Below are 57,671 nucleotides of genomic sequence, written 5' to 3' on the forward strand. Positions count from 1 at the left end.
ACAGCGCGGCACTGCGCAGGCTGAAGGGCCTCTTCCGACTGCCGCCCTCGCGATCCCGCAACGCGGACCAACCCCCGTCCTGATCACGCCCAATCCCACTAGCCCCTTTCGGCGCACCCGTTGCCGTGCGGTCCGTAAGCGCCCCAAGACGTCTGGCGACAGCAACGCCGGAGTGTCGCGATTACGACGCCAATGGGCATCGCCCGGCCGAGATCGGAATCGGCCTGAGCTGCGAAAACAGCTTAAGTCACTGGCATTGGGCTTAGGCCAGGTCGGACAGCCACTGCTCGACGCCGGCCACGTGCACCGTGGACCACGAGCGGGCCAGTTCGGGTTGGTGCGCGGCCAGTGCGTCGACGATGGCGCGGTGCTCGGCGACGGTCCGGTCCACCGCGCCGCCCTGCGTGATGCCCCGCCAGATGCGCACCCGCACGGTCGGGCCGGCCAGGGTGTCCAGCAGCTGGGCCAGGTAGGCGTTGCCCGAGCCCTGCGCGATGGCGCGGTGGAACTCCAGGTCGTGGTCGACCAGTTCCTCCACCGACTCGGCGGACTCGGCGGCGTCGCACAGGGCGCGCAACGCGGCGATCTCCTCGGGGTTCACGCGCTGCGCCGCCAGCGCCGCGGCGGCCGGTTCGAGGATGCGCCGGACTTGGAGGACCTCCAGCACCGAGTCCTCGCCGCGGTGCAGGTCGAGCACGAACGACAACGCGCCGAGCAGGTCGTCGGCCCGCAGGCTCGACACGTACGTGCCGTCACCCTGCCGCACGTCCAACACCCTGACCAGCGACAACGCCTTGACCGCCTCGCGCAGCGAGTTCCGTGACAGGCCGAGCCGCTCGGCGAGATCCGCCTCGCGCGGCAGCCGGTCGCCCGGCTTCAGCTCACCCGAGACGATCATCTCCTTGACGCGCAGGATGGCGTCGTCGGTAACTGCCACGGCGGTCCTCGACTCGTCAGCTAGACCTCGGATGTCTGCCGCCCAGTATGGGCCACGCCGGATCGCCGCGCGGCCGGATCGCCGCGCGGCGAGAAGTTCACCATGCTCTACTCTATTCGGTTATCTTATAACCACACGTGACGGCTTCCGCCACTTCCGGTCATAATGGTCTGGACCATTTGAGGAGGGACCTTGGACACGGTTGTCGCAGCTCCGCGAGCACTGCTCGGTCGGACCATCACCGGTCCCGTCAGCCTGAGGTTCAGGGCAGGCCGGATCGTGGACGTCGTCGCGGGCTCACCGCCCGACGGCGCCGAGGTGCTGACCGGCGGCCTGCTCACCCCGGGCCTGGTGGACGTGCAGGTGAACGGGGCGGTCGGGGTCGACTTCGCCGAGGTGGACGCGGAAGGCATGGCGGCGGTGGCGAGGGCGCTCCCGCGGACGGGGGTGACCCGTTTCCTGCCGACCCTGATCACCGCGCCGGTGCCGGTCGCGGTGCGCCAGGCGCACGCCGTGCTGGCCGCGTCGGCCACCCTGCCCCGCCACCCCGGCGCCAAACCGCTCGGCGTGCACCTGGAAGGGCCGTTCCTGTCGCCGAAACGGGCGGGCGTGCACGACCCGGCGCTGATGGTGGCGCCCGGACCGGCCGAGATAGACCTGCTCCTCAACGACGAGGTGCTCCGCCGCGCGTTGCGCATGGTGACGTTGGCGCCCGAGCAGCCGGGCGGTCTGGACGCGGTCCGCAGGCTGGCGGCGGCCGGTGTGCTGGTGGCGGTCGGGCACAGCGACGCGACAGGCGAGCAGACCCGTGCCGCTGCCGAGGCGGGCGCGCGCATGGTGACGCACCTGTTCAACGCCCAACGCCCACTCGGCCACCGCGAACCCGGCGTGCCGGGCGTCGCGCTGGTGGACGACCGGTTCACGTTGGGCCTGATCGCGGACCTGGCACACGTCGGCCCGGACGTCTGCCGGCTCGTGTTCAACGCCGCCGGCCACCGGGTCGCGCTGGTCACGGACGCCGTCGCCGCCGCCGGCATGCCGCCCGGCCGCTACCAGCTCGGCGGCGCGGACGTCCTGCTGACCGAGGACGGCGTGCCACGTTCACCGGAGGGCACGATCGCGGGCAGCGCGCTGACGCTCGACCGGGCCGTGCGCAACATCGTGTCGGTGGGCGTGGACGTGGCGGACGCGCTGGCGTCGGCGACGATCGTGCCGGCCGATGTGATCGGCGAGCCGACGCTGGGCCGCCTGGAACCGGGCGCGGTGGCGGACCTGGTCTGGTGGGACGACGACCTCCGGCCCCGCAAGGTGTGGGTCGACGGCGAGGTCGTGTTCGACAGCACGGGGCTGGACAGCTCGGCGCTCGGCAGCCCGGCACTGGGCAGCACCGCGCTGTACGACAACCCGTCCGTCCGTATGGCGGCTGCCGGTCAGTAGCCCGGACACGGCAGTAGCCGTACGCGCGAGCCACCCGTCCTAGCCAGGACACGTGAGAGGCCCGAGGGATCAGCCTCGGGCCTCTCACGTTGAGATCTGCGGTTGGTCGCCGGCCTCGTTGTTTTAACCGACGTTTCAGTCCTACAAAAACGGCGTTTCTATTCAAGATCTCGCAATGATCACCCGATAGTGGCGGCCGGTAGGGCAGAAAGCGGCAGGTCAGAGCCAGTCTAAGCGGTTACGGGTGATCGCGCCGGCGGAGGCAGATCCGGCACCCGTCCGGCACCCGCAATCCGCGACGGCCGCCGGGTCCGCCCGGTTCCCGTCGCGGATGGCCGGTTCTGAGCGTTGAATTCAGGCGTTCTGAACGTAGGACTCACGGGACGCGAACGTAGGACTCGCGGGACGTGAGGGGTGACGCGCGGTCAGCGGGGTTAGCGGGTGCGGGTGATCTTGTTCAGGCCACGGGGGTTGTCGGGGTCGCCGCCGCGGGCCAGGGCGAGGCCGTGGGCGAGGCGTTGGATCGGGAGGATCTCCAGGATCGGCGCCACCTCCTCGGCGGTCTCCGCCACCGGGATGCGCAGCGCCGCCGACACCTTGTCCGAAGCCGACCCCACCGCCAGCACGTCAGCCCCCCGACCGTGCACCGCGTCCAGCACATCGTGCAGAGCGTCCCCGCCCTTGCCCGAACTGGTCACGGCCAGCACCGCCGTCTCCGCGTCCACCGCCGCCACCGGCCCGTGCAGCAGATCCGCCCCGCTGTAAGCCCGCGCCGCCAGGTACGACGTCTCCGCCAGCTTCAACGCCGCCTCCAACGCCGTGGGCAGCGAATACCCGCGCCCCGTCGTCAGCACCCGGTCCACGAACCGGTACCGCTGCACCGCCTCCGCCACCGCGTCCGCCGACGAGTCCAACGTCGACCGCGCCAGATCACCCAGCGACGCCGCCGCCGACCCGTTCCCGCCCCGGATCGCGTCCACCAGCAGGTACAACGCCAGCAACGTCGCCGAGTACGTCTTGGTCGCCGCCACCGCCTGCTCCACCCCGGCGCCGACGTCCACCGACAACTCCGCCGCCGCGTTCAACGGCGACGAAGCCGTGTTCGTCACCGCCACCGTCAACGCCCCACGAGCCCGCGCCGACTCGGTGACCTCCAGCAGATCCGGCGACCCGCCCGACTGCGACACCGACACCACGAGCACGTCCCGCAGGTCCGGCTGGGCCCCGTACAGCGTGGTCGTGGACGGCGACACCAGCCCGGCCGGCAACTCCAGCAACACCTCGGTCAGGTATTTCGCGTACAGCGCCGCGTGGTCGCTGGACCCACGGGCCGCCAGCAGCACGAACCGCGGCTTGCGCGCCGCGATCGCCGAAGCGACCGACGCGATCCCGTCCCGCCGCGCGAGCAGACCGTCGAAGATCCCGGGCTGCTGGTCGATCTCGGCCGCCATGTGCCTGCCGGGCTGGTGGTCGGTCATCGGAATCTCCTGATCAGGTGCTGGCGGCGATGCGCTCGGCCGCGGCGCGCAGGCTCACCCGCGAACCGCCGTGGGTGTCGACGCGGGCGACAGCGCCCAGGTCCGGTCCCGGCACGCCCGTCTCGACGTGCACTAGGTCTAGACCAATAGTAACCAGCGAGGTCACCAACGAGGTAGCCCAAGCATGGCGGTGTGCCTCACGTGTCACCACCACGACGGGCCGGCCGGCGGCCAACGAGGCGATCTCCGCGGCCGACATCTCCGAAGCCGACGTCGACGACACCACCGAAGTGCCCGGCATCAGCTCCACCAGGTACGGCCCGAGCCCCCACGGCACGTCGCCGACCGCGATGGACGGCTCCACCGCCAGATCCACCACCACCGGCGGCCCGGACAGCCGAAGCGACCCCCGCACCTCCACCGCCCGACGGGCCGCGAGCAGCCCCAACGCCGGATCGTGCCCGTCCACCGCCATCGGAGGCGCACCCAAGGCCGCCGTCCGCCGCGCCGCCTCCTCCAGCCGCGCCAACGGCAGCGCGCCGGACTCCACCGCCGCCACGATGCTGTCGACCAGCCACTGCATCCCGTCGTCGTCCAACGGCTCGCCACCCAGGCACAACGCGTCCACCCCGGCCGCCAACGCCCGCACGGAACCCTCCGCGAGGTCGCCGCCGACGGCCTTCATGTCCAACCCGTCCGTGATCACCGCGCCGGTGAACCCCAACTCCTCGCGCAGCACGCGAACGGCCAGCGGGTTCAACGTCGCGGGCTCCGAACCCCACTCCGGCACCACGAGGTGCCCGGTCATGATCGACCGCACCCCCGCCCGCACCGCCTCCCGGAACGGCACGAACTCCACCGCCGTCAACTCCGCGACCGACCGCGGCAACACCGGCAACGCCGCATGAGAGTCCACAGTGGACGCGCCGTGTCCCGGGAAGTGCTTGGCGCAAGCGGCAACCCCGACGGCCTGCATCCCCTCCACGAACGCCGCCACGTGCGCGCCCGCAGCCACCGGATCCGACCCGAACGACCGCACCCCGATCACCGGGTCGTCCAACGTCAACACCAGGTCCGCCGACGGCGCCAGGTTCAGGCTCACCCCGCACGCCGCCAGCCGCGACCCGATCGACGCCGCCACCGACCGGGTCAGCCCCAGGTCACCGGCCGCGCCGAGCGCGTGGTTCCCCGGCACCTCCGACCCGTGCCCGGCGTCGAGCCGGGTGACGTCGCCACCCTCCTCGTCGACCCCGATCACGACGTCCGCCCGCGCGCCGCGCAACTGCGCGTTCAACGCCGTGACCTGGACGTCGTCGACGACGTTGCGCCCGAACAGCACCACGCCGGCGAGCCCGTCCGCCACCCGCTTCAACAGCCAGTCCGGCGCCGCGGTCCCGTGGAACCCCGGCAGCAGGACACCCGACGCGAGCCGGTGCAACGACATGCGGTCCTACCCCTTCACCGCACCGGCGGTGACACCGGTGACCATCTTGCGCTGCACGATCAGGAAGAACACCAGCACCGGCAGGGTGAACAACGCCGACGCGGCCATCGCGCCACCCCAGTCGGTGCCGAAGTTGGTCTGGAACCCCGACAGCCACACCGGCAGGGTCTCCTTTTTCTGGTCGTTGATCAGCGACAGCGCGAACAGGAACTCGTTCCACGCGGTCACGAACGCGAACACCGACGTGGCCACCAGACCGGGCCCGAGCAGCGGCAACGTCACCCGCCGGAACGCGCCCCACCGGCCGCAGCCGTCCACCATCGCCGCCTCTTCCAGTTCCAGCGGGATGCCGTTGACGAACCCGCGCAGCGTCCACGCGCAGAACGGCAGCGTCACCGCGAAGTAGATCAGCGCCAACGCCGGCAGCCGGTCCAGCAGGTCCAGGTCCCGCATCATCAGGAACATCGGGATCAGCAGCGCCTCGAACGGCGCCATCTGCGCGACCAGCATCAGCATCACGAAGCCCTTGCGACCCCGGAACCGCATCCGGGACATCGCCAACGCCGCCAGCAGACCCACCACGACCGCCGCCAGCACCGCGCCCAGCGACACCATCAGGCTGTTGCCCAGCGAGTTCAGGAACCCCGGCTTGGACCACGCGGTGGCGAAGTTCGAGCCCGTCACCGAGAACGGCACCAGGTCGTAGTCGCCGGTCAGCAGGTCCTTGCGCGGCTTCAACGCGGTCGCGACCATCCAGTAGGTCGGGAACGCGAAGAGCAGCGCCACGACCACCGCGACCACGTTCGTGGTGATTTTCTTCGCGGTCACAGCGCACCCTCCTGCGATCGGACCAGCCTGCGCAGGTACTGGAACGTGAGCAGCGCCAACAGCGCCACCATCACCACGGACACCGCGGCGGCCACCCCGAAGTGGCTCTTCGAGATGCCCTCCAGGTACTGGTAGACGGGCAGCGTGGTGCTGCCGCCGTCCGGGCCGCCCTTCTTCATCGCCCAGATCTGCGCGAACACCTTGAAGTCCCACAGCATCGACAGGAACGTCACCATCAGCAGCAGCGGCCGCAACTCCGGCCACGTCACCGAGCGGAACGTCTGCCACGCCGACGCGCCGTCGATTCCCGCCGCCTCGTACTGGTCCTTCGGGATGCCGATCGCGCCCGCGTACAGGGAGAACGCCAGGAACGGGATCGCCTGCCACACGATCAGCAGCCCGATCACGGCCAGCGTGGACGTGCCGGTGGAGAACCACGAGAACCCGGCGAACGAGTCGAACCCGAGCTTCACCAACGTCTTGTTCAGGATTCCGTACTGCTGGTCGAAGATCCACTGGTAGACCGTGGTGGCCGCGAGGAGCGGCATCGCCCACGCCAGCAGCATCGCCACTTGCAGCAGGATCCGGACGAACGGGCTGATCTGCCGCATCAGCAGCGCGATCAGCAGGCCCGCGACCACGGAAGCGGCCACCACGATCGCGGTGAACACCACCGTGCGGATCGCGATCGCCCAGAACTCCGGGTCGCCCAGGATCTTCGTGTAGTTGTCGAGACCCGTCCACACGACCTCGCCGCGGGTCAGCTCACGCAGGTTCAGCTTGCGGAAGCTGGTGATCACGACGGAGAGGACGGGCCAACCGATGAGCCAGAGGATGGCCACCACGGCGGGGGCCAGCAGCAAGTAGGGCAGCGCCTGGTCGAAGGCGCCGCCCCGACGACGCGGCGCGCCGTCCGGTGCGGCACGCCGCGGTGCCGACGAATTCGTCGGCACCGCGGCGTCGGTCGTGTGCACGGCCGTCATCCGGTCGTCATCCGCCCAGTGTCTTCGACAGTGCGGCGTTGGCGTCCGCGGTCGCCGCGTCCAGCGTCTTCGCGCCGGTCAGGTACGCGGTCAGCATGTCCTTCAGCGGGTTCTGGCCCGCCTCGACCGCGGCCCACGCCGGCGTGGTCGGGGTGACCTTGCCGTTGGGGGCGGACGCGGCCAGGGCCTTGCCCAGCGGGTTGGTCGACAGCTTCGACGTGTCGGTCGACGTGCCCGGCACCGAACCGCCCTCGGCCAGCATGTCCTGGTACTTCTTGGAGCTGAGGAGCTTCAGGTACTCCTTGGCCAGGTCGGCGTTCTTGCTGCCGGCCGGGACGGCCAGGTTGGAGCCGCCGAGGAACACCGGGGCGGCCTTGCCCGCGGTCTTCGACGGGATCGGGAACGCCGCGGTCTTCTCCTTCAGGTCCGGGTTGGCCTTGATGGCGCCGCCCAGCTCCCACGGCAGACCGATCATCATGCCGACCTTGCCGGTGCCGAACACCTCCATCTGCTGCGGAGTGGCCTCGTCCGCGTCCTTCGGGGCCTTGGTGCCCGAGGCGTCGACCAGCTTCTTGTAGAACTCCAGGCCGGACTTGGCCTGCGGGGTGTCGAGCGCGCCCGCCCAGGCCGAGCCCTGCGGCTTGGCCACGTCGCCGCCCTCGTCCCAGATGAACGACAGCAGCACGTACCAGGACTGGCCCGGCAGGTAGAGCGGCTGGAACTCGGGGTCGGCCGCGTTGGCCGCCTTCAGCTTCTCGATCGCGGCGATCCACTCGTCACGCGAGGTGGGCGGGGCGGTGATGCCGGCGGCCTCGAACAGGTCGGTCCGGTAGATGACCGTGCGGTTGGCCGCGTAGAAGGGCAGGCCGTACTGCTTGCCGTCCCAGGTCAGCGAGTCCTTCAGGCCGCTCAGCCACTGGTCGCCGTTGAGGTCCGAGACGTCCGCGCTCAGGTCGAGCAGGGTCTCCTCGGCCGCGAACTTAGCCGTCTGGGTGTTGCCCAGCTCGATCACGTCCGGCGGGTTGTTGCTGGTCAGAGCGGTGGTCAGCTTCTCCTGGATGCCGTTCCACTTCTGGACCTCGTACTTGACGGTGACGCCGGCGTGCGAGTCCTGGAACTCCTTGTTCAGCGCGTCGGTCAGGGTGGCCGGTGCGGAGCCGTCCATCAACCACACCGTCAGCGTCCTCGGTTCACCGGAGTTGCTGCTGCCGCCATCGGTGCTCGTGCCACATCCGGCCACGGCCACCGCGAGTGCGGCGGCACTTACGGCCAGTCCTCTCCAGCCCTTCACGTGTGCGCCCTTTCCCCGTGCTCCGATCCCACGACCGGAACGCCTAAGTGGTGTAGACCAATGCGGCCTAGAGTGTGCCTCGCCACAAGGCATGTCAAGGCCGTTGCTGGACCGTTGCAAAGTCATCGGATCAATTTCACGGCGCTTGTAGGGGGTTCAGGAGCACGATCCGACGTGGACAGGGCATCCTGTGTCCGGGAGCGGTGGCAGGTTGGCGGCAAGGGGCGAGGAGGAAGGCATGCTCGAAACGAGCCCTGCGACTGGCGTGGACGCCAGGGCTCGCGCGCAGCGCGAGCCGAAGTACTGGGGACTCAAGCGGCATCTGCTCGACCTCCTGCGCGCGTTGCCGCCCGGATCGCCGATCCCGACGGAGCGTTCGCTGGCGGCGGAGTTCGACGTCTCGCGGACCACGGTGAGGCAAGCGCTTGCCGAGCTGACCGTCGAGGGTCGGCTGCTGCGGGTGCAGGGGAAGGGCACGTTCGCCGCGGAACCGAAGGTGGCGCAACGGCTTCAGCTGTCCTCGTACACAGAGGACATGAAGGCGCAGGGGCGGCAGCCGTCGTCGCGGTTGATCGAGGCGTCGGAGATGGCGGCGGAGGCCGAGCTGGCCAGGCTGCTGGGTGTGCGGGCGGGCGCGAAGGTGCTGAGGCTGCACCGGCTGCGGTTGGCCGACGGCGAGCCGATGGCGATCGAGACCACGCACTTGGCCTTGGGACGGTTCCGAGGCCTGCGCCGGTACCTCGCGCCGGGGGCGTCGCTGTACCAGGTGCTGCGGGAGCGGTTCGGGGTCGAGATGGGGCACGCCGAGGAAACTATTGAGACGGCGCTGGCTTCGCCCGAGGAAGCCGAGCTGCTCGGCGCCGACATCGGGCTGCCGATGCTGCTGCTGTCGCGTCACTCGTTCGACACGGAAGGCAACCCGGTCGAGTGGGTGCGTTCGGTGTACCGGGGCGACCGCTACAAATTCGTGGCCACCCTCAACCGCCCCAGCGACTGACCCACACCGCCGGACCACCACACCACCGGACTGCCACACCACCGGACTGCCACACCACCGGACTGCCACACCACCGGACTGCCGGCCACCAACCACGCCGCGCGTGACCACGCGGGCCATCAGCACGCCGGTCCGCACCACGCCGGTCGCCATCACCCCGGTCACCATCACCCCGGTCACCATCACGCCGGTCCGCACCACCCCCGGCCATCACCACCAAGGCCGTGCTTCGCAGGGGTCCCCGCCAGAGGGACCCCTGCTTTGATCTTGCCACCGGGCACCGACAACCGGCGGCCCCGCGTCACGCCCTGTGGGTAACCGGAAGGCCTGTGGACAGCTCCCGGAGCAGAATGGCCCGGTGGCGGAAACTCTGGTGTGGGGGACGGGGCGCGCGAAAGCCGTCCTGGCCACGACGATCCTCGGCTCCGGCATGGCGATGCTCGACAGCACCATCGTCAACGTCGCCCTGCCCCGCATCGGCGCCGAACTCGAAGCGTCCGTCGCGGGCCTCCAGTGGATCCTCGACGGCTACCTGCTGGCCCTCGCCTCCCTGATCCTGATCGCCGGCTCGCTCGGCGACCGCTACGGCCGCCGCCGGGTCTTCGTCTTCGGCGTCGTCTGGTTCGGCGCCGCCTCCCTGCTCTGCGGCCTCGCCCCGACCACCGAACTCCTGGTCGCCGCCCGCGTCCTGCAAGGCATCGGCGGCGCGCTGCTCACCCCCGGCTCGCTCGCCATCCTCCACTCCGCCTTCGCCAAAGCCGACCGCGGCCGGGCCATCGGGGCCTGGTCCGGGCTCGCCGGCGTCGCCACCGCGATCGGCCCGCTGCTCGGCGGCGTCCTCGTCCAGGCCTGGTCGTGGCGGCTCGCGTTCCTGATCAACCTGCCGTTCGCGGTCGTCTGCGTGTGGCTCGCCCGCCGCCACGTCCCCGAATCCCGCGACGAGTCCCTCACCGGCCACCCCGACGTCCTCGGCTCCGTCGTCGGGGCACTCGGCCTCGCCGGCGTCACCGGCGCACTGGTCGAAGCTCCCGTCCGAGGCGCCGACCCGCTGGTCATCACGGCGGCCGTCGTCGGCGTGTCAGGGCTGACCGCGTTCGTCCTGCTCCAACTCCGCGGCCGGGAACCGCTGGTGCCGCCGAGCCTGTTCGCCGACCGCACGTTCGTCCTGTCCAACGCCCTGACGTTCCTCGTCTACGCGGCGCTCGGCGGCGTCATGGTGCTCATGGTCCTGCAACTCCAGGTGTCGCTGCACTACCCGCCGACCATCGCCGGGCTCGCCAGCGTCCCGATCACGCTCCTTCTGCTGGCGCTGTCCGCGAAATCCGGGAGCCTGGCCCAGAAGTTCGGGCCGCGCGCCCAACTCGTCGGAGGTCCGATCCTGATCGGCGTCGGCATGCTGATGCTGCGGTCGGTCGTGCCGGGCGCCGGCTACTGGACCGGCGTCCTCCCCGGCCTGCTGGTGTTCGGCCTCGGCCTCGCCGCGGTGGTCGCGCCGGTGACGGCGACCGTGCTGGCCGCCGCCCCGGACCGGCACGCGGGCATCGCGTCGGGCGTGAACAACGCGGTCGCCCGCACCGGAAGCCTGGTCGCGGTGGCCGTCCTGCCCGCGGTCGCGGGGCTGACCGGCGCCCAGTACGCCGACCCGACCGCGATGACCCGCGGCTGGCAGACGGCGCTGCTGGTGTGCGCGGTGGCGTCGGTGATCGGCGGTCTGATGGCGCTCGGTGTCGACAACCGGGTCCTCGAAACCGCCACGGAGCACCACGACCCGCACAGCTGCCCGGTCGACGGCCCGCCCGCACGCACCTGACCGGCACGCACCTGACCGGCAAGCACCTGACCGGCAAGCACCTAGAGGTACCGGGCGAACACCTCCGGGTCGACGTTCCCGCCGGACAGCACCGCGACGGTCCTGCCCGGGAACGTCGCGCCGAGGTACGCGGCGAGCGTCACCGCGCCGCTGGGCTCCACCACCAGCCGCGCCTGCCGCGCCAACCGGCCGACGGCGTCGCCGATCTGCTCCTCCGACACGGTCACGATGTCGTCCACGTACGCCCGCATGTGCGCGAACGTCAGCTCGGACGGCTCGGCCCGCAGCCCGTCCGCCACGGTCCGGACCCGGTCGTCGGCGGACCACCGGACGAGCGTCCCGGCCCGCAGCGACTCGGCCGCGTCACCCGCCAGCTCCGGCTCCACCCCGACCACCCGCGTGGACGGGCTCAGCGCCTTCACCGCCGTCGCCACCCCGGAGATCAACCCACCGCCGCTCACCGGCACGAGCACCGTGGTCACGTCCGGCAGGTCGGCCACCACCTCCAGCCCCACGGTGCCCTGACCGGCGATGACGTCGGGGTGGTCGAACGGCGGGATCAGCGTCGCGCCGCGCTCCACCACCAGCTCCGCCGCCCGCGACTCGCGCAGCGCCATCGGCACCTCGATCACCTCGGCGCCGTGCGACCGGGTCGCGTCGACCTTCACCCGCGGCGTCGTGTCGGGCACGACGATCACGGCGGGCACGCCGAACAGCTTCGCCGCGTACGCGACGGCCTGCGCGTGGTTGCCGCTGGAGTAGGCGACGACGCCGCGGGCCCGCACGTCCTCGGGCAGCCGCGCCAACGCGTGGTAAGCGCCCCGGATCTTGAACGCGCCGACCGGCTGGAGGCTCTCCGGCTTGAGCCACAGCCCGTCGTCGAACCTCAGCAGCGGCGTGCGCACCGCGGCGTCCTTCACGATGTCCGCGGCGGCCTGGATGTCGGCGATCGTGACGAGTTCCATGCCGACGATCCTCACCCCCGCGGCGGTGTGACATCTACACGGGGGCTACCGGAACTCCTCCTGCGTCACCCGCACGGGGCAAGAACATTCACACGTACGGGGCGTTGCAAACCCCAATCCGTCACTTCTGTGAAACCGCCCGAATCGGTGATCGACTCACTACCTTGAGTGAGAGTTAACAGTCAAACGCTACACAGCGCAGTCAACCCGGCGTGTGCTGTGACACACTTCGCCCTCAGATGGCCTGAACCGTAATAGGTAACAGAGCCATAACGTCGCTCGAACGGGTGAGTACTGGTCGGTAGATGACGGGAGGAGGGCCCATGCGGAAGTCGCGAGCCCTGTCCTTGCCGTGCGTGACCGTGCCACCGGAGACCCGGGCGACGATTCGGGCGAGAAGTAATGGGGTGGGGCGACCCCTGCCGCCGCCCCACCACCCGTCCCCCTAGAGCCCCCGAGAGCGGTCCCTGCAACCAGGCTCTCGGGTTCCCTGCACCCGAAGATGAGGGAGACGCCTAATGAACCGCACGAGTGCGGCCCGCCTTGCCACGGCCGTCCTGCTGGCCGCCGGCACGGCTACAGCTCTCAGCGTACCGGCCCACGCGGCACCCGCCGCGCCCCATGCGGGAAGCGCGGCCGACACGGAGAGCTACCCGGCCGAGTTGCTCCAGGCGGTGGAACGCGACCTGGGCCTGTCCGCCGATCAGGCCCGCGTCCGTCTGGCCAACGACGCCAGGTCGGGTGACGTCGAGAACCAGGCCCGCGGCGTCCTCGGCGACGCGTTCGCCGGCGCGTGGATCGACTCGGCGACCGGGAGGATGACCGTCGGTGTCACCGACGCGGCCAAGGCCGACGCGGCGCGCGCCGCCGGCGCCGACGTCAAGGTCTTCCCCCACTCGCACCGCAAGCTCACCGACGCCAAGGCCGCGCTGGACACCCTGTCCGCGCCGGCGTCCATCACCGGCTGGCGGGTCGACGACGCGTCCAACACGGTCGTCGTCGAGGTCAACCGCATCACCCGCGACGCGGCGGCCGACAGCTTCCTGGCCACCGCCTCGTCGTTGAGCCCGGCGGTCCGCGTGGTGGAGGTCGCGGAGTCCCCGACGACCCTCTACGACACGCGCGGCGGTGACGCGTTCTACATGGGCGGGCGCTGCTCGGTCGGCTTCTCGGTCACCGCGGGCGGTTACGTGACGGCGGGCCACTGCGGCCGTGTCGGCACCGTCACCCAGGGCTACAACCGGGTCACCTCGGGCTCGTTCGCGGGCTCGTCGTTCCCGGGCAACGACTACGCCTGGGTGCGCACGAACTCCAGCTGGACCTCGCGTCCGTGGGTCAACCGCTACAACGGCACCAACGTCGTGGTGAAGGGCTCCTCGGTGGCCGCGAACGGCGCCACGATCTGCCGCTCCGGCTCCACCACGGGCTGGCGCTGCGGCACGGTGCAGGCCAAGAACCAGACGGTCAACTACGGCTCGTCCGGCATCGTGTACGGCCTGACGCGGACCACCGCGTGCGCCGAGCCCGGTGACTCCGGCGGCTCGTGGGTGGCGGGCACCGGCTTCGGCCAGGCCCAGGGCGTGACCTCCGGCGGGTCGGGCAACTGCTCGTCCGGCGGCACGACCTTCTTCCAGCCGGTCAACGAGATCCTGGGCGCCTACGGCCTGCGCCTCGTGATCGGCTGACCGACGGAGTCAGGCGCGCGGTCGTCCCTGCGGGCCGCGCATCGCATCAAGAACACCCCCTGGGCGAACAGTCCAGGGGGTGTTCCCTTTGTTCGCGGGGGTCAGGCGAACTGCACGGAACGTTTGGACAGCCCGTACCAGAAGCCGTCGACGGTGGTCGTGGCCTCCTGCGCGGCGCTCGCGCCCAGCGACACGAACAGCGGCGCGAAGTGCTCGGTGCGCGGGTGCGCGATGCCGGCGGCCGGAGCCTTGCGCTGGAAGTCGAGCAGCGCGTCCACGTCGCCGTCGGTCAGCGCCCGGCCCGCCCAGTCGTCGAACTCGGCCGACCACGACGGCGGCTGGTAGTCCGGGCCGGCGGACATGTCCACGCAGCTCAGGTTGTGCGTCATGAACCCGCTGCCGACGATCAGCACGCCCTGGTCGCGCAGCGGGGCCAGCTTCCGGCCCACGTCGAACAGGTCGCGCGGGTCGAGGCTGGGCATGGACATCTGGAGCACCGGGACGTCCGCCTCGGGGAACATCTCCTTCAGCGGCACGTAGGCGCCGTGGTCCAGGCCGCGCCGCTCGTCGTGCGCCACCGGCTGGTCGAGCAGCCTGGTGACGTCCGCCGCGAGCTCCGGCGCGCCCGGCGCCTCGTACGTGACGTCGTAGTAGCGCTGGGGAAAGCCCCAGAAGTCGTACGTCAGCGGCACGGTGGTGGTCGCGCCGAGGGTGAGCGGGTCGTTCTCCCAGTGCGCGGAGACGATGAGGACCGACTCCGGACGCGGCAGCGTCGCGGACCACGACTTCAGCTCGCCGGTCCACCGCTCGTCGTCGGCCAGCGGGGGCGCCCCGTGGCCCAGGTACAGCACAGGCATCGCACGGTCAGGCATCACATGGACGACTGTACGCTTTCTAGTTGAACTTTCAACCAGGCTGCCGCCGCACGCGGGTCCGCCGCCTCCGTGATGGCGCGCACGACGACCACCCGGTCCGCGCCCGCCGCCAGCACCTCCGACAGCCGCTCCCGGTCGACGCCGCCGATCGCGAACCACGGCCGGTCCGTCGTGCCACTGGTCGCGCGCACCAGGTCCAGGCCCGGCGCGGGACGTCCCGGCTTGGTCGGCGTCGGCCAGCACGGCCCGGTGCAGAAGTAGTCCACGCCCGGTTCCACGGCCGCCGCCCGTGCCTGCTCCACGTCGTGCGTCGACCGGCCGATCACCACGTCGTCACCGAGGATCCGGCGCGCGACGGACACCGGCAGGTCGTCCTGCCCCAGGTGCAGCACGTCCGCGTCCACGGCCAGCGCCACATCCGCCCGGTCGTTCACCGCGAGCAGCGCGCCATGCCGCGCGCACGCCTCGGCGAGGACTTCCAGCGCGGCGATCTCCTGCTTCGCTTCGAGTCCTTTGTCGCGCAACTGCACGATGTCCACACCGCCCGCGAGCGCCGCGTCCGCGAACTCCGCGAGGTCCGGGCGCGTGGGCGTGCAGAGGTAGAGCCGCGCGTCGGCGAGCCGCCGCCTGATCTGCGTTCCGTCGAGTCCTGGCACGGGCCGCACGGTAACCGTCCCGCCGTTTCGTGCGCTACGGTGGAGACGGTCCGCACGGGAGCCTGGAACACACCGGGCTGAGAGGGAGCGTGGTTCGCTCCGACCGTCGAACCTGATCCGGGTCATGCCGGCGCAGGGAGCGTGAGTGCCTTGGCAATGCGAGTGACCGTCCTCGGCGGTGGTGTCATCGGCCTGTCCGCGGCCTGGTACGCGGCACGCGCCGGGTTCCACGTCGAGGTCGTGGACCGTGATTCACCACACGGCGGCTCGTGGGTCGCGGGCGGGATGCTCGCCCCCGTCACCGAAGCCTGGCCCGGCGACGAGAACGTGCTGGCGCTCGGCGTCGAGTCTTTGGAGCTGTGGCCCGAGTTCGCCCGCGAGCTGGGGGTGGAGCTGAGTCCGGTGGGGACGTTGGCGGTGGCCGTCGACCGGGCCGATGTCGAGGTGCTGGACCAGTTGTGCGCCTACCTGGCCCGGATGGGTCGTTCCGCGACCCGGCTGACCGGACGTGAGCTGCGCGCGTTGGAACCCGGCCTGGGGACGGTCCGAAGTGGACTGTCCGTGCCGGGGGACCTGGCCGTGGACAACAGGGTTCTGCTGCGCGCCTTGCGTGAGGCGTGTGCCGGCAGTGGCGTGGTGTTCGTTGCGGAGTCCGCCGTGGACCCCGACGTGACGATCATCGCGGCCGGGGCGTGGAGCCGTGACCTGCACCCGTCGCTGCGTGACGTGATCCGGCCGGTGAAAGGCGAGATCCTGCGCCTGGGCGCGCGCCCCGGAGCGCTTCCGCCGCCACGGCACACGATCCGCGCCCACGTGTCCGGCCGACCCGTCTACATGGTGCCGCGCGAAGGCGGGTTCGTGCTCGGCGCCACCCAGTACGAAGCCGGGTTCGACGGCGACGTCACCGTCGGCGGCGTCCGCGACCTGCTCCGCGACGCCGAAGTCGTGTGGCCGGGGATCGCCGAGTACGCGCTGGTCGAGACCGCCGCCGGGTTCCGCGCCGGCAGCCCCGACAACGCGCCGGTGATCGACTGGCTGGAACCGGGGGTGCTGGCCGCCACCGGCCACCACCGCAACGGTCTGCTGCTCGCACCCGTCACCGCACGACGGGTGCTCACCCTGCTCCGCGAAGGAGGAAACAGCCGGTGAAGGCCAAGGTCAACGGACTGGAGCGGGAACTGCCCGACGGGTCGACCGTCGCCGCCGTCCTCGCGCTGCTCGACGCGCCACCCAGCGGGGTCGCCGTCGCGCTCGACGGCGAAGTCGTGCCCCGCACGGCGTGGAAGACGACCGTGGTGCCCGACGGCGCCGCCGTCGAAGTGCTGACCGCCGTGCAGGGAGGCTGACGTGGACGACCCCTTGGTGATCGCCGGACGGGAGTTCGGCTCACGCCTGGTGATGGGCACCGGCGGCGCCGCCAACCTCTCCGTGCTGGAACGCGCGCTCGTCGCGTCCGGCACCGAGCTGACCACCGTCGCGATGCGCAGGCTCGACGCGTCCGGAGGTGGCGTGCTCGACCTCCTGGCCCGGCTCGGCATCGCCGCGCTCCCCAACACCGCCGGCTGCCGCACCGCCGCCGAAGCCGTGCTCACCGCCCGGCTCGCGCGCGAAGCCCTGGACACGAACTGGGTGAAGCTGGAGGTGATCGCCGACGACCAGACGCTGCTGCCCGACCCGGTGGAGTTGTTGGACGCGGCGGAGAAGCTGGTCGACGACGGGTTCGTGGTGCTGCCCTACACGTCCGACGACCCGGTGCTCGCGTTGCGACTGGAACAGATCGGCTGCGCCGCCGTGATGCCGCTCGGCTCGCCCATCGGCACCGGCCTCGGCATCCGCAACCCGCACAACATCGAACTCATCGTGTCCCGCGCGTCGGTGCCGGTGATCCTCGACGCGGGCGTCGGCACCGCTTCGGACGCGGCGCTGGCGATGGAACTGGGCTGCTCGGCCGTGCTGCTGGCGACCGCGGTGACGAGGGCGCAGGACCCGGAGCGGATGGCGGCGGCGATGCGCGCGGGCGTCGAAGCCGGCCGGCTGGCCAAGTTGGCGGGGCGCATCCCCAAGCGGTTCTGGGCGCACGCGTCCAGTCCGGCAGTGGAGTGATTGCCACGCACGGCATGATGGACGCTTCGTCAACTGTGTCCGTCTGCTCGAGGAGGAGTGCCGTGACGGCCGACCAGGTCGAGGACGCCACCGCCCGGCTGTACCTCGCGATCGGCAGGCTATCCCGGCTGCTGCGGCGGACCGGGTCACCCGGCCTCGGTCCCGGCGCGGTGTCCGCGCTGGCCACGTTGGCGCGGTGCGGTCCCATGCGGTTGGGCGACCTCGCCGCCAAGGAAGGCGTCGCCCCGCCCACCCTCTCCCGAATCGTGGCCGCTTTGGTCGAGTCCGGGTATGTGCGGCGCGAACCTGATCCGCAGGACGGGCGGGCTTGGCTGGCGACGCCGACGCCGGAGGGTGTGACGATGGTGTCGGGGGTGCGGTCGGCGCGGGTGCGCGAGTTGCAGCGGCGGATCGAGCAGATGACGCCGGAGCACAGGGAGGCGCTGGTCAACGCGCTGCCGGCATTGGAGGAACTGGTCGGCGAGGTCAGCTGACCGACTCTTAGGTGCTTTGAACTCTTAGGTGCTTTGAACTGCTTTGAACTGCTTTAAGGGCGAAAGATTAAGAGCGTCCTCGCCGGACGGGCAGATCAGCAGGATGACCGGGTCGGGCGGTTGTGCGCCGGTCTCGTCGTCGGTCCGGGCTTCGTGCCATCCCGCCGACCTCCACAAGGGCAACCACACGTGTCAAGGGGGGCGCCCGCAGTGAACGATGAGGCATTGGTGGACGACGCCCCCCTTGACACGCGCGGTAGGGCTGCGCCAGGTCGGCGGGATGACACGAACCCCTCCTTTGGAAAAGGGCCGCGCGCTGAACGGATCGGGCGTCCCGGGGCGGCGATGTGGTCACCTACCGGTGTTCTCTCAAACCAGGGGTTCGTGTCATCCCGCCGACCTGGCTTTGCCCTACCGCGCGTGTCAAGGGGGCTGTGCGGCGTTGCCTCATCGTTCACTTCGGGCTGCCCCCTTGATGCGTGTGGTAGCCCGGAGGGAGGTCGGTGGGATGACACGAAGCCCGGACCAACGACGAGACCGGCGCACAACCGCCAAACCCGGTCATCCTGCTGATCTGCCCGTCCGGCGAGGACGCTTGTGATCTTTCCGCTTGTGATCTCTCCGCTTTTGATCTTTTCAAAGCCGCCACCAGCACCCCCGACACCACCGCCAGCACCACAGCCGCCATCGCGCCGATCGTGTTGTTGTAGAGGTCCTGCTCCTCGCACACCCCGATCCCGGTGGCCGCCTGCACCAGCTCCACCCCGCCGCTGAACAGCCCCGACACCACGAACACCGCGAACGGCCGCCGGCAAGCCACCGTGGCGAAGAACGCGAACGGCGCCAGCATCAGCAGGTTCAGCCGCTCCCGCGACCCCGCCAGCGAGAACCCGTTCCCGACGCACCGCCCGACCGGGTCGGTGGTGATGAGCGTGAACGACCCACCCGCCCGCGCCAGCGTGACCGCCAACGCCAACGCCAGCCCGCACCCCGCCAGCACGGCCGGGGTCGCGGGCCACCGGCGCCACCGCGCGACCGCGAATCCGGCCGCACCCAGCACCAGCGAACCCCCGACCAGCGTCGCGACGGTCTCCGGTTGGCTCAGCACCCACTCGGCGACGTCCACGTCCTGTCGTGCGCTCATGAACCGCAAGACGCGCCGACCCCACCCCGGTGGGCCTAACCCCGGTGATCTCCTTCCAACCTCCACAACGGCGACACAGGACCCACACCGCCACCCAACGGGTACGCGGCGGCCACCGAACGGACGATGAAGTCCTTGCCGAACCGCACCGCCGTCGGCACGTCCGCACCCCGCGCCAGCTGCGACGCGATCGCCGAAGCCAACGTGTCACCGCTGCCGTGCGTGTGCTTCACGTCGTACCGGGGCCCCAGCAGCTCGATGAACTCCGACCCGTCGTACAGCACGTCCAAGCACTCCGGGTCGTCCCACAAGTGGCCGCCCTTCACCAGCACCCACCGCGGCCCCATCGCGTGCAACGCCTCCGCGGCCTTCCGCTGATCGGCCCGGCTGCGCACCTCCAGACCGGTGAGCAGCCGCACCTCGTCCAGGTTCGGCGTCACCAACGTCGCCCGCGGGAACAGCAGCGTCCGCAACGCGTCCAGCGCGTCGTCCGCCAACAGCTGGTTCCCGTGCATCGACGCCGCCACCGGGTCCACCACGAACGGACCGACGTCGACCCGGTCCAGCGCGCCCGCGACCGCCTCGATGATCGCCGCCGACGCCAGCATCCCCGTCTTCGCCGCGTCCACGCCGATGTCCGTGGCCACCGCCTCGATCTGCGCCGCCACCACCTCCGGCGGGATCTCGGTGTACCCGGTGACACCCAGCGAGTTCTGCACGGTCACCGCGGTGACCGCCGTCATCCCGTGCACACCGCACGCGAACAACGTCCGCAAATCGGCCTGGAGGCCCGCACCACCGCCGGAATCCGACCCGGCGATGGTGAGGACCTTCGGTGGAGCGACAGCCATCACGCCACCCCGCTCAATCCCACTCCCGACCAACCCGACCCCGCTCAATCCACGATCGGCAGGTAGACCTTGTTGCCGAGGTCGCTGAACTCGTGCGACTTCTCCGTCATGCCCGCCTCGATCGCCTCCACAGTGGACAGACCGTGCTCCTCCGCGTACCGCCGCACGTCCTGGGTGATCTTCATCGAGCAGAACTTCGGCCCGCACATCGAGCAGAAGTGCGCCGTCTTCGCGGGCGACGCGGGCAGCGTCTCGTCGTGGAACGACCGCGCCGTGTCCGGGTCCAGCGACAGGTTGAACTGGTCCTCCCACCGGAACTCGAACCGCGCCTTCGACAGCGCGTCGTCCCACTCCTGCACCCCCGGATGACCCTTGGCCAGGTCAGCGCTGTGCGCCGCGATCTTGTACGTGATCACGCCGGTCTTCACGTCGTCCCGGTTCGGCAGGCCCAGGTGCTCCTTCGGCGTCACGTAACACAGCATCGCCGTGCCCAGCCAGCCGATCTGCGCCGCACCGATCGCCGACGTGATGTGGTCGTACCCCGGCGCGATGTCCGTCGCCAGCGGCCCGAGGGTGTAGAACGGCGCCTCACCGCACCACTCCTCCTCCAACCGCACGTTCTCCGCGATCTTGTGCATCGGCACGTGACCCGGACCCTCGATCATCACCTGCACGTCGTGCGCCCGCGCGATGTGCGTCAACTCGCCCAACGTCCGCAACTCGGCGAACTGCGCCTCGTCGTTGGCGTCCGCGATCGAACCCGGCCGCAAGCCGTCACCCAGCGAGAACGTCACGTCGTACTTGCGCAGGATCCCGCACAGCTCCTCGAAGTGCGTGTAGAGGAAGCTCTCCTTGTGGTGCGCCAGGCACCACGCCGCCATGATCGACCCGCCGCGCGACACGATGCCCGTCACGCGCTTCGCCGTCAGCGGCACGTACCGCAGCAACACGCCCGCGTGCACCGTCATGTAGTCGACGCCCTGCTCGGCCTGCTCGATCACCGTGTCGCGGTACACCTCCCACGACAGCTTCGCCGGATCGCCGTCCACCTTCTCCAACGCCTGGTAGATCGGCACCGTCCCGATCGGCACCGGCGAATTCCGCATGATCCACTCACGGGTCTCGTGGATCCGCTTCCCGGTGGACAGGTCCATGATCGTGTCGGCGCCCCAGCGCGACGCCCACACCATCTTCTCCACCTCGTCCTCGATCGACGAGGACACGGCCGAGTTGCCGATGTTGGCGTTGATCTTCACCAGGAACTTCTTGCCGATGATCATCGGCTCGGCCTCGGGGTGGTTCACGTTGAGCGGGATGACCGCCCGACCGATCGCCACCTCCTCGCGCACGACCTCGGGACTCATGCCCTCCCGCGCCGCGATGAACCGCATCTCCGGCGTGATGATCCCGGCCTTCGCGTACGCCAGCTGGGTCACCGCCCCGTTGACCGGCTCCCGCTTCGCGACCCACCCCGCGCGCAACGCGGGAAGTCCACTGTGGACGTCGATGGCCACGTCGTCGTCGGTATACGGACCGGAAGTGTCGTACAGATCGACATGCTCGCCATTGGTCAGCTCCACCCTCCGAAAGGGCACCCGCACGTCCTCGTCCACCACGCGGTGGACCTTGTGCGAGCCGGAGATCGGCCCGGTGGTGACACTGGGCTTGACCGAACGGTCGTCAAGTGCCGTCACGACATTCCTCCCTACGCCGGCATTACCCGGTCAGGTTCAGGCGGTCGGCGGCACCGGAGCCCCTGGCTCCAGCCACCCTCTCAGCCCGCTGTGGCGCGAGCTCCCGCGTGTGTTGAGTTGTCAGTGCTGTGTGGAAACTACCGGCCTGACCATGCCACGGCTGGGTCCCGATGCCAAGCCGCGGATGCCAACGCCGCCCGAATACGCGTACCTTTCACCGCGTGGCTGATCACCAGCCGTTCCCACCCGGCGCCCGGCGCGTGGCCCGCCCCGCCGCCGTCTCGCCATGCCCGTCGTGCGGCGACCTCGCCGGCCGCGGCTACCCCGGATGCCGGTACTGCGCCGAACTCGTGGACCAGTACTGGCTGCTCGACTGGCAGGAGCTGCTGGCCGCCGAACAGCTCGCCGAAGGCGGCTCGGGGGAACGCGAACTGGCCGAACTCGTGCTCGCCGACGAGGTCGGACGGCACCCGTGGACGTGCACCGACTGGGCCATGACCCTCATCGTGTGCTCCCAGTGCGGCGACGAACTCGGCACCGGACCCGTCGACTGCGTCCGGTGCGCCATGGCAGACGGCCTGCGCTGGTCCTGGGACCACGCCGGGTACCCGAAGTCCATCACCGCCGGCGAACACGCGCTGCGCGTCGCCCGCGCGATCCTGCGCGCACCACACCGTGCCCGTGCCGCGGCCGTCGGCTCGTGGCGGCTGCTGCTGCCGTTCCTGCTGGTCGGGGACCTGCCGACGGTCGGCCAGGTGCAGCGCATCCGGGCCGCCGTCCTCGCCGGCGCGTACGCCGACCTCGCGGGCTGCACCACGCACGTCGACCTGGCGTCGTTCCCCGAACTGCCGTGGCGGCGGCCCGAAGGCTCCGCGCGGACCGACCACCAGCCGAAACCCCACCCGGACGCCTTCCGGCACACCGCCCACGACGAGACGGCCGCGGACCCGGTCTAGCGGGCGCTACTCGTGCTCGTGCTCGTCATCCTCGTCGTCCGCGAAGGGGTCGGGGGAGGTGGCCGGGTCCCAGGACAGGCCCGGCACACCCCAACCGTTCGCCTTGATCATCTTTCGCGCCGCCCGCTTGTGCCGCCCCACCAGCCGGTCCAGGTAGATGAACCCGTCCAGGTGATCCGTCTCGTGCTGGAGGCACCGCGCGAGGAACCCCGACCCCTCGACCTCGACGGGCTTGCCGTCACCGTCGAACCCGGTCACCTTCGCCCACTCCGCGCGACCCGTCGGATACGTCTCGCCCGGCGCCGACAGGCAACCCTCGAAATCGTCGTCCGGATCCGGCATCCCCAACGGCACCTCCGACGTCTCCAACGTCGGGTTCACCACCACACCCCGGTGCCGCACACCCTCGTCGTCCGGGCAGTCGTAGACGAACAGCCGCAGGTCGACCCCGATCTGGTTCGCCGCCAGCCCCACGCCGTGCGCCGCCGCCATCGTCTCGAACATGTCGTCGATCAAGGCGCGCAACGCCTCGTCGAACGCGCCGACCGGGCGGGTCGGGTGGTGGAGCACGGGATCTCCGGCGATCCGGATCGGGTGAACTGCCATGACGGCAAGCCTATCGGCGGGGCCGATGGGACGCGCCGACCGATGAGCCCACCCTCACGAAGATCACGTGATGTAATGGCACCCACGCACGGGACACGGCTGAGGAGCCAGATGGACGCCGCAGAGGCACTGGCGCCGGCGGAGGGGCCGGCCGACGGTTTGAGCGACCGGGAGCGCGGGATCCTGGCCTTCGAACGCCAGTGGTGGAAGTACGCGGGTGCGAAGGAACAAGCCGTCAAAGAGCTGTTCGACATGTCCCCGACGCGGTACTACCAGCTGCTGAACGCGTTGATCGAGAAGGAAGAGGCGTTGGCCGCCGATCCGATGTTGATCAAGAGACTGCGCAGGTCCCGTTCCGGCAGGCAACGCGCCCGCGCGGCCAAGCGGCTGGGCGTCGAGCGCCGATGACCAATCCGGAACAGTCGACCGGCCCCGCCCACCCGGCGCGCGCCGCGGGCTACGCGCTGCTCGGCGTGGCCGCCATCGCCCTGGTGATCGGCCTGGTCAGCCTGTTCGTCGGCGGCCCGGACGACGACACCTCCACCGCCCAGCCCACCCCGCCGTCCGCCACTTCCGGGACTCCGGGCACACCGGGTTCGTCGGACACTCCCGGCACTTCCGGCACCGCTTCCGGCGAGCCGACGTCCCCCTCACCTTCGGAGACGTCACCTTCCGAGACGTCCCCGCCCGCAGCGACCACCGCCCCCACCACCGGGGCGACGGACACCCCGCCGCCACCCGTCGCCACGACCCCCAAGCCCCCGGTGCGCGTGTACAACAACAGCACCACCCAGGGCCTGGCCTCCCGCGCGTCCGACGACGTGGCACGAGCCGGCTGGCAGGTCGCCGAAAAGGGCAACTACTCGTCCGGGAACATCCCCACGACCACGGTCTACTACCGCCCCGGCACCGACGAGGAAACCTCGGCCCGCGAACTGGCCACCCTCCTCAAGGCCCGCGTGGAAGCGCGCTTCGACGGCATCGAGTCCGCCCAGCCGGGCATCATCGTGATAGTGACCAACGACTACAAGGGCCCAGGCGCCAAGGTCTCCTAACCCTTCCCCCACCCTCGCTCCGCTCACTCCACTCCACTCCCGCGAGTCGAACCTTCAGGTCTCGCGAGTCGAACACTCAGGCCCGGCGAGTCGAACCTTCAGGTCTCGCGAGTCGAACACTCAGGCCCGGCGAGTCGAACCTTCAGGTCTCGCGAGTCGAACGCTCAGGACCCCCGAATTCAGCGTTCACGTGACTTGGCGTAGGCGGCAAGGGTGGCGAGCTGCGCCGGGTCCAACGAGGGCCGAACGGCCGTACGCGCCGACGCGAGGTGAGCGCCCGTCACCTCCGCCGCCGCCAACGACTCCCGCATCGCGGTCAACGCGGCCTCCCTGATCAACGCCGCGCAGTCCGCCGCCGAGTAGCCGTCCAACTCCTCCGCCACCGCGTCGAGGTCCACGTCCGACGCCAACGGCGTGTTCCGGGCGGAAGCACGCAGGATCTCGCCCCGGGCTTCGGCGTCCGGCGGCGGCACGTACACCAGCCGCTCCAACCGGCCGGGCCGCAGGAGCGCCGGGTCCACCAGTTCGGGCCGGTTCGTGGCACCCAACACGATGACGTCCCGCAGCGGCTCGACCCCGTCCAGCTCGGTCAGCAGCGCCGCCACCACCCGATCCGACACGCCGGAATCGGACGACTGACCCCGGCGGGGCGCCAACGCGTCGACCTCGTCCAGGAACACCAACGCGGGCGCCGCCTCGGCAGCGCGCCGGAACAACTCGCGAACCGCACGCTCGGACTCGCCGACGAACTTGTCCATCAGCTCGGCGCCCTTCACCGACAGCACGTTCAGACGTCCGGTCCCGGCCAACGCCCGCACCAGGAACGTCTTCCCGCACCCGGGCGGCCCGTACAGCAGCAGCCCACGGGGCGGCGCGACACCCAGGCGGGCAAAGGAATCGGGGTACTGCAACGGCCACAGCGCGGCCTCCGTCAACGCCTGCTTGACCTCGGCCATGTCGCCGACGTCGTCCAGCGTCAACCCGCCGGTCCGCAACGTGTCCGAAGTCGACATGGAGATAGGTCGGACCGTCTCCAAAGCCCCCAACAGGTCCGCCTGCGCGACCCGAGGCTCGTCCACGTCCCGCTGCCGCATAGCTGCCCGAACCGCCGCCTCCCGCCGCAACGCCACCAGGTCCGCCGCGACGAACCCGGGCGTCCGGTCAGCCACCGCGCCCAGGTCCACATCGGACTCGACGGGCACGTCGCGCAACAGGACCCGCAGCAACTCCGTCCGCACGGACCCGTCGGGCAACGACAGGACCAGTTCGCGGTCCACCAGTTCGGGCACGCGGAGCCGGGGGTCGATGGCCTCCGGATGGGCGCTGGTGACGACCAACGCGACCCCGTCGGGGCGGCGGCGCAAGGCGTCCAACACCACCGTCGCCACCGGCGGGGGCGTGGACGCGGGCAGCAACGCCTCCACGTCGGTCAGCACCAACACCGCCGGCGCCTGCGCCGAAGCGAGCGCATCCGCCACCCGCTGAGCCGCCGCATTCGCCTCCAGCACCGCGACACTGGGCGCGGCCACCTCCACGACCGCCGCCCCGGCCCCCTGTGCGACGGCACGCACGAACGTCGCCTTGCCAACCCCTTCAGGCCCGCTGACCAGCGCCGCCAACCGGGGTGTCGCACCAAGTCGAGCCAGCAGTTCGGGATGGCTGAACGTCAGATCAAGCCACTCCGCAAGCCGCTTGGCCGCGTCCTGCTGCCCAATGAGATCCGCAACCGGCACGGCCGGCACCACAACCTCGACCACCGCTGCCCCGCCAGGTCCACCCACCGACCCCAAGCCCACCGCCGACCCCGCCGAATCAACGCCCACCGCCCCCGCAGCCGCCGACCCCCAACCCGCCGCCGACCCCGCGCCCGCCAGACCAGAACCCGACCCAGACCCCGCCACACCGACACCCGTACCCGCGCCCACACCCACACCCGTGCCCGACCCCGCTCCAGGCACGACAGCAGGCGCGTCACCGGTGCGAGCACCATCCCGCCACCCGACCACCGTCGACGGCTGCACGGCCACCGGCCCACCAGCGGGGTCGGCGGACGTGATGGTCAGCAGCTCGTTGGTCCACGTCATGCCGATGGCGTTCGACAGCTTCCGCCGCGTCGCGCTCACGTCCGCGCCAGGCGGCGGGGCGAGGTCCTGGGGCAGCAGGGAGACGGCGTCGCCGACGGTCAGCACCTTGCCGGTCAACGCCATGCGCAGCGTCTCGGGTGTCAGCGACGTGCTCGCCAGCCGCGACCCGGCCACCGTCACGGTCCGGGCGGCGGCGACGTCCACCGGGGCGACCACGATCTCCGCGCCTTCGACCACGCCGAGGTTCGACAGCGTCACGTCGTCCACGAAGACCACCCCGGGCGGGCCGTTGTCGGTGGTCGCGGCGGCGAGGGCGGCGCTTACGCGGGCGCCCGTCAGGCGCACCGCGTCCCACGCGCGCAGCCCGAGGGCGTCCAGGACCTCCGGGTGGAGGCGGACCACGCCTCGGCGGGTGTCGAGGGCCGAGGGGGAGAGGCGGGCCGTCAGGGTGATCACGGGTCGAGCGTAGTTGGGTCTGCGGTTGGTCGCGGGCCTCGTTGTTTCAACCGACGTTTCAGGATCAAGATAACGGCGTTTCCTTTGAAGTCGCCGCCAGGTTCACCCGACAGTGTTCGGCAGAAAGCAACAAAACTGCTGGTCAGAGACAGTTTAAGCGATCACGGGCGATCGTGCCGGCGGAGGCCGATCTGGCGCCATCCGCGACGTTTCCCGGGCCTCGCCTGACCGTTCGCCTCCGCCGCCACCTGCGTGGGATCGGCGACCCGCCTAGGCCGCCGCACGGCACGGATCGCCGCACCGGCCACCCGACCCCGCAACGGCTGCCGCAACCCCAACCGCCGCGCCGCCACCCCGTGCGCCCGCTTGATCGCCCGCCGATCCGCCGCCGCCACCGACCAAGCCTCCGGGTGCTTCGCCAACCACCGGTACCGCCGCACCGAATACGGCAGGTGACCCAGGTACACCAGCATCGCCGCGATCAACGCCACCAACGGGAACGTGATCACCGCCGCCGCCAGCAACCCGACGAGCACCAACAACGGCGCCACGTACCTCGGCGGCACCTTGATGGTCTTCACCGACAGCGTCGGGATCCGGCTCACCAGCAGCATCGCGATCGCGACGGTCCACACCGCCACCACCACCGGCTCCGACCACCACCCGGCCCGGCCCAGCTGCTCGTCCAGGATCAACGGCAGCAACAGCAGCAACCCGCCCGCCGGCGCCGGCACGCCCACGAAGAACTCCTTCGCGAACGGCGGCTGCTCCACCTCCAGCAGCGTGTTGAACCGCGCCAACCGCAGCACCATGCACACCGCGAAGATCAACGCCACGACCCAGCCCTCACGACTGGGGTCGAACTTCCACACGTAGATCACCAGCGCGGGCGCGACCCCGAACGAGATCGCGTCCGCCAGCGAGTCCAGCTCCGCGCCCATCTTGCTGGTCGCGTCGAGCAGCCGGGCGATCCGCCCGTCCAACGCGTCGAACACCGCCGCCGCGGCGATCGAACCGATCGCCGCGCCCCACATGCCCTTGATCGCGAAGTGCACGGCGGACAGCCCCGCGCACATCGCCAGCACCGTGATGGCGTTCGGCAGCAGCCTGATCCCCGGCCCGCTCGGAGCCATCCGCTCAGCCCTCCGAAGGAAGCTCGGCGAGCACGGTCTCGCCACCGATGGTGCGCTGCCCGGCCTCCACCAGCACCCGGCTGCCGGCCGGCACGTACAGGTCGACCCGCGAGCCGAACCGGATCAGGCCGTACGTCTGCCCGACCGCCACCTTGTCGCCCTCGGCCACCTCGCACACGATCCGCCGCGCCACCAGGCCGGCGATCTGCACGACCACCACGTCCTGCCCGGACGGCGTGCTCAGCCACACGGTGTTGCGCTCGTTGTCCTCGCTCGCCTTGTCCAGGTCCGCGGACAGGAACTTGCCGGGCCGGTACGACACCTGCCGCACCAGGCCGGGCACGGGCACGCGCTGGACGTGCACGTCGAACACCGACAGGAACACGCTGATCCTGGTCATCGGCGCGGAGCCCAGGCCGAGTTCGGCGGGCGGCGCGGCCTCGACCACGTGCGACACGGTGCCGTCGGCGGGCGCCACGGCGACGTCGGGCCTGGTCGGTGTGGTGCGCTTGGGTTCGCGGAAGAACCACGCGACCCACGCGGTCAGGAGCGCGCCCGCGACGCCGAAGCGGCGGGAGTACCGGCGCAGCAGCAGTGTCGCGACGGCTGCGCCCGCCACGAAGGGACGGCCCGCGGGGTGCATCGGGGGAACGATGCCCCGGGCGAGCTCTACGAAGTGGGAGACGGCACCACTGTTCTTGTCGCGATCGGCGGTCATGGCTCTTCCGTGTCAGGGCAGTGCTTCCGGCCCGCCACACGCTACGCGGCTCCGCCGGCCCCCGGCCCGGCCGCCCGTGCGTCCCCCGACGAACGCACCGGTCGATCGAGCCGGAGATCACCACAAGTGTAATCCGGGTCACACCGAAGATCAACGCCGGGCGGTCGACCCGTGGCTACTCCCCGTGCAGGAGGTGGACCGCGACCTCGGTGCCCGCCGCCAGCTCCGTGACGTCCTCCGGCACCACGATCAGGCAATTGCTGATCGCCAACGCCGACAGCAGGTGCGACCCGGGCCCGCCCACCGGCGTCACCACCTGTCCCGAATCCGGGTCGTACGCGCCGCGCCGGAACTGCGTGCGCCCCGCCGGTGACGTGATCGCCGCGCTCAGCCGAGCCACGGCGGTCGGCCGTTCCACCCGGGAGAACCCCATCGCGGCCCGCAACGCCGGCCTGATGAACACCTCGAACGACACCTGCGCGCTCACCGGGTTCCCGGGCAGCGTCGCCACCGCCACACCCTGGTACCGCCCCGCGCCCTGCGGCCCGCCCGGCTGCATCGCGACCTTCGTGAACTCCACGCCCCGCCCGGTGAACGCGTCCTTCACCACCTCGTACGCCCCGGCGCTCACCCCACCGGACGTGAGCAGCAGGTCCACCGACGCCAACCGCGGCCCGATCGCCGCGTGGAACTCCTCCACGTCGTCCGGCACGAACCGCAGCAGCTCCGCCTCGCCGCCCGACTCGCGCACCGCCGCCGCCAGCATCACGCCGTTCGACTCGTAGATCTGCCCCGGCGCCAACTCCACACCCGGCCCCACCAGCTCGGACCCGGTCGACAGCACCAGCACGCGCGGTCGGCGGCGGACCGGCAGCGCGCCGAACCCCAACGCCGCCGCCAACCCCAACTGCGCCGGACCGAGCACCGTGCCCGCACGCAGCACCGTCGTGCCCGCCGCCACGTCGTCCGCCATCCGCCGCACGTTCGCCCCGACGGCCACCCCGCGGTCGACCCGCACCACCGACGTGCCGCCGTCCGTCCACTCCACCTGCACCACGGCGTCCGCGCCCACCGGCATCGGCGCGCCCGTCATGATCCGGTGCGCCGTCCCCGGCTCCAACGGCGCCGACGACGTGCGCCCGGCGGGGATGTCGTCCGTCACCGGCAACTCCACCGGCGCCGACGCCACGTCCGCCGCGCGCACCGCGTAACCGTCCATCGCCGAGTTGTCGAACGGCGGCAGCGGCACGGACGCGACCACGTCGGCGGCCAGCACCAGGCCGAGGCAGTCGCCGACGGGGGACTCCACCACCGGCATCGTCCCCAGCAGCCCGGCGACGCGGGCCTTGTGATCAGCGACTCGGGTCAGCGTGTTGGACACGTGCACCATCCTGCCCGCCTCATGGCAGACTGCTGCAACCGGCTGATCACGACAGGGGGAACGTTGCAGGTCAGGACCCGTCACACCCCTACGTTCGGGGTCGCCCGACTCGTGCTCGCACCCACCGAACCGGTGCTCGTGGAGCGCTCTTCCGTGCTCGCGACCAGCTACGGCGTGGGTGTCGAGACCAAGGCCAAGGCGCCCGGCCTCACCGCCGCGCTGTGCACCGCGAGCGCCGAAGGCGGCTGGGTGGACGTCGCACCGGCCCTGCCCGGCGACCTGCACGTCCTCGAACTCGACGGCACCACCGGCTGGTGCGTCAGCCGCAACGCCTGGCTGGCCTCGGCCGCGACGGTCCGCATCGACCCGTCCGCCCCGCCCGTGCGGGCACTGCACGGCGGCGACAACGGCTTTCTCGCTTACGCGTTCGGCACCGGCCCCGTGGTCCTCAGCTGCTATGGCACGCTCGACGTCGTCACTTTGGAACCCGGCGAACTCGTCACCCTCGACAGCGGCCACGTCGTCGCATTCGCCGACACCGTCCAGTGCCGGCTGCGCGCCGTTTCCCCCGGCGGGCCCCAATCGGTGCGGAACGGCGAAGGACTCGTTCTCGACTTCGCCGGCCCCGGTCTGGTGCTCACCCGGACCCGCAGCCCGCGAGCATTGGCCAGTTGGTTGCGGGACAACGGATTCAGCGCCCGCCCGTAGCGTCGTCATGACTCCATAAGGAGGTATCGGCGAACCCCCTCGTGCCTCTAGCGTGGCGGTTTGCTCAGGGTATTTCTCAAAGGAGGACGTCTTGGCTGTCGGCACGGTCAAGTGGTTCAACTCGGAGAAGGGGTACGGCTTCATCGCGGCCGACGGCGGGCCCGATGTCTTCGTGCACTACTCGGCGATCCAGATGGAAGGCTTCCGAACGCTGGCCGAGGGCGACCGGGTGGAGTTCGAGATCCAGGCGGGCCGCGACGGCCGCAGCCAGGCATCGGACGTCCGGAAGGCACTGTGATCTACGCCCGGCCCGCCACGCGGCGGGTCGGGCGCTTCCCCTGAGGCGGGCACCACCGGAGCGACGACGGTTGCCGGCCGGCAACGATTGCCGGGAACCCGGCGCCGGCCCCTGTACCGGGAGGTTAGGCTGCCCCGCGTGTCGGAGGACCTGAGCGGGCGACGGTTGGGCCATTACCGGATCGACGGGGTGCTCGGCCGGGGTGGCATGAGCGTGACCTACAAAGCCACGGACGTCCGGCTCGGTCGCAAGGTCGCCCTGAAGGTCATCGGCGAACACCTCACCGCGGACGCCGAGTTCCGGGAGCGGTTCGTCGACGAGGCCCGCAACACCTCGGCCATCGACCACGCGAACATCGTGCCGCTCTACGACTTCGACGAGGTCGACGGGCTGCTCTACATCGCGATGCGGCTGGTCGACGGCCAGGACCTCGCGTCGCACATCAAGGACGGCGCCCTCTCGCCCGCGCGCACCCTGACGCTGCTCGGCCAGGTCGCCGAAGCGCTCGACATGCTGCACGGCAAGGGCCTCGTCCACCTCGACGTGAAACCGGCGAACGTGCTGGTCACGACCAAGGAAGCGGCGGGCGAGCACGTCTACCTCGCGGACTTCGGGCTGACCAGGCGCGGCGCCACCGGGCACCGCACCCGCACCGGCGACTTCCTCGGCTCACCCACCTACGCCGCGCCCGAGCACCTGCGCGGCGAACCGCTCGACGGCCGCACGGACCAGTACGCGCTCGCGTGCATGGTGTACGCCTGCCTGTCCGGACGGCCGCCGTTCCAGGGGACCGTGCAGGACGTCATCCAGGGGCACCTCGGCGCGGAGATCCCGCCGTTGACCGCGATCGTGTCGCTGCCGCCGGCCATCGACGACGTGCTGCGCAAGGGCACGTCCAAGGACCCGTCACAGCGGTACGGGTCGTGCGCGGAACTCGTCGCCGCGGCCCGTGTCGCGCTGGCCGCCGCGCCCCAGGGCACCCCGCCGCCCCGCCGTGACGCCGGCGCGCCGCCGATGGGCCCGCAGACCGGTGGCGTGCCCCAGCAGCAGCCTTACCGGCCGGCCTACCCGCAGCAGCCTCAGCCCGGTTTCCTCCAGGACCCGGTGCGGCTGCGCCCGCCGGCCCAGGTCGGCGCGAGCGCGTTCACCAGCACCGCCAAGTCCCGGCCCGCGTGGTTCGCGCCCGTCCTCGCCGGCGCGGCGGCGATCGTGCTGATCGTCGTCCTGGTGGTGATCTTCGCCCCGAAGGACGAACCGCCTCGACCGGGTGGCGGACCGGGCACCAGCCAGTCCATCGAGGTCGGGGGCACGACGAGCAGCAAACGCCTGCCCACGAGCGTCCCCGTTCGGACGTCCCGCTGACCTGCTTTTCTTGCACTCTCCTCCGTCGAGTGCTAAACACGGTGTTGGCACTCGGACCACCCGAGTGCCAACACGCAGGCTGGGACTGGTGAGGCCGGTCCCCTCCCAGGGGGCAGGTCGTCCGTCGCGGGCACCGAGCCTGGCCGAAGCACCGTGTTCCGCTGTGGACGAGCGTCCGCAGTGGCCCCATTCGTAATCAGGCGGAGGAACACACCGCAATGGCCAAGATGATCGCGTTCGACGAGGATGCCCGCCGCGGTCTCGAGCGTGGCATGAACATTCTCGCCGACGCCGTCAAGGTGACGCTCGGCCCCAAGGGCCGCAACGTCGTGCTCGAGAAGAAGTGGGGCGCGCCGACGATCACCAACGACGGCGTCTCCATCGCCAAGGAGATCGAGCTCGAAGACCCGTGGGAGAAGATCGGGGCCGAGCTCGTCAAGGAAGTGGCGAAGAAGACCGACGACGTCGCCGGTGACGGCACGACGACCGCCACCGTGCTCGCCCAGGCTCTGGTCCGCGAGGGCTTGCGCAACGTGGCCGCGGGTGCGAACCCGCTCGGCCTCAAGCGCGGCATCGAGCAGGCTGTCGAAGCCATCATCGAGCAGCTGCACAAGTCCGCCAAGGAGGTCGAGACCAAGGAGCAGATCGCCGCCACGGCGTCCATCTCCGCGGGCGACACCACCATCGGCGAGCTCATCGCCGAGGCGATGGACAAGGTCGGCAAGGAAGGTGTCATCACTGTCGAGGAGAGCAACGCGCTCGGGCTTGAGCTGGAGCTCACCGAGGGCATGCGCTTCGACAAGGGTTACATCTCCGGTTACTTCGTGACCGACCCGGAGCGGCAGGAAGCGGTCCTCGAGGACCCGTACGTCCTGCTCTACGGCTCGAAGATCGCCACCGTGAAGGACCTGCTCCCGTTGCTGGAGAAGGTCATGCAGAGCGGCAAGCCGCTGCTGATCATCTCCGAGGACGTCGAGGGCGAGGCCCTGGCCACGCTGGTCGTCAACAAGATCCGCGGCACGTTCAAGTCCGTCGCCGTCAAGGCCCCGGGCTTCGGCGACCGCCGCAAGGCGATCCTCCAGGACATCGCCATCCTCACCGGTGGCCAGGTCATCACCGAGGACGTCGGCCTCAAGCTGGAGAACGCCGACCTGTCGCTGCTGGGCAAGGCGCGCAAGGTCGTCGTGACCAAGGACGAGACCACGGTCGTCGAGGGTGCGGGTGACGCCGAGCAGATCCAGGGCCGCGTCAACCAGATCCGCGCGGAGATCGAGAAGTCGGACTCCGACTACGACCGCGAGAAGCTCCAGGAGCGCCTGGCGAAGCTCGCCGGCGGTGTCGCGGTCATCAAGGCCGGCGCCGCCACCGAGGTGGAGCTGAAGGAGCGCAAGCACCGCATCGAGGACGCGGTGCGCAACGCCAAGGCCGCCGTCGAGGAGGGCATCGTCGCCGGTGGTGGCGTGGCGCTGCTCCAGGCTGCCGAGATCGCGTTCGCGGGCCTGAAGCTCGAGGGCGACGAGGCGACCGGTGCGAACATCGTGCGCGTTGCCGTCGAGGCGCCGTTGAAGCAGATCGCCATCAACGCCGGCCTCGAGGGTGGCGTCGTGGTGGAGAAGGTCAAGGGCCTCCCCGTGGGTCACGGCCTCAACGCCGCGACCGGCGTGTACGAGGACCTGCTCGCGGCCGGCGTGCCGGACCCGACGAAGGTCACCCGTTCGGCGCTTCAGAACGCCGCGTCGATCGCCGCGCTGTTCCTGACCACCGAGGCAGTGGTGGCGGACAAGCCGGAGAAGGCGGGCTCGGCTCCGGCCATGCCCGAGGGCGGTGGCATGGACTTCTGATCGACCAGGGTCGCTGACCCGTCGATCGGCCGAAGTCACGAAGGGCCCGGTTCGCCTCTGGTGAACCGGGCCCTTCGCCGTGCCCGGCATGCGGTGGAATGGGGTGGAAGTGGAATGGGGGTGGAATGGGGCGGAGCAGGAGCCGGCAGCCGACCGGATACACGATTGGGTGAGATCAGCCGCAAAGTGTACGGAAACACCGTTACCGCCCCTCGGTTAAACCAGACCGAACCCCGAACCACCCCGGCACCCCGCCACCCCCGAACCACCCACGACCCCGAACGCCCGGCAACCCCTCCAACTCCGAAACCATCCGCGCCGCCGAACCACCTGCGACCCGAACGCCCGGCAACCCCCGGACACCCACCCCCTCCCGGTCACCCTGCTCGCCGCGCCGACCTGCTCGCTGACCCGCCTGCCCGCCGACCCGCTCGCTGCCCACGCGTCCGCCCGTCCGCACGCCCGGCCTGTTCGCCCCGCCCGCTCACCGCCGTGCGCCGGCCCCGCCCGACTCGCCGTCACCGCCCCGCCCCGCTCGCCTACGAGGACTGGAGCCGACCACGTGCTCATCGCGCACCTGAGCGACCCGCACCTGCGCACCGACGCCCTGGCCGCCGAACCCGCCGCCTCCCTGCGCCTCGCGCTCGGCCGGGTGCTGGCACTGGACCCACGGCCCGACTGCGTGGTGATCACCGGCGACCTGACGGAGTACGGCGACGTCGACTCCTACGCCCAGCTCCGCGAGGTGATCGGCGCCTTCCCGCTGCCGCTCCACCTGACCACCGGCAACCACGACAACCCGGCCGCGATGCTGGACGTGTTCGGCGGCACGTCGTTCCTCGGCGGCGGGACGTCGGCGCACTACGCCGTCGCCCACCCCGGCTTCACGGTCGTCGCCCTGGACTCGTGGCGGCCGGACGGGCCTGCCGGGCAACTCGGGGACGATCAGCTGTCGTGGCTGGACGACGTCCTCGGCCAGCGCCCCGACGTGCCCGCGTTCGTGTGCCTTCACCACCCGCCGGTCGCGGTGGGTGTTCCGTTCCTTGATGGGATGCGGCTGGAGAACGGTCCGGCTCTTGGCGCTGTGCTTGCTCGTCATGGCAACGTGGCGCGGGTTCTGGCCGGTCATGTGCATCGGGCGATCAGCGTGCCGTTCGCGGGCACCTTGGTGACCGTCGCGCCGAGCACCTATCGCCAGACGTCGCTGACGCTGCGCGCGGACCGGGAGATCGGGTACCTGGCCGAGCCGACCGGGTTCCTGCTGCACGTGTCCACGGAGTCCGGGTTTGCCACGCACACCGTGCCGGTGAGCCACGCCGGTGCGTTGATCGGCGGGTTCTGACGGCCGGTGAGATCGGCGCAGGTACGACGGCGGCCCAGGTACGACGGCGGCGCAGGTACGACGGCGGCGCAGGTACGACGGCGGCGCAGGTACGACGGCGGCGCAGGTACGACGGCGGCGCAGGTACGAAGGCGGCGCAGGTACGAATGCGGCGCAGGTACGAATGCGGCGCAGGTACGAATGCGGCGCAGGTACGAATGCGGGTCGGTACGCATGCGGGGCCGGCTGGAGGAAGGCGGGGCGGCTGAAGATCGGGGCCGGTGAGGGTGCGGCCGCGGCGATCGACCGGGCCGCCGGCGATTGACCGCTAAGTCGGTGCGGTCGTGGCCGCGCGAGGTCGCCTAGGGCGGTGATCGCAAGGGGGAGGCCGGGCTCCAGGGTGCGAGGCGGCGCCAGTCGACGAATGTGCGCCGGCGAACGGGCCGCTGACGGCGTGGGTGAGTGGTCGGTCCAGGCGGTCCAGGCGGTCCGGTTGGTCCGGTCGGTCTGGGTGACCGCGACCGTGATCGAGACGGCAACCGGCAAGCGTGACCGAGACCGAGACGGCAACCCCAGACGCCAACCGCTACCGCAACCGCAACCGCAACCGCTACCGCAACCGCAACCGCAACCGCGCCACCGCCCGCTACAACATGATCGTCGGTGTCACGACCGTCCGCCCACGCTCACCCCGGGCGTTCACCAGGTGCACCACGATCTGCGTAGTCCCGGCGGGTACGTCGGACAGGACGAAACGGCCACCGTCATCAGCCGTCGTGGTGCTCGAAGCGTGCTCCGCCACCCGCACCTCGACGGTGTGCTCACCGGCCGGCACCAACCAGCCGTCGATCCGATGTCTGGCCCCGGTCGACGTGAAGTTGACCATCAACGTCAGGTTGTCCACCGTGAACGTGATGGTCCCGGGGCTGCCACCACGCACCCCCGCGAACGAACCCGCCCGCTCCCAGCGGGCCACCTCGACGTCCAAGTTCTCCAGCGCCACCGCGAACTGGATCCGTTCGACGAGCCCCGGCGGGGGCGCGTCCAACTCGTACACCAAGCGGTTCAGTTCAGTGAGGACAGCGGTGTCCTCTTGGCCTCTGCGGTCATCGCGCGGGTCGATGTCGTTCACCGCGATCCTCCTTCCGCGTCGAGATGTGTGCGCAACATCGTCAGACACCGACCCCTGGTGGGGCCGATGCTGCCGCGTGGCATGGACAGTGCTTCTGCTACCGCGCGGTACTCCGCTCGGCCGGCCAGGACGGTGAGCCGCAGCAGCTCCTGGCACTTCTGCGACAGACGCCCGAATGCCCGCCACAGCCGGTGGTCCCGGTCGGTGACCAGGGCGGCGTCCTCGGGCAGGCCGTACTGACTTTCCAGTTGTTCCGCCAGCTCGTCGCTCAGCGCCGCTTCACGGCGAGCCGGTGTCCAGGTCCGTTGTGCCTCACGGCGCGTCGCCACGACGAGCCACCCGGCCAGCGCCCGCGGCTCGACCAGCCGGTCGAGGTGGCGCAGCAGCGCGAGCCAGACCGTCTGCACCACGTCCTCCGCGGTGTTGCGGTCCAGCCCGTGTCCGCGCGCGACGTGCCACACGAGCGGCGTCAGGTCGGCTACCAGCACGTCGAGTGCCCGGCGGTCGCCGTCGCGCGCGGCGACGACGCAAGCGGCGTGCCGGTCCGTGCCGTCCAGACCTTCCCACGGTGGGCGCTCACCGGCCGTGCGCAGTTCTCCCACGTCGTCACCTCCTTCTCGGCGTCCCCCAGCCGAAGCTGATCGTCACACACCACCGCTGCCGGTGGTGCGGTGGCGGTCCGCGATGCCCCCCTCGCACCGCGGACCGCCTCCCCCCTCACTGCGGGCGACTCCCGATCGGCACCCCTCGAAGCCGACCGAGGCCACCCTTCCCCCAGCGGTCTCAGTCCGGCTCCCCGATGCCGGCGGGCCGGGCCTCGAGCCGCACGTCAGGCGGAGTGGCGCTCATGCGTTTCTCCTCTGTCGGGTCGAGGACCGGTCATCAGATAAGGAGTGAGTAGTTCTACGCTGGATACGTCGCCTCCCGTTAACAGTTCACTGTTTGTGGTGGCGGGCTGACTGGACGCAGGCGTGAACCCCTTCAAGACCACCCGGACGAGCTAACGCCGTCGTCAACCGCTCGGTATGGTCTAGACCATGCTTGAGGTCATTGCCCTGGACGCCGCCGACGCCGAGGCCGCGCAGGCCGGCGGGGCGCACCGCTTGGAACTCACCGTCGACATGGCCGCGGACGGGCTGACGCCCCCGGTCACCGTGCTGCGCGACGTGCTGGCCGCGACCGACCTGCCCGTGCGGGTCATGCTGCGCGACGCGCCCGGTTTCGCGCCCGGCGACCTGGACCGGCTCAGGAAGGACGCGGCGGCGCTGCGCGAGGCCGGTGCGTCCGAGTTCGTGTTCGGCTTCCTCGACGCGAACGCCTGGGTGGACGAAGCCGCGTGCGCGGCGCTGATCGGCGAGTTGGACGGCTGCGCGTGGACGTTCCACCGCGCGCTGGACAACTCCGCCGACCCGGAAGCGGCGTGGACGGTCGTCGCCGGACTGGGCTGCGACACGGTTCTCGCCGCCGGGAGCGCGCAGGGGGTTGCCGACGGCTTCGGGGTCCTGGAACGGTTGGCCGCACGGCAGGAAACGGTGCGACTCCTGGTCGGCGGTGGGCTGAAGGCCGAGCACGTCCCGGCGCTGAAAGCCGTTGGCGTCACGGGGTTCCACGTCGGCGGCGCGGTGCGGCCGGGCGGCTGGGGCGACCCCGTCTCCGCCGACGCGGTGCGGACCTGGGCGAATTTGGTCTAGACCGCTTGCCGATGCGGACATTAGCATCGCCGTTGCTTCCCTTGAAATAGCTGTTGCATATTGCGCAACGTTGCGAAAGAGGTGGCAAGTGATGCGGTTCGCACTGACAGCAGCCGTCGTCGGCGTCGCCGTGCTGGCCGGGTGCACCCCGGTCCAGTCCGGCCCCGTCACGGGCACCGGCACGGACGAGAAGACGGGCCACTTCCGGGTCTGGCTGTTCGACGAGGTGAACCACGGCCCGAAGGAGGCGGTGGTCCAGGAAGCGATCACCGAGTTCCAGAACGCGCACGAAGGCGTCACCGTCGAGGTCCAGTACATCCAGGTGCAGACCCGCGCCGAGCGGTTCAAGGCCGCGTTCAGCGACCCCGCCAGCGCGCCCGACGTCGCCGAGTTCGGCAACACCGACTTGGCCGGCTACGTCGCGGGCGGCGGTTTCGCCGAGCTCGACCTCGGCCAGTGGCCCGACGCGAAGGACCTGCTGCCCGCCGTCCTCGACACCGGCAAGGTGGACGGCAAGGTCTACGGCGTCCCCTGGTACGTCGGCGTGCGCGCGCTCTACTACCGCACCGACATCTTCCAGGAGCTGAACCTCAAGCCACCGACGAAGCTGGACGAGATCGCCCCGCTCGCGCGGCAGGTCCGTGCCGCGAAACCGGACCTGCTCGGCATCTCCGCCGGCGGCAAGTACACGTACGGCGCGATGCCGTTCGTGTGGGCCAACGGCGGTGACATCGCCCGCAAGGACGGCGACAAGTACGTCTCCACCATCGACAGCCCCGAGGCCAAAGCCGGTCTCCGCCAGTACACCGAGCTCATCGCGGACGACATCTGCCCGCCGGCCCAGTGCGCGGGCAACGGCGGTGACGCGAGCGTCGAGGCGTTCCGCGCGGGCAAGGCGGCGATGGTGATCGGCGGCGACTTCAACCGCAAGTCGGTCGACGCGTCCAGCGCCGCCGGGAAGTACGCGGTCGTGCCGCTGCCGGGCAAGAACGCGGGTGAGATCGCGCCGGCGTTCGCGGGCGGCAACCTGCTCGGCGTGATGAAGGGCAGCCCGCGCAAGACGTTGGCGAACGAGTTCGTCCGGCTGCTGGGCGGCAAGGCGTACCAGCGCAAGATGTTCGACGCGATGGGCAACCTGCCGACGTTCGGCGACGTGCAGGCCGAGGTGGCGAAGGCGAACCCGGTGCTGGAGCCGTTCATCAAGACCTTGGAGTCGGGCACGCGGTTCGTGCCGGTCACGCCCGACTGGGCCAAGATCGACGCGCAGGCCGTGCTGCCGACGTTGTTGCAGCAGGTCGCCGCCGGTGGTGAGGACCTGGACCGGGCCGCCGCGCAGGCCGCCGAGCAGATGAACGCCGCCTTCGGCGGATGATGCCGACGAGGAGGGGCGACGGGCGGATCGCGTTCGCCTACCTCGCCCCCGCGCTGCTGGTGCTGGCCGGGCTGATGGGCTACCCGGTCTACCAGCTCGTGCTGATCTCCCTGTTCGACTACGGCCAGGAACAGGTCAGCGGTGGGGCGCCGCTGGCGTTCCTGGGCCTGGGGAACTACACGAAGCTGCTGTCGCAGGACCGGTTCTGGGCCGTGCTGGGGCAGACGGTCGGGTTCGCGGCGGTGTGCGTGGCCGGGACGCTGCTGGTCGGGGCAGTGCTGGCGGTGCTGGCCACGAGGGTCCGGACGTGGGCGCGGATGACGTTGTTCCTCGCCGCGCTGGGCGCGTGGGCGACGCCGGCGGTGGCCGGGTCGACCATCTGGCTGTTCCTGTTCGACGCCAACTTCGGGTTCGTCAACGAGGTCCTGGGCACCACCGGGTTCTCCTGGACCTACGACAAGTGGGTGGCGTTCGGTCTGGTCGCGGCGCAGGTGGTGTGGTGCTCGTTCCCGTTCGTCATGGTCACGCTCTACGCGGGCATCAAGTCGATCCCCGGCGAGGTGCTGGAGGCGGCGGCGCTGGACGGGGCGTCGACCGTGAAGACGGCGACGAGCGTGATCCTGCCGCTGCTGCGACCGCTGCTGATCGTGGTGACCATCCAGTCGGTCATCTGGGACTTCAAGGTGTTCACCCAGATCTACGTCATGACCGGCGGCGGCGGGATCGCCGGGCGGAACCTGGTGCTCAACGTCTACGCCTACCAGCAGGCGTTCGCCGCGTCCGAGTACGGGCTGGGCGCGGCCATCGGCGTGGTGATGACGGTGTTGCTGCTGGCCGTCACGGTCGGGTACCTGCGGGCGTTGCGGCGGAGCGGGGAGGTGCTGTGAACCGGCAGGCGTCGCGGGGCGTCCAGTCGTGGGGCGTCACGTCGCGAGGGGGCACGTCGCGGTGGATCACGCCGCGGGGCGTCGCGGAGGCCGTCACGGTCGTGATCGCGGCGGTGGTGGCGTTCCCGCTGTACTGGATGGTGCTGACGGCGCTGAAACCGGAGGCGGAGGTGATCTCGGCCGACCCCCGGCCGTGGACGCTCGCGCCGACGTTGGACAGCTTCGTGCGCGCGCTGACCGTGCAGAGCTTCGGCCGCTACCTGCTCAACAGCATCGTGGTGGCGGTCGTGGTGGTGCTGCTGAGCCTGCTGATCTCGTTCCTGGCGGCCACCGCGCTGACCCGGTTCCGGTTCCGCGGCCGGACCACGTTGCTGATCATGCTGCTGGTGGTGCAGATGGTGCCGGTGGAGGCGTTGACCATCCCGCTGTTCTTCCTCATGCGGTCCGTGCGGGACGTGGCGCCGGTGTTCGGGCTGAACCACCTGGGTTCGCTGGTGCTGGTGCACCTCGCGTTCAGCCTGCCGTTCGCGATCTGGATGCTGCGCGGGTTCGTCGCGGCGGTGCCGGCGGAGTTGGAGGAGGCGGCCACGCTGGACGGCGCGTCCCGGTTCCGGTTCCTGTGGCAGGTGCTGTTCCCGCTGGTCGCGCCGGGGTTGGTGGCGACGAGCGTGCTGTCGTTCATCCACGCGTGGAACGACTTCCTGTTCGCCAAGACGTTCATCATCTCGGCGGCGGAGAACCAGACGCTGCCGTTGGCGTTGCAGGTGTTCGTGAAACCCGACCAGAACGACTGGGGCGCGATCATGGCAGGTTCGACGTTGATGACGATCCCGGTGCTGGTGTTCTTCATCCTGGTGCAGCGGCGGCTGGTCGCGGGGCTGGCGGGGGCGGTGAAGTCGTGATCCTGCCGCGTCCGGTGTCGTTCGTCCGGGGTGATGGGGAAGTCGTCTTCGACGGCACGGTCCACGTATCGCGGGTGGACGTGCCGGCTGAGGGCTATCGGCTGTCCGTGGCCGCGGATGGTGTGCGGGTGTGGGCGTCCGACGACGCCGGGGAGTTCTACGCGCGGCAGACGGTGCGGCAGTTGAGCGGGCCGGGGGCGTTCCGGGCGGTTCCACCGGATCGGGTGACGCTGCCGGTGTGCGAGGTGGTGGACCAACCCCGGTTCGGGTGGCGCGGGGTGATGCTGGACGTGGCGCGGCACTTCCTGCCCAAGCACGACCTGCTGCGGTACGTCGACCTGCTGGCCGCGCACAAGCTGAACGTGCTGCACCTGCACCTGACCGACGACCAGGGCTGGCGGTTCGAGTCGGTGAGGTTCCCGCGCTTGCACGAGGTCGGCGGGTGGCGGGCCGACTCTCGGTTCGGCGACCGGCGGTCCGGCGGCATGGCCGGACGTCCGCACGGCGGGTACTACACCCAGGACGACCTGCGGGAAGTGGTCGCGTATGCGACGCAGCGGCACGTCACGGTGGTGCCGGAGATCGACGTGCCGGGGCACAGCCAGGCGGCGATCGCGGCGTACCCGTCCCTCGGCGTGGCAGGCGGCGGGGTGTGGACGGATTGGGGGATCAACCCGAACGTCATCGTGCCGGAGGAGTCCACTGTGGACTTCTATCGGCAGGTGTTCGACGAGGTGCTGGACGTTTTTCCCGCCGAGGTCGTCGGGTTGGGCGGTGACGAGACGGAGGGCGGCGACGGCCGGGTCGTGCGGCGGATCGCGGAGCACCTCCACCAGCGCGGACGGCGGGCGTTCGGGTGGGACGAGGTGCTCGACCGCGCATCGGACAGCACCGCCGGTCCGCTGCCCACCCGGATGATCGTGGCGTCGTGGCGTGGCGAGGAGCCTGGGCTGACGGCGTTGGAACGCGGGCACGACGTGGTGATGTGCCCTGAGCGGTACCTGTACCTGGACTACCGCCAGTCCGACGACCCCCGTGAACCCATCCCGGTCGGCACGGTCACCACGCTGGAGGACGTCTACGGGTACGAGCCGCCGGACCGGGTGCTCGGCGCACAGGTGAACCTGTGGACCGAACACCTCGACTCACCGAGGCGGCTCGACTACGCCGCCTTCCCCCGGCTGAGCGCGTTCGCCGAGGTCGTGTGGAGCCCCGCCGGACGTGACGTGGCGGAGTTCCGGACCCGGCTGGCCGAGCACCACCTGCCGCGGCTCGACGCGCTGGGCGTCGAGTACCGCCCCCTCGACGGTCCCCGGCCGTGGCAGGAGCTCCCGGGCGTGCCCGGCTTCCCCCGGTAGGGCTCAGTCCTCTTCCGGCATGATGATCCACGCCGCGATGTAGAAGATGGCGCCGGCGCCGAAACCGAAGAGCGTGGCGGCGACCAGCAGGATGCGCAGCAGCGCCGCGTCCACGCCGATGAGCTTGGCGACGCCGCCGCACACACCGGCGACCATCTTGTCGTTCCGGCTGCGACGGAGCTTCTTGACCTTGGCGGTGGCTTCGTTGAGCACGTCGTTCGTCATGGCTCAAGAGTGCTCTGCCAGGCGTTTCGGGACATCGGGGACGCACCCTGACTTCCCCCGGACCCCCGCTCTCAGGGTTCCGTGCGGGTCGGCTCCACCAGGACTTTGCCCCTGAGGTCGCCCGCTTCGGCCCGGCGGTGGATCTCCGGAAGGTCGGCCAGGCCGTGCCGCTCGGACACGTCTATCACGACCACTCCTCGATCGACCAGACCGATCAACTCCGCGAGCTGCGCGGCGTCGAAGCGGGTGACGAAGTGGGCGTCGGGCGCGTCGCTCAGGGTCGCCGACACCACGACGCCGCCGAGCCGTGCCACTTCGGCGTCGGGGACCAGGTTGAGCACCACGTCGAACGTGCCGGTCGGCCCGTAGCCGACGACTTCGTCCGCACCCAGCTTCCGCACGACGTCGGCGCTGCGAGGGGACGCGGTGGCGGTGACGTGCGCGCCCGCGTGCTTGGCCAGCTGCACCGCGAACCCGCCGATGCCGCCGCCCGCGCCGTTGACCAGAACCCGTTGTCCCGCTTGCACTTGGCCGTGGTCGAACACCATCTGCCACGCGCTGAGCCCGGCCAGCGGGAGGGCGGCGGCGTCGGTCAGCGGGACGGTCGTCGGCGCGGGCGCCAGCCGGTCCGGCGCGGCCACCGCGTACTCGGCCGCCGCACCGTCGATCCAGCCGACCACCGGCTCGCCGTCGACCGTGCCCGCCACGTCCCAGCCGAGCGTGAGCGGCAGGGTGAGGCCGAACAGCCCCGCCCGCACCGCCACCTCGGTCGGGTTGAACGACGTCGCCGCCACCTCGACCAGCACCTCGCCCGGCCCCGGTGCGGGAATGGGGATGTCGTCGACCCGGATCACGGACGGGCCACCGTACGCATGAATCCTCGCGCTCTTCACAAGATGAACCTACGAACCGGACACAAGACGATCCATGCTCACGCATCCCGACTTCATGTTCAATCGTCTCGTGGACGTGTTGAGTGACGTGATCGCCGTGATGCGGACGGGTCGGCCGGTCGTGGCCCGGGTGGCGTGGGAGAAGCCGTGGGGGCAGCGGTTCGCGCCGGTGCCGGGCGCGTCCGGGTTCCAGGTGGTGCTCAAGGGCGCGTGCTGGCTGCTGCGCGATCACGCCGACCCCGTCGAGTTGCGCGAGGGCGACGTCGTGTTCCTGCCCGACGGCCGGGGCCACGCGCTCGCGGACAGCCCCACCACCCCGTTGGCCACAGAGGCGTGCGACCCGGACTCCGTCGTGGACCACCCCGTGCCCGCGCACCCGACCACCGTCACGTTGTGCGGCGCGTACGAGCTGGACCACGTCCACCCGCTGCTGCGCGACCTGCCCGGGACGGTCCTCGTGTCCGACCCCGAACTGCTCGCCGCCGCGGCCCTCCTCGCCGGCGAGCTCGAACACCCGCGCCTCGGCTCGGACGCCCTGGTGCCCGCCCTCCTCGACACGCTCCTGCTCTACCTGTTGCGCGCCTGGTCCACGGGGACGACCCACACCACCGGCTGGGCCGCCGCCCTGAACGACCCGGTCACCGCCACCGCGCTGCACCACATCCACCGCGACCCCGCGCACCCGTGGACGGTCGCGCGGCTCGCCGCCACCGCCGGCCTGTCCCGGGCGCCGTTCGCCAAGCGGTTCACCGCCCTCGTCGGCCAACCACCGCTGACCTACCTGACCTGGTGGCGGATGACGACCGCCGCCCGTCTCCTGAAGGACACCGACGCGCCCCTGTCGACCATCGCGGCCCAGGTCGGCTACAGCTCGGAGTTCGCGTTCGCCGCCGCGTTCAAGCGGGCGCGCGGCACAGCGCCGGGCCGCTACCGCCGCCTACCCTCGACCACGTGACGCCTGACGCACCTGAGGAGCTCGCCGCCGCGCTGGACCGGGTCGGCTACCTGCCGGACGCGGGTATCGCGACGGCGGCCTACCTGGCCCTGCGCATGCACCGCCCGTTGTTCTGCGAAGGCGAGCCGGGCACCGGCAAGACGTCCCTCGCGGTGGCGCTCGCGGAGGCGCTCGCCCTGCCGTTGATCCGCCTCCAGTGTCACGAGGGCATCGACGCGACCCAAGCCCTCTACGACTGGGACTTCCCCCGTCAGCTCCTGCACCTCCGCGCCCTCGAAGCGGCCGGCCCGGTGGACGCGGAGGCAGCCGAGGCGTCCCTCTACGCCCGCCGCTTCCTCCTCGCCCGCCCGCTGCTCCAAGCCCTCGAAGACGCGCCGTGCGTGCTGCTGGTCGACGAGGTGGACCGGGCGGACGACGAGTTCGAGGCGTTCCTGCTGGAGGTGCTGGGCGAGAACTCGGTGACGATCCCCGAACTCGGCCGCGTCACCGCGAAGACCCCGCCGCTGGTCGTGCTGACCTCGAACCGCACCCGCGAGGTGCACGACGCCCTCAAGCGCCGCTGCCTCTACCACTGGCTGGAGCACCCCGACCTGGCCCGCGAGGTGGCGATCCTGCGGCGGCGGCTGCCCGGCGTCACGGAACGCCTCGCGCACCAGGTCGCGTCAGCCGTGCGGCGGTTGCGCGAACTCGACCTGCTCAAGCCGCCGGGCGTCGCCGAGTCCCTCGATTGGGCGGAAGCCCTGCTCACCCTGGGCCGCGCCGAACTGGACGCGGAAACCGCGGCCACCACGCTCGGTGCCGTCCTGAAGTACCGCGAGGACGCACAACGTGCCCTTTCTTCCGGCATCCTATGTCCTGCTGAATCGCTTTGATTATCGCGCCTCCTGATATGACGGCGTGTTCCGAAAACCTGGCGTGGTAAACGTGACGTCCATCTGGAGATTTGCCGGCTGCCAAGCCGCAGGAGGGGGTTTGATCAGGGCGGACTCGTTCCAGGTGAAGTTCGCCGAGTCAGGGGGGATCAGTGCGGAGAGTGTGTCGTGGGTCAATTTGAGAACGTCCTCGATGTGGGATGCATCCAGTTGGTCGGCGAGCATTGCGGAACTCGCGAAAACGACCTGAATCAGTTCCCACTCTTTGCCGTGGTAACGACTCCTGTCGAATTCATTGCGAGTCAGATGAAACGCGCCGCGAGTCGTTGTGCCAGCCGCCTTCACTTCGATCCGTCTGATCACAGGCACCTGGGCCTCGATGTCGTATCCATACTTGTCGGATATGCGGGCCACGTGCACGGGTCGCGCACCGGCCCTCACCAGTGCGGCGAGCACGAACAGTTCGGCCGCATCGCCGATCGCCTTCCTCAGCGGCTCCTGGAACGGGGATGTCAGATCTGCACGGGCACCGAGGAGAACAGCGTCCAGATCAGGTTCGAGCCAACTGAGCGCGACCAGGTCTTCTTCGGGGATGTACTCACGTGCCACACCGGCGGAGGTGACCGCGACTCGCAGCCACAACGGAGGGTCGGCGGCCAGCAGGAGCCGGGCAATGCCGTGCAGTGTTGCCCGGTCAGCTGATTCGGACAAGCTGAGCAATCGCGACTCGACGACTATCCCACCGCCCGCCGACCAAGCCAACCTGAGTTTGAACAGGACGTCGACCGGCTTTGCGAGATCGACCTCGGCGGACAGGAACGACCGGGGAGCCCTGGCCGCATCAATCCACTCGTCGACCTCGCGTCGCCGCTTGACGCGTGCCGCACGAGCCAGCAGGAAAACGCCGAACGCGAAGCCGTGCCTAGGGAGCATGCGCCACCGCTTCACGGAGGTGGGCGATGACGGCCCGCTCGTCGTCGGCGAAAGCAGGCTGGTTCAACTGTCCGGCGTCGGGTTCGGGCAACGAAACCCGGACGAGTCCCGAATCATCCATCAACCGCCCGAGAGCCTGGACTTTCTCCCGCAACCTGCTGTCGACCGTCTGATCGATGGTGCCTTCGCTCAGCAGCAGGGTGAAACGCGTCATCACGTCATCACGCAGCCCCAAGCGGTGGATGCGGTCCTGGCTCTGGAGGAAGTGACCGGCGTTGAAGCTCCGGTCGAGGTACACGGCGTGGTGGCACCAGTGATGCAGGCTGACGCCTTCCCCGCACGCGGCCGGGTTGGCAAGCAACACGTGGCAGTCGTCCTCATGCCGGAATCGGTCGAGTTCCTGTTCGCGCGTGATCGCGTTCGCCGGTGCGCCGTCTTCCGGAGGAACACCACCGTGCACCACCGCCGGGTTGTGCTCCTCGAGAAGGAGGGCGAGCGAGCGGAGGTTGCGCACGAACGTCGACCAGACGATCACCTTCTGCTTCCTCGAAGCAGCCTCGGCCACGATCTCCCGCACCCGGTCGTATTTCCAAGGCACCTCGTACTCGCGGTACCGCTGCAACAGTTCGGCGAGCGGCTCGCCCTTTCGGATGTCCAGCGGAGGGTGCGCGAAGCCCTGGTCGTCATTCGCTTCGGATCCGGCGACCAGGAGCATCGGGTTGGTCGCCGCCTCCATCAGGTACATCACGATCCGGCCGAGCCGGTCGAATTTCCGGCGGGACGACGTGTCCAGGGCAAGGTGGCCTCGGTAGCGGCCGGCCAGGGCGTCGTAGATCGCCTTCTGGAGGGGGCGCATGGTGGCGAGTTCCACCGAGAAGGTCGTGGGTGGAAGGTCGAGTTTCGCCTTCGGGGTGCGGACGAAATAGCGGGCGATGGCGTTACCCGTCGCTTGCAGCACGTGGTCTTCGCGGCCATCACGCTCGACGTAGACGCTGGGTGGAAGGATTTGCCGGTCCTGGCCGGGATAGAGGAACCGCATCAGCGCTACGAGGTCGAAGGCTCCCTGTGGTGCGGGAGTGCCGGTGAGCACGTCGCGGCGTCGAGCCGCATACGCCAAGTCCAGCACCGCTCGGCCATGGACCCCGAGTTCGCCGCGCTTGATGCGGTGCGCCTCGTCGAGGACGACTTGAGTCGGCCGTCGGGCGACGAACTCCCGGATGCGGTCGTAGTCGGACGCGACGCGGTTGTAGTTGGTGAGGACGATATCCACGTCGTCCGGGATGAACGAGTTCGGCCCTGAGTGCACGGCGATGGTCGGAGCAGGCTCCAGACAGGCCGCCGCATCCTCCTTCCAGGTGTGGAAGGCGGCAATCGGGGCGATGACGAGCAGTTGCGCGACCCGCCCCCGCGCCCGCCCGAGGGCGAAGTTGGCCAGGGCCACGCTGGTCTTGCCCGCGCCAGGCACTGAGAAGTCGGCTCCGTGCGGCAACCGGACGATGGTCGCCAGATTCTCCAACTGGAACGGCATCAGCTCGCGCCGCGTGAAGCCTGCGGCCCGCAGCTGCTCCGGCAGGGATGAGATGTCGTAGGTCTCCATCGGCGGGATCGCTCGCTCGCGTTCCAAGCGATCTGTTTTGAGCAGCTGCAGTTGATCCCGCAGCGTCGGACCGAGTTCGACGCTCTCTCCGAACAGACGTCGTATCTCCTGGATGGCGGCCAGCTCGGCGAAGAAGACGTCGACGCGCACGTCGATCCGGTTCAACGAGCCGCCGACGATGCCCCGCGAGAAAGCCTCCTGCAACCTTGCCCACGCGCCCGGATTGGCATCGGGCCCGGCGTTCGCGACGACTACCGGCCGGCCCCGCTGGTACAGCTCAAACTTGATCAAGGAAGCTCCTTGATCTCACGCGTCAACGCCTCCAGCTCGTCGAGCTTCGCCGTCAGGGCGCTCTCGTCCCAGCTCGGGTAGTCGCGAGCTTTCGGCAAGGCGATGAGCACGCGCTTCAGCTCCGCGATAGCCTTGTCGACGCGCGTTATCGGAGCCTTGACCGCGGTCTGGTCGCGTTCCTGTTCCTCGGCTTCTTCCGCCGCGTTGGTGATGGCGTTGTTGAGGCTTTCGAGCACATCACGTGTCAGCACCCGCTCGCCGCCGGCAAGCTCGATGGTCTCCTCGGGCCTCTTCTGAGCCAGAAGCCCCAGCACGCCGTCCAGAGGTGAGGCGGTGCTCGGCGGGCCGACGAGATCGCCGATAAGGTCGTCGTCCACAGGATCTTCCGTCTGCTGCTCGACCGTCTCCAGCACGAGCCGCAACGAGGCATCCCCCTCGACCTCACGCCTGACGAGCTCAGCCGCGTCATCCCGACGCAGGTTGCGCAGCTTGCGGTACTGCACGTTGGCCAGAGTGCCGAGGAAGTAGGCCGACCGAACGCTGGCAGCCTCGGCCTGGGGCTTGTTCTTGATGTGCTTGGCCAATTCGTCGAACGCCGACTCGTTGTCGTTGAAGTCGATGTGCAGACGCGCGCCGTTGGACAAGGACACGAGCTGGTGGACCTGTTGGAGCTTCTCGTGCAGCGAACGGACGCCGCTCGCGTCCCGGTGCATCCGCTGGGCCACCTTCAGGTAGTCCTTGCCCTCCCGGTCGAACAGCTCCTCGATGAGCAGAGCCTCGTTGATCCACGAGTACTCCTGCTTGAAGTCGCGAGCCACTTGGAGCTCGGCCTCAAGGTCCACCAGCTCGTTCTCGGTTGCGTCCTGCGGCAGCACGAGACATTGCACGTACTGGGCCTTGAGGTGTCGGTCCTCGTACAACGCGCGTAGGGCTGCGGTCCGCCGGTTCCCGTTGATCAGGATGCCGTCGGCGGTGATGATCGCCGGCTCTTGTTGGCCGCGTTCCTTCAGATCGTCCTTGAGGGAGTCGAAACCCTCCTGGCCGGCCAGAATCCGGTACTGCGCCTCCTGCGCCTCCTCGCCGAGCGGATCGGCCGTGAAGAGGTCAGGGCGACCCTTGGCGTGGATCTCGCGCCGTTGTTCGGCGGTGGTCCGGTGGTTCCTGGTGGAGAACCGGACCCAACTCACCTCTACTTCGACGCGCGGGAGCTCCTTGTCCGACCGGGGCCAGGCCGGCACGGCAACGTATCCCCTCTTGTCGCGTGCTTCGAGAAAGGCCGCCCGATCCTGGTCAAGTGCTGGATTCGGCACCGTGTCAACTCCTGTAGGTGGTGGATCGGAACGGGCCGAACCGTCCGGTGACGATGGTCTTCACGGCGCCTGCTCTCTGCTGGAAGCCGATGTGGCCGGTGAAGGTCGCCGCCTTCTCTGCGGTGATGCCGAAGAGGCTCAACAGCAGCTCGGGGAACACCCGGACCTGATGGCCCTTCCAGTTCCAGCCGTCCTCCGTCTCGTCATCGTCGGGCATGACGTAGACGCACGGAGGAGGTACGGACTGCCCCCCGATGTCAATCGAGTTGGACATCTTGGGACAGATGCGGTGCGGCGTGCCGCACAGCTCGTTGTGGAAGATGACGCCGTCGAGTCGACCAGGGCGCTCGGAGAAAAACCGCTTGCGCAACCGGGTGACGCCTTTGGTCACATGTTCGCCGGGGTGGTAGCGCATGCTGGAGCACAGCCACCACAGGTAGGTTTCGTCGGCCCACTTCGGCACTTCCCACGCCACGCTGCTGTGGTGGCCGTCCGGACAGCCCTTCTGGATCACCGCGATCTCGCCCCGGCCCTCGATGCTCAGCCGGTACACCGTCTCCTCGCCGGCCACGGGGGTGGTGAAGGCTCCGATCAGGCCTTTGTTCAGCATGGCTTCGAACAGGCCTTTCAGGAACTCGCGCCGCTCCACGTTATTCGCACTGACACGCCCCCGAATCGCCTCAATAGCCATCGGCAAAGCGCTACGGAATTCGGCTTCGGTAAGGCCGCGGCGGCTGAGGTAGTCAGCCTCTCCGGCGAGTTCGTTGATAAGTCTGGACACCTTGTCGACGATCTCCGGCGGAGGTGCGCCCGCATGACGACAGGGCGTCGCTTCCTCCGGGCTCATGCGCCATCGCCCCTGCGTGCAATCAGCTCGACTCTTACGGATCCCATGCGTAATGCCTTCACAACGGCAACATACTCCAGACGTCGAGACCGTGACGTCGACAAGGCGACGATTATCAGTTGATCGGGAGCCGATGCTCTTTTGTTAGCCGCTGCGGTCGGGTCGCCGCTTGACCTGCTCCGCGATCGCTTCCGCCGCGACGTCGAGATCGTCGTGTTCCCACACCACGGTCAGCGTCCAGCCGGCCTCGGCCAGGCGCGCCGCGGTGTCCGCGTCCCGACGCATGTTGCGCTGCACTTTCTCCGACCAGTAGCCGCTATTGGAGGACGGCGCCCGGTAGTGCTGCGGGCATCCGTGCCAGAAGCACCCGCGGATCTCGACGGCGACTTTGGCCCTGCGGAAGACGATGTCGACCGTTCGGCGGACGTCGGGCAGCGGTCGGGTGCACACCCGGTAGCGCAGACCCATCGCGTACAGGGCCTTGCGGAGGCGCAACTCGGGTTTGGTGTCGCGGCTCCGGTTCGCCTGCATGGACTTGCGAGTCGCTCCACTGGTCGCCCAGGACGCTTCCGGCATGCTGAACACCCTAGCCGGGTCACTCGAAGTCGAGTTCGAGCTCGCCGCCATCCGGGGTGTCGGTGTCCGAGGGCGTGAGCGGCCGTCGGACGCTGCCGACGAGGCCTTCCATGTGGATCACATCGGCATCGGGGGCGGAACGCCCTTCCGCCTCGGCGAGCCGGGTGGCGGCGAGGTAGGCGAGTCGGACCGCCTGGATGACCAGCACCCGCCGCAGACCTGTAGACACCTCACCCCGCTCGTGCGCGACCGCGGCCAGGCGGGAGACCGTTTCGGCCCGGCGTGCGATCCGGACGTCGGGGTGGCCGCGTTCCTCCCGGGTCTGGTCGCTGATCAGGGCGAACCGCTTGGACGGCGGCAGGTCGCCGAGATCGGAGACCGGAGGGATCTTCTCGTTGAGGATTGCCTTGAATCGGCTCTCCTCGATGGCGAGGGTGTAGGCGTTGTACTCGACGCTGTCGAGGTGTCGTCTGGCCTGCTTGTTCGCGGCGGGGATGCCCTCGTACTCCCAAAGAGGCCAGAGCTGCATCTCGGCGACCTCGAAGACGTCCAGGATGCGCATCGCCACAGCATCGGTCCGCTGATTGCTCAGGTGTCGGCGAACGCGGGCGCGGAGTCGCTCGTTGGTCTGACCGACGTAGATCGGCTCGCCTTCGTAGTCGTAGAAAGCGTAACAACCCCATTGGGCGTCCGCCCATTTGCGGCCTTGGTCGTCCTTGGTGTCCAAGGCGAGTTCGAGAAGAGCGCGGAAGTCCTGCACGGACTTCGCGGGAAGGCTTTTCTTCGTGGGTCTCGGAGACACCCGATCAGGCTCCCACAGCAGCCAATCGCGTGTCCGCGTTTTCGGACGCCAGTTGAGTCAGCGGCATCAGGTAGTGCTTGCCCAGCCAGGCCACGGCCGGCACGCACACGGCGTCGCCGAACCCGAAGATCAGGTGACCGTCCCGATGCCCGTCGATCATGTAGTCGCCCGCGCCCATGAGTCGCGCGTACTCGATCCCCGTCATCCAGCGAACCTTCAGCTCGCCCTTGCCCACCTCGACGACCGCTTGCTTAGACGAGCCGCCACGCGCCGTGCGCAGGCAACCGGCGATGTCGTCCGAGCGGATCTCCCACTGGGGCTTGCCCTGCCTGGTCCTGCGGTAGGCCGTGCGATGTGTCGTCTTACGCGCCTTGCGCAGCTTTTCGAGCCGCTCCGATTGGATCGGCGACAGCTGGTTCTCGAAGGAGGCGACACGAATCGGGTCCCACCAGCGGGAATCGGACCCGTCCAAGCGTTCGACGACCTGTGACAGCGAAATATCGGGCGAGGGCTCGATGTCAGGGAGCAGGTAGCGATGAGTGTCGAGCGATTTGTCGCGGAAGGGGCCTTGCAGCCACTCCGGGCGCAGGAGCGGGTTCGCGTCGGGTGTGTCCTTCGGAGGATTGAGCGCTCCGACGACGAACAGGCGCGGACGCGATTGCGGCACGAACCACCGCGCGTCCAAGGTGAGGACGTCGACGGAGTATCCGAGCTTGTTGAGCTCTTTGATCGCAGCTTTGAGATCTGCGCCGTTGTGGCTGGTGGCCAGCCCGACCACGTTCTCCAGGGTGACCACCGGAGGGCGCTGGTCGAGCGGCAGTTCACGGAGGATGCGGGTGAACTGGTAGAACGCGGCGGACCGGGTGCCGCTCAATCCGAGTCGCGCGCCGGCCAGCGAGACGTCGACGCACGGGGACGACGCCCAAGCGAGCGCCAGTCGACCGGTTGGAAGGCTGTCGGCGTGGACCTCGGCGATGTCTTCGAGGACGAACTTGTGCGTGTCCTCGGTGTCCTCGGTGAAGTGCTGCACGTACATGTTGCGCTTCGCCGGTTCGATGTCATTCGACCACGAGACCCGGAAGCCGGCCTGCTGAAGGCCAAGCCGGGCGAGGCCGATGCCGGCGAAGAACTCCGCTGCGACAGGCTCCGTGGGTTCGAACGGCAACGTCGGCTCGCTGGCCTGGGCTAGCTTCGACACGGCGCGCACTGTACGAAACCTACTCTCTCCGCGGCGAGCCCTTGTCGGCAGGTCGCACTCTTGTTCGATCTTATGGGCATTTGGCGGACATGTGCGCTGACATCGACACGATCATGCGTAAGTGTGGTGTCCAGAGCACAATCGTGGGATGACCGGAGCCGGAGCGTCGACCGGGCTCGTGGGGTTCGCCCGCGCGCTCCGGCACGGTGGCGTGGCGTGCGGGCCGGATCGGGCGCAGGCGTTCGTCGCCGCCGTCGGCCACCTGGACCTCGCCGAACGGGACCAGGTCTACTGGGCCGGGCGGCTCACCCTCTGCTCCGAGCCGGACGACCTGCCCCGGTACGACGCGGCGTTCACCGCCTGGTTCGGGGGGATGCCCCCGCGGGCTCCGGCTAAACGGGCACGGCAGACCAGCCACCTGGCCGCGCTGGGTGACGGCACGGCGAAGCGGAACGGGCGGGCGCCGACGGTCAAGGCCGCCGCCAGTGACGTGGAAGTGTTGCGGCGCAAGGACATCGCCAAGCTGAGCCCGGCGGAGAAGCGGCACCTCCAGGAGTTGCTGGCGGCCCTCGAACCGGTGCCGCCGACCCGCCGTGCACTGCGCCGCACGCCCGCACGGCGAGGTGGGATCGATCCACGCCGGACGCTGAAGGACATGCTGGCCACCGGCGAGTTGACCAGGCCACGGCACCGCGACCGGAAGACCCGACCTCGCAAAGTGGTCCTGCTGATCGACGTGTCCGGCTCGATGAAGCCCTACGCCGACGCCCTCCTCCGCTTCGCGCACGTCGTCGCCCGCCGCATGCCCGTCGAGGTCTGCACGCTCGGCACCCGGCTGACCAGGGTCACCCGCCAACTCCGCCACCGCGACCCCGAACAGGCCATGGCCGCCGCCGCCCGCGCGGTCCCCGACTTCGAGGGCGGCACCCGGCTCGGCGAGACGATCAAGGTGTTCCTGGACCGCTGGGGTCAGCGCGGCGCGGCTCGGCGGGCCGTGGTGGTCATCTGCTCGGACGGCTGGGAACGCGGTGACCCGGCGCTGCTCGCCGAACAGGCGCAACGGCTCAAACGCTTGGCGCACAAGGTGGTCTGGGTCAACCCGCACGCCGGGCACGACGGCTACCTGCCCGTCCAGTCCGGCATCGCCGCCGCCCTCCCGCACCTGGACCGGCTGCTCGCCGGCCACAGCCTCGACACCCTGCACGCCCTGCTTGAGGAGGTACGACTTGCGTGACGTCCTGGCCGAACTGGCCCGTCGCGTCGACCGTGGCGAGACCGTCGGCGTCGGCACGGTCGTCGCCACGTTCAGCTCCGCCCCCCGACCGCCCGGCGCGTCGATGCTCGTCGGCGCGGACGACGAGGTGGTCGGCAGCGTCTCCGGCGGCTGCGTCGAAGGCGCCGTCTACGAGCTGGCCAAGGAGGTCGTCGACAGCGGCGAGCCGGTGCTCCAGCGGTACGGGGTCAGCGACGACGACGCGTTCGCGGTAGGCCTCACCTGCGGCGGGATCATCGACGTCTACGTGGAGTCGATCGACCGGGACTCGTTCCCCGAGCTGCCCGAGGTGCTGGAGGCGGTCGAGGCGCGCGAGCCGGTCGCGGTCGCCACGGTCGTGGAACACCCCGAGTGGGTCGGCCGGCGGCTGGTCGTCCGACCCGACCGGGCCACCGGGGACATCCCCTCGGACCGGGCGAGGGACGCGATCGCCGACGACGCGCGCGGCCTGCTCGCGACCGGCCGCAGCGGCACCCTGCACTACGGGCCGGACGGCCAGCGGCGCGGTGAGGGCATGACGGTGTTCGTGAACTCGTTCGAGCCGCCGCCCCGGCTGCTGGTGTTCGGCGCGATCGACTTCGCCGCCGCTCTGGCGAGGCTGGGCACGTTCCTCGGCTACCGCGTCACGGTGTGCGACGCGCGCCCGGTGTTCGCCACGAAGACCCGGTTCCCGGAAGCGGACGAGGTGGTCGTGGACTGGCCGCACCGCTACCTCGCCGCGCAGGCCGACGAGGGTCAGGTGGACGAGCGCACGGTCGTCGCCGTGCTGACCCACGACCCGAAGTTCGACGTGCCGCTGCTGGAGGTCGCGTTGCGGCTCAAGCTCGGCTACGTCGGCGCGATGGGCTCCCGCCGCACGCACGACGACCGGCTGCGGCGGCTCCGCGAGGCGGGCCTGACCGAGGGCGAACTGGCTCGGCTGTCGTCCCCGATCGGCCTCGACCTGGGCGCGCGCACGCCCGAGGAGACGGCGGTGTCGATCGCGGCGGAGATCATCGCGCTGCGGTGGGGCGGGGGAGGTGAGCGGCTGGCCCGGACGGACGGGTCCATCCACAAGTGAGGGGGGTTGCCACCAGAAGGGGTTGCCACCAGAAGGGTTGTTTGACGCGACAACTAAGAGCAGGCTCGGTTGTGACTCCCATCACCACCACACATGGAGGGTCGGTTCATGAGGATCACCGTCACCGTCGACGGAGTCGACTACAGCGACGAGGTCGAACCCCGCACGCTGCTGGTACACCACCTACGCGAACGACTCGGCAAGACCGGCACCGTCGTCGGCTGCGACACCAGCAACTGCGGCGCGTGCACGGTCCACCTCGACGGCCACAGCGTGAAGTCGTGCGCCGTGCTCGCGGTGCAGGCCGACGGCCGCGAGGTCACCACCATCGAAGGGCTGGCCCGCGAGGGGAAGCTGCACCCGGTCCAGCAGGCGTTCCACCAGAACCACGCGCTCCAGTGCGGGTTCTGCACCCCCGGCATGATCATGCAGGCGATCGACCTGCTCGCGGACAACCCCGATCCCGACGAGGACGAGGTGCGGCACGGCCTGGAGGGCAACCTCTGCCGCTGCACCGGCTACCAGAACATCGTCCGCGCGGTCCGTGACGCGGCGCAGCAGATGCGCCCCGGCGCCGGTCCCGAAGCCGAGCGGGTGGACGAGACGAAGCTGGTCGGCCGCACCCCGACGCACGCGGGCGGTGGTGGGGAATGACCGCCACCGCCGACCCCGAGGCCGGTCGTGAAGTAGGCAAAGCCAGGCTGCGCAAGGAAGACGCCCGGCTGATCACCGGCGCCACCCGCTGGACCGACAACATGCAGCTCACCGGGATGCTGCACATGGCGGTGCTGCGCAGTCCCGTCGCGCACGCCCGGATCGCCGCGATCGACGTCACCGAGGCCGTGCGGATGCCCGGCGTGCTCATGGTCCTCACCGGCCAGGACGTCGCCGCCGAACAGGGCAGCCTGCCGTGCGCGTGGCCGATCACCGAGGACATGCTCGCCCCGCCCGCGCCGTCGTTGGCCGTGGACCAGGTGAACTTCGCCGGTGAGGCGGTCGCGCTGGTCGTCGCCCGGAGCGCGGCCGAGGCAGCCGACGCGCTGTCCGCGATCGACGTCGACTACGAGGACCTGCCGGTCGTGCTCGACCTGGAACGGGCCATCGCCGACGGCGCCGACCTCGTGCACCCCGACCTGGGCACGAACAAGAGCGCCACCTGGGTGTTCGACTCCGCCGAAGCGGGCACCGGGTCCGAGGTCGACCAGGCCCTCGCGGGCTCCGACGTGGTGGTCGAGCGGACGTTCCGCCAGCAGCGGCTGATCCCGGCGTTCATGGAACCGCGCTCGGTCGTGGTCGACCCGTCACCCGACTCGGTGACCATGTGGTCCGCCACCCAGGTGCCGCACATCCTGCGCTGGATGCTGTCCGCCGTGCTCGGCATCCCCGAGCAGCAGATCCGGGTCATCGCGCCCGACGTCGGCGGCGGCTTCGGCGGCAAGCTCCAGGTCACCCCCGAGGAAGTGCTGACGCTGCTCGTCGCGCGCCGGCTCGGCAAACCCGTCAAGTGGACCGAGACCCGCACCGAGTCGATGCTGTCCGCGCACCACGGCCGCGACCAGCTCCAGCGCATCACCGTCGGCGCCCGCCGCGACGGCACGGTCACCGGCCTGAAGGTGGACCTGCTCGCCGACATGGGCGCCTACCTGCGGCTCGTCACGCCGGGCGTGCCGATCCTCGGCGCGTTCATGTACAACGCGATCTACAAGTTCCCGGCCTACCGGTTCACCTGCACGAACGTGTTCACGAACAAGACGCCGACCGACGCGTACCGGGGCGCGGGGCGGCCGGAGGCGACGTTCGCGATCGAGCGGATCATGGACGAGCTGGCCGCCGAACTCGGCGTCGACCCGATGTACCTGCGCGAACGGAACTGGATCAAGCACGAGGAGTTCCCGTTCACCACGGT

At 70.1% G+C, this 57,671-nt stretch carries 56 protein-coding genes and 1 riboswitch (2 of these 57 only partly in view); of the genes, 28 read left to right on the plus strand and 28 right to left on the minus strand.

Features of this window, described 5'->3' with window-relative positions:
* A protein-coding gene (locus F4560_RS46335) for a winged helix-turn-helix transcriptional regulator (RefSeq protein ID WP_184927339.1) crosses the window boundary here: on the plus strand, positions 1–83 show its end. 604 nt of this gene lie to the left of the window's left edge; the window shows 83 of its 687 coding nt (coding positions 605–687); the start codon falls outside the window, past its left edge; the stop codon is at positions 81–83.
* A 179-nt stretch (positions 84–262) separates the two neighbouring features.
* On the opposite strand, the gene F4560_RS34765 is transcribed toward F4560_RS46335, so the two are convergent.
* On the minus strand, positions 263–937 hold the full coding sequence (locus F4560_RS34765; RefSeq protein ID WP_184927340.1) for a FadR/GntR family transcriptional regulator: 675 nt from the start codon (positions 935–937) through the stop codon (positions 263–265).
* A gap of 192 nt (positions 938–1,129) precedes the next feature.
* Between F4560_RS34765 and nagA the strand changes: the two genes are divergently transcribed.
* Positions 1,130–2,374: an N-acetylglucosamine-6-phosphate deacetylase gene (gene nagA, locus F4560_RS34770; RefSeq protein WP_184927341.1), complete on the plus strand. Its 1,245-nt coding sequence runs from the start codon at positions 1,130–1,132 to the stop codon at positions 2,372–2,374.
* 434 nt (positions 2,375–2,808) lie between these two features.
* Here the strand turns inward: nagA and F4560_RS34775 are convergent, their stop codons facing one another.
* The 5 genes from F4560_RS34775 to F4560_RS34795 are packed head-to-tail and all read right to left on the minus strand — an operon-like array spanning position 2,809 to position 8,398.
* The gene (locus tag F4560_RS34775; protein WP_184927342.1) at positions 2,809–3,852 is read right to left on the minus strand and encodes an SIS domain-containing protein; all 1,044 of its coding nucleotides are present in this window, start codon (positions 3,850–3,852) and stop codon (positions 2,809–2,811) included.
* Between the two features lie 13 nt (positions 3,853–3,865).
* Positions 3,866–5,296: a glycoside hydrolase family 3 protein gene (locus F4560_RS34780; RefSeq protein ID WP_184927343.1), complete on the minus strand. Its 1,431-nt coding sequence runs from the start codon at positions 5,294–5,296 to the stop codon at positions 3,866–3,868.
* A gap of 6 nt (positions 5,297–5,302) precedes the next feature.
* On the minus strand, positions 5,303–6,124 hold the full coding sequence (locus F4560_RS34785) for a carbohydrate ABC transporter permease (RefSeq protein WP_184927344.1): 822 nt from the start codon (positions 6,122–6,124) through the stop codon (positions 5,303–5,305).
* A complete protein-coding gene (locus F4560_RS34790) occupies positions 6,121–7,107 on the minus strand; it encodes a carbohydrate ABC transporter permease (RefSeq protein ID WP_184927345.1) in 987 nt (328 codons plus the stop codon). The genes F4560_RS34785 and F4560_RS34790 overlap by 4 nt, the downstream gene beginning before the upstream one ends.
* A gap of 7 nt (positions 7,108–7,114) precedes the next feature.
* The gene (locus tag F4560_RS34795) at positions 7,115–8,398 is read right to left on the minus strand and encodes a sugar ABC transporter substrate-binding protein (RefSeq protein ID WP_184927346.1); all 1,284 of its coding nucleotides are present in this window, start codon (positions 8,396–8,398) and stop codon (positions 7,115–7,117) included.
* A gap of 238 nt (positions 8,399–8,636) precedes the next feature.
* Here F4560_RS34795 and F4560_RS34800 point away from each other — a divergent pair, with 238 nt between their 5' ends.
* On the plus strand, positions 8,637–9,395 hold the full coding sequence (locus tag F4560_RS34800) for a GntR family transcriptional regulator (protein WP_184927347.1): 759 nt from the start codon (positions 8,637–8,639) through the stop codon (positions 9,393–9,395).
* A gap of 430 nt (positions 9,396–9,825) precedes the next feature.
* Positions 9,826–11,205: an MFS transporter gene (locus F4560_RS34805; RefSeq protein WP_246478996.1), complete on the plus strand. Its 1,380-nt coding sequence runs from the start codon at positions 9,826–9,828 to the stop codon at positions 11,203–11,205.
* Positions 11,206–11,246: 41 nt separating this feature from the next.
* On the opposite strand, the gene F4560_RS34810 is transcribed toward F4560_RS34805, so the two are convergent.
* Positions 11,247–12,170: a threonine ammonia-lyase gene (locus F4560_RS34810; protein WP_184927349.1), complete on the minus strand. Its 924-nt coding sequence runs from the start codon at positions 12,168–12,170 to the stop codon at positions 11,247–11,249.
* A 518-nt stretch (positions 12,171–12,688) separates the two neighbouring features.
* Here F4560_RS34810 and F4560_RS34815 point away from each other — a divergent pair.
* On the plus strand, positions 12,689–13,855 hold the full coding sequence (locus F4560_RS34815; RefSeq protein WP_184927350.1) for a S1 family peptidase: 1,167 nt from the start codon (positions 12,689–12,691) through the stop codon (positions 13,853–13,855).
* A gap of 101 nt (positions 13,856–13,956) precedes the next feature.
* On the opposite strand, the gene F4560_RS34820 is transcribed toward F4560_RS34815, so the two are convergent.
* Together F4560_RS34820 and thiE are read right to left on the minus strand one after the other, a co-directional pair.
* The gene (locus F4560_RS34820; protein WP_184927351.1) at positions 13,957–14,727 is read right to left on the minus strand and encodes a dioxygenase family protein; all 771 of its coding nucleotides are present in this window, start codon (positions 14,725–14,727) and stop codon (positions 13,957–13,959) included.
* Positions 14,727–15,386 carry a thiamine phosphate synthase gene (gene thiE, locus F4560_RS34825; protein ID WP_184927352.1) on the minus strand — a complete coding sequence of 220 codons (660 nt, stop codon included), beginning with the start codon at positions 15,384–15,386 and terminating at the stop codon, positions 14,727–14,729. The genes F4560_RS34820 and thiE overlap by 1 nt, the downstream gene beginning before the upstream one ends.
* A gap of 44 nt (positions 15,387–15,430) precedes the next feature.
* Positions 15,431–15,542: riboswitch (TPP riboswitch) on the plus strand.
* Between thiE and thiO the strand changes: the two genes are divergently transcribed.
* From thiO to F4560_RS34845, 4 genes are all read left to right on the plus strand, one after another.
* Entirely contained in the window at positions 15,528–16,535 is a 1,008-nt protein-coding gene (gene thiO / locus F4560_RS34830; protein ID WP_312869651.1) for a glycine oxidase ThiO, read from the plus strand. Its footprint overlaps the riboswitch before it by 15 nt.
* The gene (gene thiS / locus F4560_RS34835; protein WP_184927353.1) at positions 16,532–16,732 is read left to right on the plus strand and encodes a sulfur carrier protein ThiS; all 201 of its coding nucleotides are present in this window, start codon (positions 16,532–16,534) and stop codon (positions 16,730–16,732) included. The genes thiO and thiS overlap by 4 nt, the downstream gene beginning before the upstream one ends.
* Before the next feature lies 1 nt (position 16,733).
* A complete protein-coding gene (locus F4560_RS34840) occupies positions 16,734–17,489 on the plus strand; it encodes a thiazole synthase (protein ID WP_184927354.1) in 756 nt (251 codons plus the stop codon).
* A 62-nt stretch (positions 17,490–17,551) separates the two neighbouring features.
* Entirely contained in the window at positions 17,552–17,983 is a 432-nt protein-coding gene (locus F4560_RS34845; RefSeq protein ID WP_184927355.1) for a MarR family winged helix-turn-helix transcriptional regulator, read from the plus strand.
* Between the two features lie 454 nt (positions 17,984–18,437).
* Here the strand turns inward: F4560_RS34845 and F4560_RS34850 are convergent, their stop codons facing one another.
* From F4560_RS34850 to thiC, 3 genes are read right to left on the minus strand one after another with little or no spacing between them, the layout of a single operon-like run.
* Complete coding sequence (locus F4560_RS34850; protein WP_184927356.1) at positions 18,438–19,127, minus strand: VanZ family protein; 690 nt, start codon at positions 19,125–19,127, stop codon at positions 18,438–18,440.
* Positions 19,128–19,162: 35 nt separating this feature from the next.
* The gene (gene thiD, locus F4560_RS34855; RefSeq protein ID WP_184927357.1) at positions 19,163–19,978 is read right to left on the minus strand and encodes a bifunctional hydroxymethylpyrimidine kinase/phosphomethylpyrimidine kinase; all 816 of its coding nucleotides are present in this window, start codon (positions 19,976–19,978) and stop codon (positions 19,163–19,165) included.
* A 44-nt stretch (positions 19,979–20,022) separates the two neighbouring features.
* The gene (thiC, locus tag F4560_RS34860; RefSeq protein WP_184927358.1) at positions 20,023–21,672 is read right to left on the minus strand and encodes a phosphomethylpyrimidine synthase ThiC; all 1,650 of its coding nucleotides are present in this window, start codon (positions 21,670–21,672) and stop codon (positions 20,023–20,025) included.
* A gap of 221 nt (positions 21,673–21,893) precedes the next feature.
* Here thiC and F4560_RS34865 point away from each other — a divergent pair, with 221 nt between their 5' ends.
* Complete coding sequence (locus tag F4560_RS34865) at positions 21,894–22,628, plus strand: hypothetical protein (RefSeq protein WP_184927359.1); 735 nt, start codon at positions 21,894–21,896, stop codon at positions 22,626–22,628.
* A 6-nt stretch (positions 22,629–22,634) separates the two neighbouring features.
* Here F4560_RS34865 and F4560_RS34870 read toward each other — a convergent pair whose 3' ends face one another.
* Positions 22,635–23,234 (minus strand): peptide deformylase, encoded by a 600-nt coding sequence (locus tag F4560_RS34870; protein ID WP_184927360.1) that lies wholly within the window; start codon positions 23,232–23,234, stop codon positions 22,635–22,637.
* Positions 23,235–23,345: 111 nt separating this feature from the next.
* Between F4560_RS34870 and F4560_RS34875 the strand changes: the two genes are divergently transcribed.
* Together F4560_RS34875 and F4560_RS34880 are read left to right on the plus strand one after the other, a co-directional pair.
* Positions 23,346–23,642 carry a DUF3263 domain-containing protein gene (locus F4560_RS34875; RefSeq protein WP_184927361.1) on the plus strand — a complete coding sequence of 99 codons (297 nt, stop codon included), beginning with the start codon at positions 23,346–23,348 and terminating at the stop codon, positions 23,640–23,642.
* On the plus strand, positions 23,639–24,289 hold the full coding sequence (locus F4560_RS34880) for a LytR C-terminal domain-containing protein (RefSeq protein ID WP_184927362.1): 651 nt from the start codon (positions 23,639–23,641) through the stop codon (positions 24,287–24,289). Before F4560_RS34875 ends, F4560_RS34880 begins: the two co-directional genes overlap by 4 nt.
* Positions 24,290–24,468: 179 nt before the next feature.
* Here the strand turns inward: F4560_RS34880 and F4560_RS34885 are convergent, their stop codons facing one another.
* The 4 genes from F4560_RS34885 to moeA all read right to left on the minus strand — a co-directional run bounded on the left by F4560_RS34885 (position 24,469) and on the right by moeA (position 30,070).
* Complete coding sequence (locus F4560_RS34885) at positions 24,469–26,829, minus strand: AAA family ATPase (RefSeq protein WP_184927363.1); 2,361 nt, start codon at positions 26,827–26,829, stop codon at positions 24,469–24,471.
* A gap of 161 nt (positions 26,830–26,990) precedes the next feature.
* On the minus strand, positions 26,991–27,962 hold the full coding sequence (gene pssA / locus F4560_RS34890; protein ID WP_184927364.1) for a CDP-diacylglycerol--serine O-phosphatidyltransferase: 972 nt from the start codon (positions 27,960–27,962) through the stop codon (positions 26,991–26,993).
* Between the two features lie 4 nt (positions 27,963–27,966).
* Entirely contained in the window at positions 27,967–28,680 is a 714-nt protein-coding gene (locus F4560_RS34895) for a phosphatidylserine decarboxylase (protein WP_184927365.1), read from the minus strand.
* Between the two features lie 175 nt (positions 28,681–28,855).
* Entirely contained in the window at positions 28,856–30,070 is a 1,215-nt protein-coding gene (gene moeA / locus F4560_RS34900; protein WP_184927366.1) for a molybdopterin molybdotransferase MoeA, read from the minus strand.
* Between the two features lie 54 nt (positions 30,071–30,124).
* Between moeA and F4560_RS34905 the strand changes: the two genes are divergently transcribed.
* From F4560_RS34905 to F4560_RS34925, 5 genes are all read left to right on the plus strand, one after another.
* Positions 30,125–30,769 (plus strand): AIM24 family protein, encoded by a 645-nt coding sequence (locus F4560_RS34905; protein WP_184929569.1) that lies wholly within the window; start codon positions 30,125–30,127, stop codon positions 30,767–30,769.
* A 91-nt stretch (positions 30,770–30,860) separates the two neighbouring features.
* Positions 30,861–31,067, plus strand: coding sequence for a cold-shock protein (locus F4560_RS34910; protein ID WP_184927367.1), 207 nt, complete (start codon positions 30,861–30,863; stop codon positions 31,065–31,067).
* Positions 31,068–31,205: 138 nt separating this feature from the next.
* Entirely contained in the window at positions 31,206–32,429 is a 1,224-nt protein-coding gene (locus tag F4560_RS34915; RefSeq protein ID WP_184927368.1) for a serine/threonine-protein kinase, read from the plus strand.
* A gap of 218 nt (positions 32,430–32,647) precedes the next feature.
* A complete protein-coding gene (gene groL / locus F4560_RS34920; protein WP_184927369.1) occupies positions 32,648–34,270 on the plus strand; it encodes a chaperonin GroEL in 1,623 nt (540 codons plus the stop codon).
* A gap of 562 nt (positions 34,271–34,832) precedes the next feature.
* Positions 34,833–35,612, plus strand: coding sequence for a phosphodiesterase (locus tag F4560_RS34925; protein ID WP_184927370.1), 780 nt, complete (start codon positions 34,833–34,835; stop codon positions 35,610–35,612).
* A 625-nt stretch (positions 35,613–36,237) separates the two neighbouring features.
* Here the strand turns inward: F4560_RS34925 and F4560_RS34930 are convergent.
* Positions 36,238–36,660, minus strand: coding sequence for a carboxypeptidase regulatory-like domain-containing protein (locus F4560_RS34930; RefSeq protein WP_221485076.1), 423 nt, complete (start codon positions 36,658–36,660; stop codon positions 36,238–36,240).
* Between the two features lie 59 nt (positions 36,661–36,719).
* Positions 36,720–37,325, minus strand: coding sequence for an RNA polymerase sigma factor (locus F4560_RS34935; protein WP_184927372.1), 606 nt, complete (start codon positions 37,323–37,325; stop codon positions 36,720–36,722).
* A 435-nt stretch (positions 37,326–37,760) separates the two neighbouring features.
* On the opposite strand from F4560_RS34935, the gene F4560_RS34940 reads away from it, so the two are divergent.
* The 5 genes from F4560_RS34940 (at position 37,761) to F4560_RS34960 (ending at position 42,933) form a co-directional block, all read left to right on the plus strand.
* A complete protein-coding gene (locus F4560_RS34940; protein ID WP_184927373.1) occupies positions 37,761–38,414 on the plus strand; it encodes a copper homeostasis protein CutC in 654 nt (217 codons plus the stop codon).
* A 91-nt stretch (positions 38,415–38,505) separates the two neighbouring features.
* Positions 38,506–39,786, plus strand: a complete 1,281-nt coding sequence (locus F4560_RS34945) for an extracellular solute-binding protein (RefSeq protein WP_184927374.1) — start codon at positions 38,506–38,508, stop codon at positions 39,784–39,786.
* Positions 39,783–40,673, plus strand: coding sequence for a carbohydrate ABC transporter permease (locus tag F4560_RS34950; protein ID WP_184927375.1), 891 nt, complete (start codon positions 39,783–39,785; stop codon positions 40,671–40,673). Before F4560_RS34945 ends, F4560_RS34950 begins: the two co-directional genes overlap by 4 nt.
* Positions 40,674–40,738: 65 nt before the next feature.
* Complete coding sequence (locus F4560_RS34955) at positions 40,739–41,575, plus strand: carbohydrate ABC transporter permease (RefSeq protein ID WP_184929570.1); 837 nt, start codon at positions 40,739–40,741, stop codon at positions 41,573–41,575.
* Positions 41,572–42,933, plus strand: a complete 1,362-nt coding sequence (locus F4560_RS34960; RefSeq protein ID WP_184927376.1) for a beta-N-acetylhexosaminidase — start codon at positions 41,572–41,574, stop codon at positions 42,931–42,933. Before F4560_RS34955 ends, F4560_RS34960 begins: the two co-directional genes overlap by 4 nt.
* A 3-nt stretch (positions 42,934–42,936) precedes the next feature.
* On the opposite strand, the gene F4560_RS34965 is transcribed toward F4560_RS34960, so the two are convergent.
* On the minus strand, positions 42,937–43,158 hold the full coding sequence (locus F4560_RS34965) for a PspC domain-containing protein (protein WP_184927377.1): 222 nt from the start codon (positions 43,156–43,158) through the stop codon (positions 42,937–42,939).
* 71 nt (positions 43,159–43,229) lie between these two features.
* The gene (locus tag F4560_RS34970) at positions 43,230–44,012 is read right to left on the minus strand and encodes an NADP-dependent oxidoreductase (protein ID WP_312869652.1); all 783 of its coding nucleotides are present in this window, start codon (positions 44,010–44,012) and stop codon (positions 43,230–43,232) included.
* Positions 44,013–44,121: 109 nt separating this feature from the next.
* Here F4560_RS34970 and F4560_RS34975 point away from each other — a divergent pair, with 109 nt between their 5' ends.
* Positions 44,122–45,006, plus strand: a complete 885-nt coding sequence (locus F4560_RS34975; protein WP_184927379.1) for an AraC family transcriptional regulator — start codon at positions 44,122–44,124, stop codon at positions 45,004–45,006.
* Complete coding sequence (locus F4560_RS34980; RefSeq protein ID WP_184927380.1) at positions 45,003–45,878, plus strand: AAA family ATPase; 876 nt, start codon at positions 45,003–45,005, stop codon at positions 45,876–45,878. Before F4560_RS34975 ends, F4560_RS34980 begins: the two co-directional genes overlap by 4 nt.
* Here the strand turns inward: F4560_RS34980 and F4560_RS34985 are convergent, their stop codons facing one another.
* The 7 genes from F4560_RS34985 to F4560_RS35015 all read right to left on the minus strand — a co-directional run bounded on the left by F4560_RS34985 (position 45,879) and on the right by F4560_RS35015 (position 53,432).
* Positions 45,879–46,826 (minus strand): protein NO VEIN domain-containing protein, encoded by a 948-nt coding sequence (locus F4560_RS34985; protein WP_221483742.1) that lies wholly within the window; start codon positions 46,824–46,826, stop codon positions 45,879–45,881. It lies immediately after the preceding gene.
* Positions 46,801–48,699 carry a DEAD/DEAH box helicase gene (locus F4560_RS34990; RefSeq protein ID WP_184927382.1) on the minus strand — a complete coding sequence of 633 codons (1,899 nt, stop codon included), beginning with the start codon at positions 48,697–48,699 and terminating at the stop codon, positions 46,801–46,803. The genes F4560_RS34985 and F4560_RS34990 overlap by 26 nt, the downstream gene beginning before the upstream one ends.
* Positions 48,696–49,937, minus strand: a complete 1,242-nt coding sequence (locus F4560_RS34995) for a ParB N-terminal domain-containing protein (protein WP_184927383.1) — start codon at positions 49,935–49,937, stop codon at positions 48,696–48,698. The genes F4560_RS34990 and F4560_RS34995 overlap by 4 nt, the downstream gene beginning before the upstream one ends.
* A gap of 76 nt (positions 49,938–50,013) precedes the next feature.
* Positions 50,014–50,856 (minus strand): hypothetical protein, encoded by an 843-nt coding sequence (locus F4560_RS35000; protein ID WP_184927384.1) that lies wholly within the window; start codon positions 50,854–50,856, stop codon positions 50,014–50,016.
* A 144-nt stretch (positions 50,857–51,000) separates the two neighbouring features.
* On the minus strand, positions 51,001–51,432 hold the full coding sequence (locus F4560_RS35005) for a very short patch repair endonuclease (RefSeq protein ID WP_246477923.1): 432 nt from the start codon (positions 51,430–51,432) through the stop codon (positions 51,001–51,003).
* Between the two features lie 19 nt (positions 51,433–51,451).
* Positions 51,452–52,234 (minus strand): GIY-YIG nuclease family protein, encoded by a 783-nt coding sequence (locus F4560_RS35010; protein WP_221483743.1) that lies wholly within the window; start codon positions 52,232–52,234, stop codon positions 51,452–51,454.
* Positions 52,235–52,238: 4 nt separating this feature from the next.
* Complete coding sequence (locus F4560_RS35015) at positions 52,239–53,432, minus strand: DNA cytosine methyltransferase (protein ID WP_312869655.1); 1,194 nt, start codon at positions 53,430–53,432, stop codon at positions 52,239–52,241.
* A gap of 148 nt (positions 53,433–53,580) precedes the next feature.
* Here F4560_RS35015 and F4560_RS35020 point away from each other — a divergent pair, with 148 nt between their 5' ends.
* The 4 genes from F4560_RS35020 to F4560_RS35035 form a co-directional block, all read left to right on the plus strand.
* The gene (locus F4560_RS35020; RefSeq protein WP_184927385.1) at positions 53,581–54,666 is read left to right on the plus strand and encodes a vWA domain-containing protein; all 1,086 of its coding nucleotides are present in this window, start codon (positions 53,581–53,583) and stop codon (positions 54,664–54,666) included.
* Entirely contained in the window at positions 54,659–55,765 is a 1,107-nt protein-coding gene (locus F4560_RS35025) for an XdhC family protein (protein ID WP_184927386.1), read from the plus strand. Before F4560_RS35020 ends, F4560_RS35025 begins: the two co-directional genes overlap by 8 nt.
* Before the next feature lie 108 nt (positions 55,766–55,873).
* A complete protein-coding gene (locus F4560_RS35030; RefSeq protein ID WP_184927387.1) occupies positions 55,874–56,419 on the plus strand; it encodes a (2Fe-2S)-binding protein in 546 nt (181 codons plus the stop codon).
* Positions 56,416–57,671 carry the 5' portion of a xanthine dehydrogenase family protein molybdopterin-binding subunit gene (locus F4560_RS35035; RefSeq protein WP_184927388.1) on the plus strand. The gene runs 1,189 nt beyond the window's last position, so only the first 1,256 of its 2,445 coding nucleotides appear in the window; it begins with the start codon at positions 56,416–56,418; the stop codon falls past the right edge of the window. The genes F4560_RS35030 and F4560_RS35035 overlap by 4 nt, the downstream gene beginning before the upstream one ends.

The sequence above is a fragment of the Saccharothrix ecbatanensis genome (assembly GCF_014205015.1).
Taxonomy (GTDB): Bacteria; Actinomycetota; Actinomycetes; order Mycobacteriales; family Pseudonocardiaceae; genus Actinosynnema; species Actinosynnema ecbatanense.

Excerpts from the sequence above, each read along its gene's own strand:
- F4560_RS34850 (WP_184927356.1), bottom strand. The coding sequence starts at position 19,127 with ATGAGCGCACGACAGGACGTGGACGTCGCCGAGTGGGTGCTGAGCCAA.
- F4560_RS34805 (WP_246478996.1), top strand. The coding sequence starts at position 9,826 with ATGGCGATGCTCGACAGCACCATCGTCAACGTCGCCCTGCCCCGCATC.
- F4560_RS34810 (WP_184927349.1), bottom strand. The coding sequence starts at position 12,170 with ATGGAACTCGTCACGATCGCCGACATCCAGGCCGCCGCGGACATCGTG.
- F4560_RS34780 (WP_184927343.1), bottom strand. The coding sequence starts at position 5,296 with ATGTCGTTGCACCGGCTCGCGTCGGGTGTCCTGCTGCCGGGGTTCCAC.
- F4560_RS34940 (WP_184927373.1), top strand. The coding sequence starts at position 37,761 with ATGCTTGAGGTCATTGCCCTGGACGCCGCCGACGCCGAGGCCGCGCAG.
- F4560_RS34880 (WP_184927362.1), top strand. The coding sequence starts at position 23,639 with ATGACCAATCCGGAACAGTCGACCGGCCCCGCCCACCCGGCGCGCGCC.
- F4560_RS35030 (WP_184927387.1), top strand. The coding sequence starts at position 55,874 with ATGAGGATCACCGTCACCGTCGACGGAGTCGACTACAGCGACGAGGTC.
- F4560_RS34950 (WP_184927375.1), top strand. The coding sequence starts at position 39,783 with ATGATGCCGACGAGGAGGGGCGACGGGCGGATCGCGTTCGCCTACCTC.
- F4560_RS35005 (WP_246477923.1), bottom strand. The coding sequence starts at position 51,432 with ATGCCGGAAGCGTCCTGGGCGACCAGTGGAGCGACTCGCAAGTCCATG.
- F4560_RS34965 (WP_184927377.1), bottom strand. The coding sequence starts at position 43,158 with ATGACGAACGACGTGCTCAACGAAGCCACCGCCAAGGTCAAGAAGCTC.
- F4560_RS34870 (WP_184927360.1), bottom strand. The coding sequence starts at position 23,234 with ATGGCAGTTCACCCGATCCGGATCGCCGGAGATCCCGTGCTCCACCAC.
- groL (WP_184927369.1), top strand. The coding sequence starts at position 32,648 with ATGGCCAAGATGATCGCGTTCGACGAGGATGCCCGCCGCGGTCTCGAG.
- pssA (WP_184927364.1), bottom strand. The coding sequence starts at position 27,962 with ATGGCTCCGAGCGGGCCGGGGATCAGGCTGCTGCCGAACGCCATCACG.
- F4560_RS34790 (WP_184927345.1), bottom strand. The coding sequence starts at position 7,107 with ATGACGGCCGTGCACACGACCGACGCCGCGGTGCCGACGAATTCGTCG.
- F4560_RS34775 (WP_184927342.1), bottom strand. The coding sequence starts at position 3,852 with ATGACCGACCACCAGCCCGGCAGGCACATGGCGGCCGAGATCGACCAG.
- F4560_RS34895 (WP_184927365.1), bottom strand. The coding sequence starts at position 28,680 with ATGACCGCCGATCGCGACAAGAACAGTGGTGCCGTCTCCCACTTCGTA.
- F4560_RS34945 (WP_184927374.1), top strand. The coding sequence starts at position 38,506 with ATGCGGTTCGCACTGACAGCAGCCGTCGTCGGCGTCGCCGTGCTGGCC.
- F4560_RS35020 (WP_184927385.1), top strand. The coding sequence starts at position 53,581 with ATGACCGGAGCCGGAGCGTCGACCGGGCTCGTGGGGTTCGCCCGCGCG.
- F4560_RS35000 (WP_184927384.1), bottom strand. The coding sequence starts at position 50,856 with ATGAGCCCGGAGGAAGCGACGCCCTGTCGTCATGCGGGCGCACCTCCG.
- F4560_RS34800 (WP_184927347.1), top strand. The coding sequence starts at position 8,637 with ATGCTCGAAACGAGCCCTGCGACTGGCGTGGACGCCAGGGCTCGCGCG.
- thiD (WP_184927357.1), bottom strand. The coding sequence starts at position 19,978 with ATGGCTGTCGCTCCACCGAAGGTCCTCACCATCGCCGGGTCGGATTCC.
- moeA (WP_184927366.1), bottom strand. The coding sequence starts at position 30,070 with ATGGTGCACGTGTCCAACACGCTGACCCGAGTCGCTGATCACAAGGCC.
- F4560_RS34815 (WP_184927350.1), top strand. The coding sequence starts at position 12,689 with ATGAACCGCACGAGTGCGGCCCGCCTTGCCACGGCCGTCCTGCTGGCC.
- F4560_RS34875 (WP_184927361.1), top strand. The coding sequence starts at position 23,346 with ATGGACGCCGCAGAGGCACTGGCGCCGGCGGAGGGGCCGGCCGACGGT.
- F4560_RS34820 (WP_184927351.1), bottom strand. The coding sequence starts at position 14,727 with ATGCCTGACCGTGCGATGCCTGTGCTGTACCTGGGCCACGGGGCGCCC.